Here is a 57,671-nt window from a genome sequence, read left to right as displayed (position 1 = left end):
ATACGTAAATAACAGGGTATCCGGAGGCAGGAGCTGGTTGCTTCGGCTTTGAAATATAAATTTGATATTCACGAGTCCCTGTTTTCGAATCCATCTTCCATTGCTCTGTATTTGAAATAGTAACATCTTTTTTTTCAATACTAGTATTCATGTGATTCCCCCGCTTTGATCATTTTAACTCGTTATATATTTCGGCATTTTCTTCTTGGAACACGCTATCATAACCGAAACATACAGGAGCTCCATTATATGGTTCTATCATAACGCGTACATCAATTTGAAATACATTTTTTAACACTTCGTTTGTAATAATGTCGACTTCCCAAAACCATTCGGACCAATAATTGTAGTGAATTTTCTTTTTTGTATTTCTACATTCAAATCACGAAAAACTGTGAATTTCCCATAGCTTATTTCTAGGTTTTCAGCGCTTAGAACATTCACTTTCTATCACTCCTCTTACGCCTTTGATTTGTATAACAGATATAGGAAATATGGTACACCAATAATTGAAATTACAATCCCAACCGGTAACTCAGCTGGTGTGAAAACCGTTTTCGCAATAAAGTCTGAAGCAATCACGAGTAGCATTCCAATTGCACCACATACAGGAATTACATGATTATGATGAATGCCGACCAGACGCTTCGCAATATGTGGTGCCATTAGACCAATAAATCCAATGCTCCCTGACACAGAAACACAAGCACTCACTAATCCAATACTGCTTAATAATAAAATCGATTTTTCTCTTTCTACTGAAACTCCTAAACTTGTTATAATCGTCTCTTCCAATTGAAATAAGTCAAGCAAATACGCTTTTCTTTTGATAATTGGAATTAAGATAATGAGCCATGGCAACACAGCAATAATATACTTCCAGTTTGCATTATATATACTTCCCGAAACCCACACAGTAGCCATTTCAAAGTCAGTTGCTTTCATTTTCAATGATAAATACATAGAAAATGCTCCGAAACCCGAACCTATTGCAATTCCTGTTAACAACAGACGCTGGGAATCTAACTTTCCATTTCTCCAAGAAAACATATAGATGAATATAGCGGCTCCTAAACCACCAACTAAACCAAACAAAGGCATCATCATAATCGAGATCCAATCTGTACCTTTTACTTGTCCTTGAAAGAAAAACATAAAGATAACTATCGCCGTTCCTGCCCCTGCATTAATCCCTAAAATACCTGGATCTGCCAGGCCATTTCGTGTAATACCTTGCAAAACAGCACCAGCAATTCCGAGACCTAATCCTACTAATCCCGCAATTATAATTCTAGGAAGTCTAAAATCAAATATAACTAAATCGTGTTCCGGAGCTGGATTAATTCGTAATAATGTACGAATTACATCTGTAATCGCAATATCAAATGTTCCATTCGTTAAACTAATATAAATTACGCTCAAAATAAAAAAAATAATAATGCTCATTGTTATGATATAACGCTGAGTTGAACCTCTAAGCATGTTTCTCTCCTCCCCTCTTTCCAATTAAATAAAGGAAGAAAGGAATTCCGATTAGGGAGGTAACGACTCCAATTGGTGTTTCGAATGGATAATTGACAAACCTACTAATTACATCACATACAGCTAAAAAGATCCCGCCTATTACACCAGCACATGGAATTACCCATCTATAGTCCATTCCAATTAAAAAGCGGGTAATATGAGGAATAATTAATCCAACAAAACCAATTCTCCCAACTAAAGCAACCGCAGTGCCTGTTAAAAACACAACTGAAAGAATTGCTACTGCTTTTATAAGTTTTGTCCGTTGTCCTAAATTGATAGAAACCTCTTCACCTAATGAAAGAATTGTAATGGACTTTGAAATAAAAAGCGCCATAATAATCCCAGCAATCCCAAAAGGAATAGCTAATTTTAGTATATTAGGATCAATTTGATGCAATTTTGCATTATACCAAGAGCTAATATTTTGAGACACCTGAAAATAAGACGCAATTGCTACTGAAATACTACTTAAAAAGGTTCCAATTACAGTTCCTATAATCGCTAATCGAACTGGAGATAATCCATTTCGAAGCAATGAGCCAAAACCATAAACCATTCCAGCTCCCAATGCTGATCCAAACATAGAACATAAAATCATATTTATCGAAGACATTCCGGGAAGAAATACCATGCAAAGTGTAATAACAAAAGCCGATCCATCTGTCACTCCCATTATAGAAGGGGATGCAAGATAGTTTCTTGTCATCCCCTGCATAAGTGCTCCTGATATGGCTAAAAATGCTCCTACTAATAAGGCTCCCACAACCCTTGGTAAACGGGAAGTAACAATAATATTATGATTTACATTTCCTGAATCAAAATGGAACAATGCATTCCAAGCTGTTGTAAAATCAATACTCTTCGCTCCATATAAAATAGATAATAAGATTGTTAATACAATCAATATGGGAGCTAAAAATAAAATAATCATTGGTACTGAATTTATTTTTCGCATATTATTCAACGCACCTTACTAGTTAATTAGCTAAATTTTTCTCCGCAGCTTTTAAGAAAGCTGTTTTACTCCAAGCAGTACCACCTTGTGCCATTGGATCAACAGAATTTACAAATACTTTTTTATCTTTTACGGCTGTAATACTTTTCCAAATCGGGTTACTTTGTAAATCCTCTAACGCTTTTGGATTATCTTTATTTTCGCTTCCTTCAAATTGTAAGAAGATATAATCTGGATTGATTTCAGCGAATTTTTCTAAAGAAATCGCTTCTTGTGCTTTTACAGATTTAATTTGTTCTGGAACAGTTAATCCCAAATCTTTATAAATAACGGGATTGAAGTATACGCCTTCCGGATAAAGATATAGGCTACCAGCTCTCAGCCTTACTACAAGAACTTTTTTATCTTTTAATTTATCCCCTATTTTTTCTTTAGCTTTTGTAGCATCTACTTTATAATCCTTAATAATTTTTTCTGCTTTATCTTTTTTGCCTGATAACTCTCCCATTAGCTTTAAGTTTTCTTCCCAATTTGTAGAAATATGTGATACTGGGAATGTTGGGGCTACCTTCGCGAATTTCTCAGCTGCCTCTGGTGGAAATTTTGAACTAGATGTAATTACATCTGGTTTTAATTGAAGTAATGTTTCAAAATTGGGTTGCATTTTCTCACCAACAGATTTTGCACCCTCTAAATCTTTTGCTAAATACTCAGGTAACTTTCCACCTACTGTAATTGCCCCTACTGGCTTAATACCAAGTACCGCTGCATCTTCCATTGATTCTAAGCTAGCAGTTACAATATTCTTTACTTTTGCAGGTACTGTATATTCTTTACCTAAGTATGTAATCTTTTGTTTCTCATCTTTCTTCGTTTCAGCCGCTTTTGATGCTTGCTTTTGTTCTCCTGAACTCTTATCTGCACTGTTACAGGCTGCAAGACCTACGCTTAATACTGTAACCATTCCTAGCGTAAATAATTTCTTGTTCATACTAATAAATCCCCTCTCTTAATTTATTTTATTTAAATATAATATTTTAATAATTATTATATTAATCTCTGTATTTCCCATAAAACCATCTATTCAATATTAAAGCTCATTTATTTCACTTCCCCTAATAACATATTATTTACCACTTAACTAATCGATAACGATTATCATTATCGATTATATAGTTATAAACAAATTATTTCAAGAATGATTTGAAAAATTTTAACAAAATAAATAAAAAGTCGTGTCTATCCTTCATCCAAGATAGACACGACCTCTCTTTTTCTAAAATTCCATATTCAATTCCACAGGACAATGATCTGATCCTATTACTTCAGTATTAATTTTCGCTTCAACAATTTGACTTTTTAATCTTTCAGAGACAACGAAATAATCTAAACGCCAACCAATGTTTTTTGTTCTTGCATTCATACGATAAGACCACCATGAATATGCCCCTTCTTGATTAGGGTATAAGTAACGATATGTATCGATAAACCCCTCATCAAGAATCCGGGTAAACTTTTCTCTTTCTTGATCTGAAAATCCCGGATTTTTCCGATTTGTTTTTGGATTTTTCAAATCAATTTCTTTATGTGCTACGTTCAAATCGCCACAAAAAATAACTGGTTTCTTTTGATCTAAGCGCTTAATATATGATAAGAAAGCATCCTCCCATTTCATTCGATAATCTAGACGTTCCAATCCCCGTTTGGCATTTGGCGTATAGAGCGTTAGCATATAAAAATCTTCAAATTCTAATGTAATTAATCTTCCTTCTTGGTCATGCTCTTCAATCCCTAAGCCATATGTAACAGAAAGCGGTTCTTTTTTTGTAAAAATAGCAGTTCCTGAATATCCCTTTTTCATAGCATAGTTCCAATACACGTGATATCCTTCAGGATTTAAATCAACTTGTCCACTCTGCAATTTAATCTCTTGTAGACAAAAAATATCTGCATCTACTTCTTCTAAGTATTCTATAAAACCACCTTTTGCAATAACTGCTCGTAAACCATTTACATTCCACGAAAGAAATTTCACTTTTTGTTCCTCCTCTTGCTGCTTTTGCATGCTATCATACTTGTTCTATGTTTTTATTTTCTGCTTACATGCTAACACAAACGAAAGAGACTATCATTTTTTCATCTTTGTAATCTTGCTCTTACATTCTTAAATGCGTACATGTGTACTTCTTTCAGGATATACTAATTTCGGAGGTGATTCCTATGCAAAATGAAAGATTACAATTAGAAACAAGCGTAAACAATTTGACGGATGAACGTTGGCAAGCAATTGTACACAACGATTCTTCTTATGATAACAAGTTTCTTTATGCTGTCAAAACGACAGGGGTTTTTTGCCGACCATCATGCAAATCTAGAATACCAAATAAAAACAATGTACGAATTTTTCTCAATGCACAGCAAGCATTATCCGAAAAATTCCGTCCATGTAAACGCTGTAGGCCAAATGGAATGAAGTTACCGGATGAAGATTGGGTGACACAAATTATAGATTACATTAATAAAAATTATCATGAACCATTAACCCTCGAAATACTAGCAGATATGTGTCATGGCAGTCCCTATCATTTACAGCGTACTTTTAAGCGAATCAAAGGTATTAGCCCATTAGAATATATACAACAAATAAGGATTTCCGAAGCTATGCAGTATCTTACAAATACAAATCAAACCATTATAGAAATAAGTTTTGCTGTGGGCATACCCAATACTGCACATTTTGCAACATTATTTAAAAAGAAAACGGGGTATACCCCTACTGAATTTCGAAACATTAATCATATAAACGAGGTAAAATAACATGGCATCTAAAACCAAACAAACTATATATTGGACGTTATTTATTCATGAAAACTGGCATATGTATATTGCCGCAACATCAACTGGACTATGCTTTGTAGGGTCTCAGCATCAAACTTTGGAAGAGTTAACAACTTGGACGAAAAAACGGTTTCCGAAACATACTCTCATTCAAGACACCTTAAAGCTACAACCATATATACAAGAACTAACAGAGTACCTAGACAAAAAACGTGAAGTATTTACATGTCCCATTGATATTCACGGAACACCTTTCCAATTAGCTGTTTGGAATACATTACGTGAAATTCCTTATGGAAAAACCTATTCCTACTCAGATATTGCAGAGCTTATTCAAAAACCAAAATCAGTACGCGCTGTAGGCACCGCAATTGGAGTCAATCCTTTACTTATTACAATCCCTTGCCATCGTGTGATTGGAAAGAATGGGAAACTATCTGGCTTTAGAGGTGGATTAGCAATGAAAAAAGAATTGTTAACCTTAGAAAAAATATTATTGTAGGTGGTTGAAAATGAAGAATGTTACAATTCCTCTTGAATGGGATGCCCCTTATTTTATAGGCAACGAAACAATAAAAAACTACTGTTTCCCTTGGTGCGAACAAAAACCGTCCCCAAGAAACAATCGCAAATTTAAATTTAGAAAAGAAGCTGAACAAACTGGTTATCTGCCTTGTAGAAATTGTTGTCCTGGGCTTCCATATAGAGCATGGCAAGACGATGAGGAAAGCATAACAGTAATTGTTCCAAAAGAATTTAGCTTTGAACAAAATTTGCACTATCTTTCACGCTCCAAAAATGAATGTATGTTTCACATTGAAAATAACAAAATTTATAGAGTTGTTCCGATTGAGGGAGAAAACCCGTTAATCGAAATAAGTGTAAATGATGAGGGAAACATCCATGTTCGCTTTTTAGGCGATGGGATACCACCTGAAAAATGGGTTCGTGCTGCAGTGGCGAGGTATGTAAGAGAATGGTTTGATTTAGATACAGATTTAATCCCATTTTATGATTTAGCAGAAAATGATGTACTTCTGTCTAAACCAATCAACGAATATTATGGGCTTCGTAATATGGGAATTCCTGATTTATTTGAGGCACTCTGTTAGGGGATTCTTGGTCAACAAATCAATCTTGGGTTTGCCTATACATTAAAAAGACGCTTTGTTGAATCCTTCGGCGAATATATCGAATGGGATGGACGTAAATATTGGATATTTCCAACACAAGAGGTTATCGCCAACCTAGCAGTAGAAGATCTAACAGAATTAAAAATAACCCTCAGAAAATGTGAATATCTTATTGGTGTCGCAAAACTCATGACACAAGGTTCCCTAAGTAAAGAATTGTTCATAAAAAGCGACCTAAAAAATGCTGAGAGAACATTACTCAACATACGTGGTATTGGACCATGGACAGCAAATTATGTTTTAATGCGTTGTCTAAGATTCCCGTCTGCTTTTCCAATTGATGATGTTGGCCTACAAAATGTGATTAAACTTTTAACAGAATCAGATCAAAAACCAACAAAAGACGAAATAAAAGAGTATGCTTCAGCATGGAAAAATTGGGAATCCTATGCAACCTTTTATTTATGGCGAGTCCTGTATTAAATTTTTCAGCACAACAATAGATAGGTTCATATTATAGATGAAATTTATTCTTATTTATAACGAAACTCCCTTTCCTTAAAATACCTTATGTATTCCACATATAGACAAGTACATCATCAATATACCAAAAACTCACAATTGAGAAGTGACAAACGGAAGAAATCCGGGTAGCTCCTATTACCCGGATTTCTTTTTATGCCTGCTCTTCAAATAATCGTGCTATTTCTATAATAACCTGAACAGCCTTTTCCATATTCTCTACAGAAACGTATTCAAATTTACCGTGATAGTTTTCACCACCAGTAAAAATGTTTGGGGTTGGCAAGCCCATATATGATAATTGTGATCCATCCGTTCCCCCACGAATTGGTTGAATATTTGGTTCAATATCAAGTTTTTTCATCGCCTCATACGCAATATCAACAATTTCTCTGACCGGTTCAATTTTCTCAAGCATATTATAGTACTGATCATTCATCTCAAGAATAATATTTTCCTCACCATACTTCTCTTGCATCTGCTTCGTAATATTCGTAATTTTTTCTTTACGAGCCTCAAAGTTTTCACGTTCAAAATCTCGAATGATGTAATGAGATTTACTTTGCTCCACATCACCATTTACAGAAATGAGATGATAGAAACCTTCATATCCCTCTGTATATTCTGGTGCTTCTTCTACTGGTAACTGCGCATGAAACTCCATCGCTAACTTACTTGCATTGAGCATTTTATTTTTTGCCGTTCCAGGGTGCGTATTATTTCCTTTAAAAATAAGTTTTGCACCTGCAGCATTGAAGCTCTCATACTCCAATCCTCCAAGTGGACCTCCGTCCATTGTATAAGCGAAAGATGCTCCAAAAGCCTTCACATCAAAGTGAGATGGTCCACGACCGATTTCTTCATCAGGCGTAAATGCCACTCTAATCTTTCCATGTTTAACTTGTGGGTTATGTAATAAATAATTCATAGCAGTCATAATTTCTGTAAGGCCAGCTTTATCATCAGCACCAAGAAGCGTTGTTCCATCGGTCGTAATTAAAGTGTGACCTTTATATGATGGTAATTCTGGAAATTGTTCTGGATTTAAAATAACATTCAATTCCTTATTCAATGTGATTGCCTTACCATCAAAATTCTCATGAATTTGTGGTTTCACATTCTTCCCTGTAAAATCAGTTGCTGTATCTAAATGAGCTAAAAAACCAATTACAGGAACATTTTTATCTGTATTAGCTGGAAGTGTTGCCATAACATAACCGTTTTCATCCATCGTTACTTCCGTCAAACCAATTTGTTTTAATTCTTCAACTAGTAATTTCCCAAACTCAATTTGCCCCGGTGTTGATGGTACTGTATGACTTTCTTCATTCGATTGTGTATCTATCTTCACATATCTAGTAAATCTTTCTATAAGCTCTTGTCTCAACTTATTTCACTCCTTTTTCATAAATCTCTCTTTATTATAATCCTCAAGACAAAATATTTTAAAGTTTTTGACTGTAACTAAATTATTATTTCTGTCACATTTCGTATGTTGTCTCCATTGAAAAACACATGCTCTTCCTTAGTTAAAGCATAAAAATGTAAGAGTCTATTTTGAAAACAATACCATCAAAGTAGACTCCTATTATATTTAGATTATTATTAACGGAAACTTGGAACAAACAACTACTTTTATTTCTCTATATGCATAAGTACAATTCTCCATCCATCAGGATCTTCTATCGTAATCCCCTTTTCTTTCCAGTATGGATTTTCTGGTTCAACTTCATAGTGCCCCATTGCACGTAACCTATTATTTACTTTTTCAATTTCACCTTTATCCGGTATATAGAATACAAGTAAATTGTCTTTTGTTGGAGCTAGACATGGGCTGCCATTTATATGCCTCGTAAATTCTAAATGATATTCTAAATCAGGTAATCCAAACATAACCCCATCATATCCTTCATGATTATGAAACTCACCGATACGTTTTAAACCTAAACCTTCTTCATAAAATGCAATAACTTCTTCAAATTTATCTGTCGGCCGCGCAATTCTAAACTTGACCCAGTTCTTCATACTTTTCTCTCCCTATAAAATCTCTTTACATTCTTATTTTTAATATAAGTGAATTCAATGTTCATTACATCCCCCATTAGTACGAAGATAAGCGAATATATAAAATGCAAATTACTTGAAATACAGAGTACTACACATTAATTTATACTTTGCGTAATAAAATAGTAATAACCATTCTATCAAACTACTTTTTAAATCCATGTTAATGGGAGGAACTGGTATGTATAAAAACGATCGAGAAAGAAAATGGAACGGTCCTTCCAAAGCCAAAGCAATCCCACTTTCTCTTTTAGAAGTAAAAAATGAGCTGAAGAAAAAAAGTAAACTCAAACAAATTCCTATTAAAACATGTAAATTAACAAAAGAAGAGAAAATACTAATTCGTGAAATTAAAGAGCGAACAACACAACTAAACAAAAATAATGTGACGAGAACACGCGCTTATTATCAGTTTTACCTTCACCATCCTGAGATACACTGGGCTCTCCTTGGACATATGGTATCGCGTAATGGTGGTTGGAATATGACAGATTTAAAAGGAGATTTATACACAAAACTATTATCGGAAAAAGATCAACTTACCTATTTCTCTTTTTTAGAGCGGGGAAACTGGTTAATCTTCCAAGATGTGTATCCACAATTTTTACTATATGAACAAAGTCTCAATAGATCTAAAACTCTCTTTTACCTTCTTCCCTATCTCAATGTCTCAACGTTTATGGAAACGATGTGGAACCATTTTTGGAAAACGGACAATCGCTATACATTAACTATAGCAATGATTATTAACGAACAAAGCTATTTAGAAAAAAGAGTCATTCAAAATGACCACTTTAAAAAGACCGTACTAAATAGCGTTGGCTTTCAACTCTTTGATTTCTTCCATTTTAATCATATCCTTTTTCCATACTATGAGGATGAGACCAAACAAAAAACATCGCTATTTGGTGATACAATGAAGCACTTCACCTCCTTACATGAACGGATTTTACTAGGCAAACGTTTGTACTCATTATTGTTTCGTAATGAGAAAACCTTATCAAAAGTAATAAATTGGGCTCATGATCATCCACATACTGCTTCACGAAAAGACTACTGGCCCCATTTATTTTCTGATGTAAATGAATCATTTTCTCGGGAATTTTATAAACGAAGAACAAAAAAATGTCAGCTCAGAAAAGGTGCAAAGCGTTTATACAGTCCTCAATTAATATATGCATGGAAAGATTTAGATCATGAAGATGCCGAGAAAGGAGACTGGTTTGAAGATTGGCATATCGTAGACTATTTCATTGAAAAGGGAGAAAATATAAATGGAAAGATCGAGGATAACTATTGCAAAACACTTGAAAAAATTGAACTTGCAATTCTTACGAAAAAAAACATCCTTCTCCGAGATGAAGAAACTGAAAAGTAATTATCTACCGTTTGTAATTACGATAATTCTTTCTTGTTTCATCGGAACATATTTAGACTTTCTATTTGTTAGCAAACAAATGTACACATTCCCAGTCAGGCCATTTCCAAATACATTTACAATTAATGTAGCTTTTACATTATTGATATTGCCAGCCTTTACTGCTTTATTCTTGCTCATAGCAAAGAAATTATCTCCATTTTCAAGAATTCTATTTATTGTTTCAATAGGTGTTTGCGCAAATATATCAGAGCAGATTGCTGAAAATGTAGGATTATTCACCCATAGTAAGAACTGGCATCATTCGTATTCCTTGTTTGGTTATATGCTTTTCCTGTTCTTCATATGGAATTTTTATCGATGGTTAAAAACGAAATGACGATATTACAATATAGAAAATTACATATTATTAATTAACCTGCGAGATTACTGTTCGTTCTAATTCCCTCCCTTATCAGCAGTCTTATTATCGATTGAATTAGAATTAAGATGTTAACCTTTTTGAGTTATACACTAAGTATTTCCCTGTTTGAATTTAGCATAGTTTTCCCCGTTCATTCCCAACTATGAATATATTTACTCATTCTACAATGTGAATAGTGGTAACTATACATATATACAAATTGAATGCCCACTATTATAGGAATCGAGCTTCTTTAGGTTAAAGAATGATGGCTCTCAATCTTTGTAAAAATACACATTCCATTTCATTTAGGCTACCACTTATCGAAAATTGAAAGACTACAAAACAGTAACCGCATACCACTTAACTCCTATGAGAAGACTTAAAACTAGGACGATATAAATAGCAGACAAGTTCGTCACATTCTGCTTCGTGGACTGACCGTAATGATCTTCCGCGTTTCTTGCAACTAACATCGTTCCTAAAAGTGATACAATTACAATAATAATAACTAATGAAATTGCAAATTCCATTGGCTTTCTCTCCTCTAAAACCAGTCTATTTGAACAGAAAATCGAACCGTTCAACTTAAAAAATTTTATATTTTTGGATGAGAACATAACTAAGAACCTTAAAGCATACTACCTTTCTCTATTATAATAAGGGATGTTTATTCAAGAAGGACCATCCACTTCTACAATTTTTTGCTCATCCACTTTACAAGTGAAAACTGGTATTTCTCAGTAATTACTATCACTAAAAAAATTAAAAAAACAATACAAAAAAGCAAACAACCTAATGAGTCTTTCTCATCGGTTGTTTGCTTGATATGAGCTCTCAAATACATTTAACCTTTTATTCCTATATCAAAAATTTTTAATGTCATTAATAAGAGCAATGCTTACCAAACGACGCGAATTAACGGTTAATAACTTCATTCTCTGTCTGAACATCAACTGGAACACGTTTTCCTATTCCAAAAGCATAAAAACTAATGACAACGATTGCTAGGAAAACGATACCTACAATAAGTGAAATTCGTGTATCTTCATTGAACCACATACCGATTAATACCATAATTAAAAAGGCAATCGTTAAATAATTTGTAACAGGCGCAAAAGGCATTTTGAACGGATGATTTTCCATTTCAGCTCCTTTTGCTTTTCTGAATCGAATTTGACTAATCAGGATGACAAACCACGGAACCATACCAGGAAGTACACTCGCGCTGTATACATACACGAATAAGTTTTTTGGTGCAATATAACTTAAAACAACGCCAACTGCTAAACCAATTAACACACCAACCGTACCAAATAAAGGTACACCGTTACGAGAAATTTTCGCAAAGTATTTTGGCGCTTGTCCATTCACCCCTAATGTATAAAGCATACGTCCTGCACTGTAAATACCACTGTTACAGCCAGACATTGCAGCTGTGATTACGACAAAGTTAATTAGTCCAGCTGCTGCTGTAATCCCAACTTTCGCAAAAGTTGCCACAAACGGGCTACCAATTGAATTTAGTTGATCCCAAGGATAAACAGTTACAATAACAAAAATTGCACCAATATAGAAGATTAAAATACGCCAAATCGTACTTTGAATTGCTTTTGTTAACGTTTTTTTCGGATCTTTTGCTTCGCCAGCTGTAATCCCAATTAATTCGACACCTTGATAAGCCCCAACCACTAGTGATAAAGCAAAGAAGAATCCTGACCAGCCACCTGTAAAGAAGCCGCCATTTTCCCAAAGATTAGATAACCCAATTGCATTCCCTCCGTTACCCAATCCGAAGAAAATAAGTCCAAACCCTGCAATAATCATTAACATAATGGTAACGATTTTAATCATTGCAAACCAAAATTCAAACTCACCAAATGATTTAACAGAAATTAAATTCGCCGCACCAAGAATCACCATTGTGATGATACCTGGCACCCAAGCAGGTAGATCTGGGAACCAGTACTGCATATATGCCCCAACCGCTATAATTTCTGACATTCCAACAATTACCCACTGAAACCAGTTACTCCACGCCGTCATATACCCTGCTAATGGATGTATATACTTATGGCCAAATGTCGCAAATGAACCTGTTCCCGGCTCTACATACAACATTTCTCCCATCGCACGCATAATAAAAAATATAAAAATTCCAGCAATCGCATAAGCAAGCATTACTGATGGGCCTGTCCATTGAATCGTGCTGGCCGACCCCATAAATAAACCAACACCAATTGTGCCACCCAAGGCAATCATTTGAATGTGACGCGCTTCTAATCCCCTTTTTAGTTCTTTATTTGCCACTCCATTTCCTCCTCATCCACTATTCATAAGCGAGATACAATACTACAATTCCTATTAAGTAAAAAATAATAAGCAAGCGTCACTTTTTTTCTCTCTCTGAAAAGCTGCCCCTAAAATCCTTTTACTCCCCTTCGATCATTCGCAATAATCAGAAAAATAAATCCATCTTCCTTTCATCATAAAATTACAAAATTACTTATTTTATAATAATTTATCTTTCTGAGAAATACAATTATTTTTTGAAAAATTATTATATACAAATTATTAGAAAATAATAACTATATTGGTAATTTAAAACAAAACTACAACCCCCAAAAAATCATATCATTCACATTATAAATGAACTAAAAAACTTAATTGTAATAACATGTTCATCTTCTGTTCATAAACATTTCTTATTCTACAAAAGTGAAAGGAGGAACACTTATACTTATTACATTTTTGACTTTGTTGGATTTTTCAATCTCTTATATCATTTGTAGCCATCATTTTTATAAAGTGAAACTTCCATCAGTTGGATTTTTCCCCTTATCCCCTACTGTTCAGTCACATGCCAGCAGTCAACTCCCTCCTATCTTCTGTGTTTTCTCAAAATCTTGATACGGAGGACTTACTTTCAAAAAATAGAACGATAAATTAGAGGTGAAAAAATATGCGCTCGTTATATTCTAGATTTGTTATCATATCAGTTTTTATTATGCTGGTTAGTAGTATATTGGCATTTTTACTTACAAATGTATATTATCATGTTTATTTAAAGCCATATAACAGCGAGAAAATTTTAAAATATGCACAAGAAGTAAAATATTTATATGAGAAAAATACAGAACAAAATAAAGATGATTATTTACAGTCTATTTCTAACCTTGGCTTTGAAGTCTACTTAGTAGACGATAAAAAACAAGGCAAGCGGTACAGTGATAATTTTAAGAAAATGAATATTAGCGAAGAGACACTTGAACATGTATTAAAAGGAAATATATACAATGGAATTGCAACGTACCCGAATCGTTTATTTGCTACTGGCTTTTTTGATAATACACTTTTAAATAGTATTGGGATTCCTATTGAAAACAATGGTAAGGGTTATGCGCTATTTATTCGTCCGGATATTCAACATCAATTTGGAGAATTACGTATTTTCTATGCTGTTTTATTAGGGCTGATTATTATAATTAGTCTAATTTGTATTGCGGTAGCTACACGCTTTGTCGTTCGCCCTATTCAAAGATTTACACATGCGACAAAAGAGGTTGCATGTGGTAACTATGATTTAGCACTACCAGAAAATCGCAAAGACGAACTTGGTACACTTGCAACTAGCTTTCGCAAGATGGCCCAAAAATTGCAGAATGTAGATCGGATGCGACAAGAATTTGTTTCGAATGTTTCACATGAATTTCAGTCTCCCCTCTCATCTATTCAGGGATTTTCCAAGACATTACAAACAAATGATTTAACGGTAGCGGAACAGAAACATTACTTAGAAATCATTGAATCAGAAAGTCGCCGATTGTCCAGTTTATGCAAACAATTATTAATGCTAGCTTCACTTGATAAACAAGATCTTACTTTACTTAAACAGCCTTTTAATCTAGGAAAGCAAATAAGGGATATTATTTTTATGCTTGAGTGGGAATGGAGAACAAAAGATCTTGCAGTTGAAATGAATGTTCCTAACATGCAAATTTACGGAGATGAAAACTTGCTCTATCAAGTATGGACCAACTTGTTTACCAATAGTATTAAATTTACAGAAAGTGCTGGGACAATTTCATTTGAAGCGGAAGAGCTAGACACAGAATGGCATATTTCGATTACTGATATGGGTATTGGTATACCCGAGAATGAAGTAAAAAAAATATTTGATCGATTTCATAAAGTTGATACTGCCCGAAATAGAAAAGTAAATGGCAGCGGATTAGGTCTTTCTATTGTAAAAAAAGTGATTGACCTTCATGAAGGAGCAATAACCGTTGATAGTGAGCTTGGAAAAGGAACGACCTTCTCTATTTACCTTCCGAAACAACAAGAAGGAACTATATAAATCCATTTTAATTATTTCAACATATAAGTCGTTGCTATGTAGAATAAAAAGCTTTCTCTCTGACCGCTTCTATGCGTGGCCAGATGCTCTTGCTCACCTAAAAACAGGGGGGGATGTCGTTACTTCAGTTTGTATTTATATATAAATTGTAGACTCTTCTTTTGTAACCTGTTGTTCATATTCCGTTCATATTTCCTCTTTATGATAAGAACATAGAACAAAACAAGGAGGAACGAACCTAATGTTTTTAGCACTTAAAGAATTAAAACAATCGAAATTACGATACGGATTAATTGGTACAATCATGATGTTATTATCATTTCTTGTACTTATTATATCAGGTCTAGCAAATGGTTTATCACATGCTAATGCTTCTTCTTTTATCGAAATGAAAGCAGACAAGTTTATAGTATCAGATGATGTAGATGGTAAATTATTACGCTCCCAAATCAAGAAAGAAGATGTAGATAAAGTATTAGCACAGGTTGATGCAAAAGATGCTGTTCCGATGCATATTAAAGTGGCGACATTTGAAAAAGAAGGAAACTCAAATAAAGTTGATGTTGCCATTTTCTCAAGTAAACAAGATTCATTCATTGCCCCAAAAGTTATTGAAGGAAAAAACGGTACGTTAGAAAACAATGAAGTTGTTGTTGATGAATCTATCAAGCAAAAAGGGATCAAACTTGGAGATGAGCTAGTAGAACCTATTTCTAAAAAGACTTTCAAAGTTGTCGGATTCTCGCAAAATCAAATGTTTAGTCATTCACCTGTTGTTCATATGAATGAAAATGCATGGGATGCTATTGCACTTCCACATCAAAAAGATTACAGTGTAATTGCTCTAAATACTGATAAAAAAATCGATAATGCAAAAGTTATTGATAAAAAAGAAGTATTACAAAGTATTCCAGGTTATAAAGAAGAACAAGGAACATTAACGATGATTATTGGGTTTTTACTTGTAATTTCAGCATTGTTAATTGGTGTTTTCTTCTATGTCATTACATTACAAAAAACACATCAATTAGGTGTATTAAAAGCAATCGGAACAAAAAACTCATATTTAGCAAAAACTTTAGTTGTACAATCTATATTCTTAACTGGCGTTGCTCTTATCATCGGCATTGGCCTAATCTTTGCTGTAGAAGCTATTCTACCAGCTAGTATGCCGTTCTTATTAACAACAACAACAATCTTGCAATATATAGGTGTCTTTATCTTAATTAGTATACTGGGTACACTAATTTCTCTATATCAAGTATTGAAAGTAGATGCATTAGAAGCAATCGGAGGTGGCATGTAATGGTAACAGAATTAAAATGGGATAACTCATCGTCATTATTAAAGTTGGATCAAGTAAGTAAAGTATATGGCGCTGGAGATACAGAAGTAACTGCTCTGCACCCAATTACATTAGATGTAAAAGAAGGCGAATTTATCGGTATTGTTGGTCCATCTGGTTCAGGAAAAAGTACATTGCTTTCCATTGCAGGGGCACTTTTATCTCCTTCAAAAGGAAATATCTATGTTTCTGGTCAAAACATAACAAGTTTATCAGAAAAAGAAATGACCGATATTCGTTTAAGAAAAATTGGATTTATATTTCAATTTGCAAACCTCGTACCTTTCTTAACAGTGAAAGAGCAACTCTTATATATCGCTAAGTTAAAGGGAGAAGATAAAAAAGAAGCTGGTAAATTGGCAGAACAATTACTGAACACTTTTGGATTATCACATCGAATGAATCATTATCCAAACCAACTTTCAGGTGGGGAAAAACAGCGGGTAGCCATTGCTCGTGCATTTATGAATAATCCAGATTTAATTTTAGCTGATGAACCTACTGCTAGTCTTGACTCAAAACGTGCTAGAGAAGTAGTTGAACGAATGAAAGATGAAGTTAAGAAAAATAAAAAAGCAGCGATTATGATTACACACGATGAAAAAATGCTTGATGTATGTGATCGAATTTTAACACTTCGCGATGGAAAATTACTACGAGAAAACGAAGTGTAAGAAAACATGTACAATAACAGTAGTCTAAAAAACTTTCTTATCCCTAGTCAAATAGGAAATAAGAAAGTTTTTTTCATTAACAGCACATTTTAATTTTTTGTTTACATCACAATTGAATCCCAATATAATAATTCAACAAACTTCATATGTAATATTGCGTTCATATTCTATTCATAATTCTCATGTAACATATTTTATATAAGGAACATGGCAGTTAGAAAGGAATGATGAACGTGTTGGCATCTGCTATTACATGTATTACAGCTGCACTCATTTTTTATACAATTGGCGTATGGAGTGAAAAATTCCAAAAGACATTAAAACCTTGGCATGTCGTCATTTTTTGGCTCGGACTCGTATGTGATACACTCGGAACGACTTTAATGGAAAAGATGGCAGAAGCAGGATCCCTATTCAGTTTCCACGGAATCACAGGTCTAGCAGCCATTTTACTGATGTTATTCCATGCTGTTTGGGCAACAATTGTGTTAATCAAAAAAGATACAAATATGATGACAACATTCCACAAGCTAAGTATTATCGTCTGGTTCATTTGGCTAATCCCATATATTTCTGGCCTTATATACGGAATGACAAACCACTAATAATCGCAGCCTACTATCCAAAAATAAACATTGCTAATGCTACCTAGGAGGTATATGATGAAAAAGTTATATAATGCAGCATTCACTTATTTAATTATCGGTTTATTATCAGGTGTATTTGCGAGAGAATATTCAAAAGCGCAAGGAATTCAAGGTACTACATCGTTATACAAGTTGCACACACATGTGCTAGTTCTTGGATTTTTATTCTTCTTACTCGCCTTTGCCCTATCAAAATCATTTGCATTCTATAAAGAAAAAAGTTTTAACATCTGGTTTATCCTCTATAATTTAGGATTAGTTTTAACAGTTGGTTCAATGGCGGCCCGCGGACTCCTTCAACTCAATGGGGCTGATTTTAAAGGGTTAAGTCATATTGCGGGAATGTCTCATACGATCATTGGTGCCGCTCTCGTTTGGTTTATGATTCTATTAAAAAAATCGTTCAAAGGATAAAAGGAGGTCAAACATGAGCTTAGCTGTTTTATCAAGTATCATTGCTCTGTGTATGGCTGTTGGAATGATGTTTCTTCGCTTAAAATCAGCAAAGAAACCTGTAACACTTAAAAAAATTGTACTCCCTCCAATTTTTATGAGTACGGGAGCATGCATGTACTTCTTACCAGAATTTCGCTTAACATCATCTGAAATTCTCGAAGCAGTTATTGTTGGTTTATTTTTCTCTATTTTTCTTATTAAAACATCAAAATTTGAAATTCGCGGACAAGACATCTATTTAATACCTTCTAAAGCATTTATCTTTATTTTAGTCGGTTTACTAGCTGTCCGCCTCGGTATGAAAGAATATTTAAGTCAATCAATTGATTTAGGACAATTAAGCGGTATGTTCTTCTTACTCGCTTTTGCGATGATCGTCTCTTGGAGAATTGGAATGTACCGTTCATTTATAAAATTGCAGCGGGAAATACAGTTTGTAGACAGAAGCCTTTAATGGAAAAACACATCTCTAAATAACCTGAGCCTGATACAATATCGGACTCAGGTTATTTATTTTCCTTTAAAACCGTTTATGAATGTATAGATGAGCTTCACACATACTTCCTATACATCATCTTCCTATCAATAGTACCCTTATTGTAAAAATAAATATCGCAACAAACAAAAAAGAAGCGATTTATTTTATCACTTCTTTTTCTTCACCTAATATTCCCTCGAAATAACAGACAAAAAAATCTATTATTGCATGTCCATTCCATCTTTCCTATTCACTACTTATTTTCATTGCAATAAAGGTAATTTCCCTCAACACACCTATCCTACATCACCCGTTTAAACATCTTTTCCAGTTCATACGTCGAATGATGTACAAGGATCGGTCTACCATGTGGACATGTGTAAGGATTTGTTGTTGTGCGCAATTCTTCTAGCAAAGCAAAAATTTGATCGTTCGTTAAATATTGATTTGCTTTAATCGATGCTTTACAGCTCATCATAATGGCTGCTTCTTCACGCAGTTTTTTTATATCAACTTTTTTTAGCTTTACGACCTGCTGCATCATTTCGTCTATGATTTCTGTTTCCTGACCTTTCGGGAACCACGTTGGATGCGAACGAACAATAAAGGATTGGTGGCCGAATTGCTCTAGGAACAATCCTACCTTTTTCAATTCTTCTAATTGTTCTTCGACACGTAGGAATTCAGTAAGGGATAAATCAATACGATATGGTACAAGTAACTCCTGTACTTCTTGCCCAACTTGACCTACTTTATCACGGAAATATTCATAATTGATTCGCTCTTGCGCCGCATGTTGGTCAATCATATATAACCCTTTATCATTTTGAGCGAAAATATAAGTTCCGTGCATTTGTCCAATTGGATAAAGCGGTGGTAAATCGTTTCCGTTCATTTTAATCTCTTCGATCTCTTGAATCTCTTCTTCTAATTCCTCTAATTCAAAGTCTTCTTCACTGCTATCCCATTCTTGTTCTTCTTGAGCCTTTTCTTCAATTAGCGATTTAGAAGTTGGTTGCCAACTTTCTTCTCTTACAAGTGATTGTGGTGGCTGCCATTCTTGCTTCGGCTGTTGCCAAAGTTGCGGCGCTGGCGTTTGTTTTATTGTACTTACTTCTTGCTTCTCATCCATCCCAGTTGGTAAGACGATATTAGGCATTGGTGGTTCTTTTGGTTTTGTATGTTCAAAATGAAATTGCTCTTGTACACTTTCATCTTTTTCTTTTTTCTTCGTTGTAACACCAGCATCTGGAATGAGCTGCACTTTTTTAAACGCGTCTTGCAATGTTTTTTCAATGAGTTGCAGTAACTCCTGTTCTTTACTGAAGCGCACTTCTAACTTAGCTGGATGAACGTTAACATCTACTAACATTGGGTCCATCTCGATTGATAAGAAACCAATTGGATAGCGGCCAACTGGAAGCAATGTGTGATACCCTTGCTGAATAGCTTTCATTAATACATAATTCCGAACGTAACGACCATTTACAATCGTTGACATATAGTTACGAGATGCTCTCGTTACTTCAGGTAGCGTTACATAACCACGAATCGTAAAATCTAATGATTCTGCTTCAATTGGAATCAATTTTTTCGCAACTTGAATACTGTAAATGGCTGCAAGTACTTGTCTTACATCACCATTCCCAGAAGTGTGTAGCAGCTTCTTCTCATTATGAAACAATTTCAAAGATACTTCTGGATGGGACATCGCAATACGATATACAATGTCTGTAATATTCCCAAGCTCTGTATGAATTGTCTTCATATATTTAAGGCGCGCTGGTGTGTTAAAAAACAGGTTTTGAACCGTAATATCTGTCCCTTTACGGCTCGCTGTTTTTTCCTGCTTTATAATGTCTCCACCTTTAATAATAAGATGTGTACCTGGTGCATCTCCTGTGCTTGTGATTAACTCTAATTCACTAACAGATGCGATACTTGGCAATGCCTCACCGCGGAAGCCAAGCGTTCTGATACGAAACAGATCATTTTCATCTTTAATTTTGCTTGTTGCATGTCGTTCAAAGGCAACAATACAATCTTCCTCAACAATGCCATCTCCATTATCAATGATGCGAATTTTCGATAATCCAGCTTCTTCTAAGTGGATTTCAATAGATGTACTATTCGCATCGATGGAATTTTCGACAAGTTCTTTTACAACTGAAGCAGGGCGTTCGACTACTTCCCCTGCTGCAATTAAGTTAGAGAGTTGGTCATCGAGTTTGCGAATTTTCCCCATCTACTTACTCATCCTTTCTTTAACTTTTTTTGTAAACGATACAATTCATTTAATGCTTCTAGAGGCGTCATATCAAGTAAATCAATTTTTTTAATTTGTGTTAAGACAGCCGTTTCTTTTTGATCCAGTACAGGGTTTTCTTGTTTTTTAGGAGATTGTTCTGCCGCAAAGAACGAAAGCTGTGATTCTGCTTCTTCGTTCTTCTCTGATAGTGTCTCTACCTCTTCTTTTATTACAACTGGTTCTTGTACCTTTTCTTCTTGAATTTTGACTTCTGCACGTTTCGGAATAATGATTTCCTCTTGTCCTTCTAACTGCGCTAATACTTCTTTTGCACGAGCAATTAAACTATCTGGAAGCTCCGCAAGTTGTGCAACATGAATACCATAACTTTTATCTGCTGCACCGTCTTGAATTTTATGCAAGAAGACAACTTTTCCGTTTTCTTCAATAGCCGAAACATGTACATTTTTAAGGTGTGTTAAACTTTCTTCTAACACTGTTAATTCATGATAGTGTGTCGAGAATAGCGTCTTTGCACCAATTTGATCATGAATATGTTCAATAATTGCTTGTGCAAGTGCCATACCGTCATACGTAGATGTACCACGGCCAATTTCATCAAATAAAATTAAACTTCTTTCTGATGCATTCGCAATTGCATTTTTCGCTTCTAACATTTCAACCATAAATGTACTTTGACCTGAAATTAAATCATCTGCTGCACCAATTCTCGTAAAGATTTGATCGAAGACTGGTAATACAGCTTCTGTTGCTGGTACAAAACAACCGATTTGCGACATAACAGTAACAAGTGCTAATTGACGCATATACGTACTCTTACCAGACATGTTTGGACCTGTAATTAAAAAGACATCCATATTTTCTGGCATCACACAATCATTCGGAACATACAATTTGCCGTTCAATACTTTTTCTACAACAGGATGGCGACCATCTTTTATAAAGATTTCACGTTTATCTGTTAAAACTGGTTTTACAAATTGTTCTTCTTCACTCACTGTCGCGAAGCTTTGCAGTACATCTAGTTCACTAATAACTTTCGCTAGATGCTGTAATTTCGGAATAAATACTTTTACTTCTTCACGTAGTGAAGTAAACAAATCATATTCCAGCTGTACAATTTTTTCCTCTGCCTCTAAAATCAATGTTTCTTTTTCTTTTAATTCATCTGTAATAAAGCGTTCCGCATTTGCAAGCGTCTGTTTGCGTTCATAACGCCCTTCTGGGAGCGAAGCGAGGTTTGCCTTTGTCACTTCAATATAGTAGCCGAAAATACGGTTATAACCAATCTTTAATGATTTAATTCCTGTAATATCACGCTCACGTTTTTCAAGTTCTGCAATCCACGTTTTTCCGTTCTTACTAACATAGCGATATTGATCTAACTGGTCATTATAGCCATCTTTTATAATATCACCGTCTTTTATAGAAAGCGGTGGATTTTCTTGAATACTTCGGCCTAGTAATTCTGTTAAACTTTCACATGGATCAGCGCCTTGAATTAATCTTGCTGCGTAAGAATTGTCTAATAAACTAATCGCCTCTAAAATAGCTGGCACTTGCAGAAGTGAACGTCTTAATTGCAGTAAATCACGTGCATTTACATTACCATATGCAACTTTCCCTGCTAAACGCTCTAAATCATACACTTCTTTTAGTTTTTCTTTTAAATCTTCACGTAAGAAATAGTCATTCACAAACGTTTCAACCATTTCTAAACGTTCCTCAATCTTTTCTTTTTGTATAAGCGGGCGTTCCATCCACTGTTTTAACATACGACCGCCCATCGCTGTTTTTGTTTTATCTAATAGCCATAATAAAGAGCCCATTTTTTCTTTTGTTCGAAGTGTTTCTGTTAACTCTAAGTTACGCTTTGAATGTACATCAATTTTCATAAATTGATTTGTATAATAAATATCTACAGGCTGCAGATGATCTAATGAACGTTTTTGTGTTCTTAATACATAATTTAATAATCGTCCTACTGCTGTAACTAATTTCGTTTGGGTTACATTTCTCACAAGATGCTCTAATCCTTCAGGAACTTTCGTTTCATCTTCATAAGAGATTGTCATCTTTAATGTTTCTGTCAACTTGTTTAGCTCATCTTTTGAAAATGTGGAATCTACAACAATTTCTTTTGAACCTGTTGCGTATACTTCCAACAAGACATCTTCTACAGAACCTGTTAACAATGTTACCGTATTTTGTCCTGTTGTTAAATCATTACAAGCTAGTGCATAAGAACCATCTTCAAAATGAGTTAACGCTGCTAAGAAGTTATTTTCTTTCTCATCAATTGTGCGCCCTTCCATCATCGTTCCTGGCGTAATCAATTGAACAACTTCACGACGTACAACACCTTTTGCTGTTTTCGGATCTTCTACTTGCTCACAAACCGCAACCTTATATCCTTTTTCAACGAGCTGTTCAATATAATTTTTTGCTGCATGATACGGTACACCACACATCGGTATACGATCACTACTCCCACCATCTCGGCTCGTTAATGTGATTTCAAGCTCGTGCGCTGCTTTAACCGCGTCTTCAAAAAACATTTCATAAAAATCACCTAATCTAAAAAATAAAAAGGCATCTTGATAGTCTGCCTTGACCTTTAAATATTGTTGTATCATCGGGGTATACTGAACCATTTGTTTCCTCCATACTTCATAAAAATGTGCTATATATTTATATGCCGCACTTCACGGACACTCTCATCTCCTCTTTTGGGAGTCTCTCTTCATTATAGCACATTTTTATCTTGAAACATGTTCATTCACATCATGTAAAAAGCTAGGAAGAGTTTCTCCCTAGCTTTCTATTATTCTTCTTCTGCATCTACAATAAAATTTGGATCTAACTCTTCAAATTCATCGTCATCTACTTCAAAATTATCCTCAGCCTCTGGACATCCATCTGGATTTACATTTACACACATTTTTGTTTCACCGACCACTTCAGTTACAAATTCACGCTCTACAGTTACAACAATTTTGTTACCATTTGGTGAAACGATTGCTTCTAAACAATTAGGATGTTGAATAACACGGGTAATAATTTCTAAATCTTCACCCGAAAAGTTTTTGTCACGATATCCAACATTGATTTCATCCGTATAACTAACACGTTCTGTTACAACTTCTGTTTTTGTGTTTTCATTAAATGAATACCACGTATTCACATCGTAGTATCCTTCAATTTCTACAGACTTCCCATTCTTTCTTGCTTCATATGTGTGATTAATTACCCAACATCCGAGAATACTCGTCGGTTCATGATTTGATTCACATGTATGCGTTGACTTTGTATACCTACGTCCTTTTCCCACTACTGCCTTTGTAATAATCTCTCTAAATTCGGACATTCGGAACCCTCCTCAATCAATATTCACTTAATCATATGCGTGACAATAGCGGAATGTGTCATTCTTTTTTTGACAAAAGACTATAGAGTAGAATAAAAACAAAAAAAAGATGTCCATAAGACATCTCTCTTAACAACCACAGTTTCCTTTTTTACTCTCTACTTCAGCACCTGTTTCACCTTTTAACACATTGCCACCAGTTGAAATTAAAATTTCATCTGTTACGTTATTAGAAATGGTACTTGCTACAAGCTGCAGTAAATCATTTACATATGTTTGTGAAGATTTAAATTCCTGTACAACCGGAATGCTATCAAGTTTATCTTGCAGAGCATCTATTTCCGCTTCTACTTTTTTCAACCCTTCCCATTTCCCATAATGCTGCAGGTTTACTGCTTGTTTTTGCAGTACTTTAATTTCATCTATTGCACGTTTGACATTTTCATTTTTATGAATTTGTGCTTCCGCACGTTTAAAGAAATCTACTTCTTCTGTTTCAGAAATCATTTTCGCCAATTCTTTTGCTTGCTCAACAATTTCATCTTTTGTATAAACTTTCATCTATTATTTCACCTCGATCGGCTCCTCAACCAATTCCCCGTTTAGAGACCAAGTTTTTGCTTCCGTTACTCTTACTTTCACAAGCTGACCAATTGCAGATTTTGGAGCTACGAAGTTTACCAGCTTATTAGTACGTGTATAACCTGCAAGTACATCAGGGTTATTTTTACTTTCTCCATCAACTAATACTTCAACAATTTTACCTTTATATCGTTTATTCTTTTCTATAGAATATTCATTAACTAGTGCATTTAAACGTTGTAAACGCTCTTTTTTGACTTCCATCGGTACATTATCCTTCATTTTTGCAGCAGGTGTACCTTCACGTGGAGAATAAATAAATGTAAATGCACTGTCAAAACCTACTTCGCGATATAACGACATCGTTTCTTCAAATTGCTCGTCTGTTTCATTTGGGAAACCAACGATAATATCAGTTGTTAATACGGCATCAGGAATCGCCTCTTTAATTTTACGTACAAGTTCTAAATAATGTTCCCGTGAATATTTACGTGCCATAATCTTTAGCATATCTGTACTTCCAGATTGCACTGGTAAGTGGATATGTTCAACTAAATTACCGCCTTTTCCAAGCACTTCAATTAAGTGATCATCAAAATCACGTGGGTGACTTGTTGTAAAGCGAACACGTGCTATATCAATCTTACGAAGTTCATCCATTAAATCGCCAAGACCATATTCTAAATCTTCAAAGTCTTTACCATATGCGTTTACGTTCTGACCAAGCAACGTAATTTCTTTATATCCATTTGCAGCTAAATGACGAATTTCATTAATAATATCTTCTGGACGGCGACTACGTTCTTTGCCACGTGTATACGGTACGATGCAATATGTACAGAATTTGTCGCATCCATACATAATGTTTACCCATGCTTTAATATCACCACGACGTACTTTCGGAAGGTTTTCAATTACATCTCCTTCTTTAGACCATACTTCAACAACTGTTGCTTTTGAGAACATCGCATCCTTTAAAATGTACGGTAAACGGTGAATATTATGTGTACCAAATACCATATCTACATGCTGGTTTTTTTGCATAATTTTGTTTACAACGGATTCTTCTTGAGACATACAACCACACACACCGATTAAAAGATCCGGATTTCTTTGTTTTAATGGTTTTAAATGTCCAAGTTCCCCAAATACTTTATTCTCAGCGTTTTCACGAATAGCACAAGTATTTAATAGAATCACATCTGCATCTTCTGTCGAAAATGTTGGTTCATATCCAAGCGCTGTAAAAATACCAGCCATTACTTCTGTATCATGCTCATTCATTTGACATCCATAAGTACGGATATAAAACTTTCTTCCTGCACCAAAGTTACGAAACTCTTCTGGCAAACCAAAATCACGTTCAATTTTAACTTCTTCTTTCCCGCGCTTTTTCGCATCTTTTAAAGAAGGCGGCTGATATACACTTTCAAAGTATTTACTGTAATCTTTTTCTCCTTTTTTCATAGAAGAATTGGCTTGTTGACTTGCTAATCGTTGTTGCTCGTTCATGGGTAATCTCCTTTCAACCTTAACTCTACACACTCTGTAGTCCATTTTGATGACAATTAGACCCATCTTAAAGATTAGGATAGTTTGAGAGATAGCTTGCCCCTTTGAAACTCGAGTAGTCGATCTAACCATCCGTAAGAATGGAGTCCTCCCGACACCAATAGACATTCCCTTTTTTGTTGTTTTAACTTTGTCCTAAAAAACATATTACTTTATTCCTATACACACTATCATAGTATAAGATGTTTAGCCAAATTTAACAACAAAGAGACCATACCATACCCACTTACTTCAGCGCACAAACCCATTTAACTAACAAGACGATACACTTATTATTTTAACATTCTGAATTTTATGAGTGAATAAAAAAGCTGCCATTAAGCAGCTTTTTATTACGATTACATAAACTCAGCAACGAGTTCATCAAACATTTTTTGATCCATTTGTAAATCAGCCTGCACTAAAGGTTTTTCACTATATCCCTTTACAAGTTCTTGATAAGAAGGCTGTTCTGTATTTTGATAAATTAAACCCGTTACTAAACCTTTGTTTTCCATTAATGTTTGCATAGCAATCATACGATTAGATGGATCGTATCCTTCGACTGTGCTTAGTTTTGTTAAATTCTCTTTAAACCAGTCATACGTATTTACTTTATTATAAGTTACACATGGACTGAATACATTAATTAAAGAGAACCCTTTATGCTGAATACCAGCTTCGATAAGCTGCGTTAATTCTTTTAAGTCACTTGAAAAGCTTTGCGCCACAAATGTCGCACCAGCTGTTAATGCCATTTCCATTACAGATAACGCTGGTTCAATTGAACCTTGCGGTGTACTTTTCGTTTTAAAGCCGGCTTCACTACGTGGTGAAGTTTGACCTTTTGTTAAACCGTAAATTTGGTTATCCATAACAATGTAAGTAATGTCAATGTTACGACGAATCGAATGAATTGTATGTCCCATACCGATTGCGAAGCCATCTCCGTCACCACCAGATGCGATAACTGTTAAATCACGGTTTGCCATTTTCACGCCTTGTGCAATTGGCAGTGCACGTCCATGAATACTATGAACGCCATATGAATTAATGTAACCCGAAATACGACCCGAACAGCCAATTCCAGAAATAACAGCTAATTCATCTGGGTTTAAACCAACGTTAGCTGCTGCACGTTGAATTGCAGCTTGCACTGAGAAGTCTCCGCAACCTGGACACCAGTTTGGTTTTACACTGTTACGAAAGTCCTTAAATGTTGCCATTTAATACAACCCCTTTTTTGCATTCGTTGTAAATTTCTTTTGGTAGGAATGGATTCCCGTCATATTTTAACAGACTAGAAATTTTCTCACCATTGCCAAGATTCATTTTCATAATGTTAGTAAGCTGACCAGTTGCATTGTTTTCTACTACAACAACGCGTTTTGCTCCCTTCACAAGTGGAAGAATTTCATCAGTTGGGAACGGATGAATTAAACGAACGTGAGCATGATTTACTTTTAATCCTTCTTGCTCTAAGCGCTCCATCGCTTCTTCAATTGCACCACGAGTAGAGTTAAAGCCAACTAACAATACATCAGCGTCATCATACTTAGCATTTTTGTAAACAGGGGTATTAAACTTTAAATTCTCCATTTTACGGAAACGTTTGTCCATTTGTGCTTTACGATTTAGTGATGATTCAGAAGGTTTACCAGTTTCATCATGCTCTACACCTGTCACATGGTGAATACCATTTTTCATACCAGGTAAAACGCGTGGCGAAATACCATCTTCTGTCACTTCGTAACGTTTAAAGTAAGCTTTATTTTCACGCTCTGGTAACTCTACTTGTAAATCAAGCTTACCGCGGCGAATTTCTACTCTATCTAACTTCAGTGGTTCTACAGTTTGCTTTCCTAAAGAAAGCTGTAAATCTGTTAAGAAAATAACAGGAACTTGGTATTCTTCTGCTAAGTTAAACGCTTCTACGATATCATAGAACGCTTCTTCAACAGTACTTGGTGCCATTACGATTTTTGGAATTTCCCCATGTGTACCGTAAATCATCGCCATTAAATCAGACTGCTCTTGTTTTGTTGGTAAACCAGTACTTGGGCCACCACGTTGTGTATCTATGATAACAAGAGGTGTTTCTGTAATACCAGCTAAACCAATTGCTTCCATCATTAAAGATAGGCCAGGTCCTGCTGATGCTGTTAATGTACGTACACCAGCATAGTTCGCACCAATTGCCATTGTACAAGCGGCAATTTCATCCTCTGTTTGGATGACTGTTCCGCCTACTTTTGGTAATTTTTTAATTAAGTATTCCATAATTTCAGAGGCAGGTGTAATTGGATATGCTGACATAAAACGTGCACCGCCAGCTACTGCACCAAATGCAATTGCATCGTTACCGATCATAAACATACGTTTTTGACCATCAGCTTTTTCAAGCTGCATCATATTTACTTTTTCACCAAGTAATTCTTTCATATATTGAGAGCCGCGTTTGATTGCTTCCATATTCTTCTGAACGACTTGCTCTCCCTTGCGACCGAAAATTTCTTCAACAACTTCTAAATATACAGTTTCATCTAATCCTAATACCGCACTAGATGCTCCAACGGCAACCATGTTTTTCATTAATGATGTCCCTAATTCAGAGGCAATATCTGTAAAAGGTATTGCATATAAATTCACATCTGCACTTTCTGGTATAGTTGGATTAAATTTTGCATCTGCAACAACAATCCCACCCGGGCGTAATTCGTGGAAGTTAAAGTCAATTGTTTCTTGATCAAATGCAATTAAAATATCTAAATCATCAGATATCGCACGTACTTCAGTTGTACTTACGCGAATTTTATTATTTGTATGACCACCTTTAATTCGTGATGAAAAGTGGCGGTAACCGTATAGGTAATACCCTAAGCGGTTTAATGCAATACAGAAAATTTCTCCTGTACTTTCAATCCCTTCACCTTGTTGTCCTCCAACTTTCCATGAAAGTTGACTAATCATCTCCTACACCCCTTTTGGCTGCATTCATTGTAGTGTATTTTTTTACAGTAATAGTGTAGCACTTTTTGTGCAAAGAAACTACAATGGACGCAAATTATACCTCTTCAGACTTCCCTGAATCTTTTGCATAATCTTAATTCGTCTACAATTCTAGCCTTACAATGAAAAAAATGCAATGATTTGGTCTGATTTTTATTAATTTTTTAACTTTTCTAACTATTTGAATTTAAATTTAAAAGACAATATAAAATAAGCATCTAGAAAAGAATATGATCAATGAAATTATCATATAAAAACCTTTTGACATTTGTTTCACTGTATCGCTTACTCAGTTCATTGATTACACATTCATAATGTCGATACGCCTCTAGACCGACAACCATTTTTGTAATACCATCAAAATCCGAACCAAACCCTATATTACGCTCTCCTCCAAGTGAACAAATATGCTCCACATGCCGTAATATGTCATCTATATAAGCAGGCCTTTGATTGCTTAAAAACTCCGGAACGAAAGTTACACCAATTACACCATCTTTTTGAATAAGTGCTTGTACTTGTTCATTTTTCAAATTACGCGGGTGTTGACAAAGCTCATAACAATTTGAATGTGATGCAATTGGATATTGGGCAATTTCTATCACATCCCAAAAACCTTTTTCGTTTAAGTGAGACACATCTGTCCATAAACGAAACGAATTCAGTTCTTCTACAACCTTCCTACCAAACGTAGTAAGTCCTGCTCCTCTCGTTTCAAGTGCCCCATCAGCTAATAAGTTTGCATGATTCCAAGTGAGTCCCATAGATCGAACTCCTAAGCGATAGAGCGTGAGCAATTTCATCATTTCTTTTCCAATTGGTTCGCCGCCTTCTAATGTTAAAATGGCACCAATTTCATTGGGTCCTAACTGCTCTATGTCTTTTTTTGTTTGAATCAATTTCATATTTGGTAGCGATAATACCTGCTTATAAAATATATCTACCATAGCTAGCGCGGCTTCAAAACGTTGTTCATATGGCACTGTTTCTGGGACATATATCGCAAAGCATTGAACGCTTCCTTTTCTTTTTTCCAGCTGTTCAAATGTAATATGTAAAGAGGGATCGTTTTGAAAATCCTTCTTTCCTTTTGAACTCCATAGTTGCCATAATACATCACAATGTGCATCAAAAACTTTCACTTTTATCCCCCTTCCTCATAAAAACAACCTGTTTGCATAAAAGCAAACAGGTTGTTTAAACTTAACGAGGTTCTACAATTAATTTTATTGCTGTACGTTCTTCACCATCAATCATAATGTCTGTAAAAGCCGGAATACAAATTAAATCTAAACCACTAGGCGCTACAAATCCTCTTGCAATTGCTACTGCCTTCACGGCTTGATTTAATGCACCTGCGCCAATAGCTTGGATTTCTGCTGTTCCGCGTTCGCGGATAACCCCAGCAAGTGCACCGGCTACAGAGTTAGGGACCGAAGTTGCTTTAACTTTTAATATTTCCATTCCTCGTTTCCTCCTCGTTTCTTTAAAAAGTATTAGCGATTATTTCACTTTAACTTATATTCACGAGGAAAGACATGTATTCCTGCTTAATTTCTGTAATTTTTCTAAAAAATTAAAATATAATGTTTTTTCTAACTTTTAAATTATATTATTCAAAAAATGGCTGATCATCATTGATTAAAATACGTTCAATTTTTTTAGCTTTTCCAGTATTTGGATCAACATCAATTAACACTGCGCTTAACTGTGTTCTTCCATTTGTTACTTCAAAACGTACAGGTAAATTCGTTAAAAACTTCTTCAGTACAGCTTCACGATCCATCCCTAAAATTCCATCATATGGACCAGTCATTCCAACATCTGTAATGTAAGCTGTCCCACTTGGTAAAATACGATTATCTGCTGTTGGAACATGCGTATGTGTCCCTACTACTGCTGTAGCACGTCCGTCTACATACCAACCAAGTGCTTGTTTTTCACTTGTTGTCTCAGCATGAAAATCAATAAAGATAATATTTGTGCGCTTTTTCGCAATGTTAATTAATTCATCCACTTTTCGGAACGGACAATCAATTGGCGGAAGGAACGTACGTCCTTGTAAGTTAATTACTGCTACTTCTGTACCGTTACAATTTACAAAAATAAGTCCTTTTCCTGGTGTTCCCTCCGGAAAGTTGGCTGGTCTTGCAAGATATTTAGCATCATCAATAAATTCAAACACTTCACGGTTATCCCAAGCATGATTCCCAAGTGTAACTGCTTGTGCACCGCACTCTAAAAAGTTCCGGTAAATTTTCTCTGTAATACCACGACCACCTGCAGCATTTTCTCCATTAATAATTGTTACAGTAGGCGTATATTTTTTCTTTAACGCTGGTACGTATTGTTGAATCATACCTCTTCCAGGGGACCCTACTACATCTCCAACAAATAAAATTCTCATATGTCTTACCCTTTCTATGTACTGCTTATTTTATTACTATCCGCAAATAGCGAGATCCAAGTTGTTTACAAACAATTTATTTTATATTGCCCAATCCCAACACAAAAAAATAAAGTGGTGCTTCACCACTTTATTTTGCGTATTCCACTGCACGTGTTTCACGAATAACGGTTACTTTGATATGTCCTGGATAATCCAGTTCATTTTCAATACGTTTTCGAATATCCCGCGCTAAACGATGAGCTTCTAAATCATCGATTGTATCAGGTTTTACCAAGATGCGAACTTCACGTCCTGCTTGAATTGCAAAAGATTTTTCTACTCCTTCATAGGATTCTGAAATCTCTTCTAACTTCTCAAGACGACGAATATAGTTTTCAAGTGTTTCACTACGAGCTCCTGGTCTTGCAGCTGATAACGCATCTGCTGCCGCAACTAAAACCGCAATGATGGAAGTTGGTTCTGTATCACCATGGTGAGATGCGATACTATTAATAACAACCGGATGCTCTTTATATTTCGTTGCGAGTTCAACACCAATTTCAACGTGACTACCTTCTACTTCGTGGTCAATTGCTTTTCCAATATCATGCAACAGACCTGCTCGTCTCGCTAATTTTTCGTCCTCGCCAAGCTCCGCTGCCATCAGTCCTGTTAAGTACGCTACTTCCATAGAGTGTTTCAACACGTTTTGTCCATAACTTGTACGGTATTTCAAACGACCTAAAATCTTAATTAAGTCTGGATGTAATCCGTGGACACCTACTTCAAACGTTGTTTGTTCCCCAACTTCGCGAATGTACTCATCCACTTCACGTCTCGATTTTTCGACCATTTCCTCAATACGCGCTGGGTGAATACGTCCATCCTGTACGAGCTTATCAAGAGCGATACGAGCTGTTTCACGACGAATTGGATCGAATCCTGATAGAATTACCGCTTCTGGCGTATCATCAATAATAAGGTCAATACCTGTTAACGTTTCTAACGTACGAATATTACGACCTTCGCGTCCGATAATACGTCCCTTCATTTCGTCATTTGGAAGATTTACAACCGAAACGGTTGTTTCAGCAACATGATCAGCCGCACATCTTTGCATTGCAAGAGATAAAATCTCTTTTGCTTTCTTATCCGCTTCTTCTTTCGCACGAACTTCACTTTCTTTTACCATAACGGCAATTTCATGAGAAATTTCACTTTCCACTTTCCCTAAAATGATCGCTTTCGCTTGTTCGCGTGTCAGATTGGAAATGCGCTCTAATTCTGTTTGTTGCTTTTGAACTAACTCTCCCACTTTGCTTTCCAACTCTTCAATCTGTTGTTGTCTCGCTACAAGAGATTCCTCTTTCTTTTCTAACATTTGCTCGCGTTTATCGAGCGTTTCGTCTTTACGATCAAGGTTCTCTTCTTTTTGCATTAAACGATTTTCTTGTTTTTGTAATTCGCTTCTACGGTCACGAATTTCTAATTCAGCTTCTGTACGAAGTGTATGAATTTCATCCTTTGCTTCTAAAAGCGCTTCTTTTTTAAGTGCTTCTGCTTCGCGATTCGCATCGTCTAAAATACGTCTCGCTTCATTCGCTGCACCATTAATCTTCGCTTCTGCAATAGACTTTCGAACAAAAAAGCCAACAACTGCACCGACTGTTGCAAGCAAAATGGAGATGAGTATCCAAACTGTACTACTCATGATTTCACCTCCCCTTGCTATGAATGAAAAAAGACTGTCGGCATGTACATTGAATTGCAACGTACAGCAAAGACCGTCGCCCCGCTTTTTTAAGGGACTTTCTTCATTTCACAATTAAAATGTCATATTATTATTTCGAAAAGGTATAGAACCTACCCCGAATGTTACTTCTCTTCTAGAGAAGAGTGTATCGTATATAAGAAAAAATATACATTCTCATTGTATCTATCGCATTTTTCATTGTCAAGCGTTGTCTACTTTTACTTTCTTTACCTTTGTCATGTAAATCTTCTTTTTACAAAAAAAGTTTATACTCATCAATGATAACAACCCTTACTAAATCAGTTCTAACAAAGGAAAAAACCTTACAAAAAGGCCTTGTTACATATTATTGTGAGATAAAAAATAAAAGACACGGAGTCGTGTCTTTTATTAATCAAGAAGAGTTCCATCTTCCATACTTTCAGCAGCAGAATCTTCACTAATTCCATGGTGCTCACGAATAAAGAATGCAATTTCATCTCTTACATCTGGATTTTCTTTTAAGAACTGCTTCGCATTTTCGCGTCCTTGTCCTAAACGTTCTTCATTATAAGAATACCAAGCACCACTTTTTTGAACGATATCAAGTTCAGAAGCCATATCTAAAATTTCGCCTTCTCGTGAAATTCCTTCTCCATACATAATATCAACTTCAGCAACACGGAAAGGAGGTGCCACTTTATTTTTTACTACTTTTATTTTCGTTTTGTTACCAACAATGTCATTACCTTGCTTTAATTGCTCAGCACGACGTACTTCAAGACGGACTGTTGAATAGAATTTCAACGCACGACCACCTGGAGTTGTTTCTGGATTCCCGAACATAACCCCAACTTTTTCACGAATTTGGTTAATAAAGATTGCAATTGTTTTTGATTTATTAATCGCACCAGAAAGCTTACGAAGTGCTTGTGACATTAAACGCGCTTGTAAACCGACATGAGAGTCACCCATTTCCCCTTCGATTTCCGCTTTTGGTACAAGAGCCGCTACAGAGTCAATTACGATGATATCAATTGCACCGCTTCGTACTAATGCTTCTGCAATTTCTAAACCTTGTTCTCCTGTATCAGGCTGTGATAATAGTAACTCATCAATATTAACACCTAACTTTTGTGCATATACCGGATCCATCGCATGCTCAGCATCAATAAATGCTGCTTGTCCACCTTGACGTTGCACTTCTGCAATCGCATGTAAGGAAACTGTTGTTTTACCTGAACTTTCAGGTCCGTAAATTTCGATAATACGGCCACGTGGGTAACCACCAACACCTAAAGCTACATCAAGTGCTAATGAACCACTCGGTACCGTAGAAATTCTACGTTCTGCCTGTTCTCCTAATTTCATAATAGAACCTTTACCGAATTGCTTCTCTATTTGTTTTAACGCCATATCTAATGCCGCTTGACGATCACTCATTCAAAATTCCTCCTTAACTGAATTGCTAATCTCATTATACCTATTTTCATATCAATTTGCCAACAAAAATCGAACATTTATTCGATTTTTTTGTTTTCTATAGAAGAATGTATGATTTTCATTACAAAAAAGCTAGAAGAGGTTTAAATCTCTTCTAGCTTTTTATACAAATGATAAAATCCATATTTCACAGAGCGTTCTCGAATTTGCTGACGGCTTCCGCTTAATTTAAGAGAAAAAACAATAGTTGGTTCATTCTTTATCGCTAAACCTACAAAAACAGTACCAGGTTCTTTATTTTCCGAAGCATTTGGTCCTGCCACTCCAGTGAAGCTAACACCAATATCTGTCTTCAATAATGTTTTTACATTTTCAGCAAGATAACGCGCACATTGTTCGCTTACAGCACCAACTGTTTGTAATACTTCTTCAGGTACTTGTAAAATATGTTGTTTTACATCGTTATGATAGCAAATTATGCCGCCTTTAAATACAGAAGATACACCCGCGTTTTCTGTTACTTGATTTCCAAACAGACCGCCTGTTAAACTTTCCGCAGATGCTAAAGTTAAACCTTTTTTCTTCAATAAATCAATTGCTTTATTATGAAGAAAATCTTGGTTATAACCGTAGAAAAATTCCCCTACTCGCTCTAAAATCAAATCTTCTACATGTTGAATGAGCACGTCTGCTTGCTTTACATCACGATGTTTAGCGGTCAAACGCAGCGTTACTTCCCCATCCGAAGCTAGCGGAGCAATTGTTGGATTCGTTTGACTATCAATTAAATCTTGAACTTTCACTTCCAGTTGGGATTCTCCAATGCCGAAAAAACGAAGAACACGGGAATATATATGCTCTTCAGTTGTAAAGTTACGTAAAAATGGCTCTACGTAACTTGTATACATCGGTTTCATTTCTTTTGGTGGGCCTGGTAATAGAATATAAACCTTCTCGTTCTTAGCTAACCCCATACCCGGAGCCATACCATGATCATTTGCAAATACAGTCGATCCTTTTAAAACAAGTGCTTGCTTCTTGTTGTTTTCTGTGAATTCACGCCCTGTACGTTTAAAATATTCACTAATTGACGTTAATGCCACTTCATCATAAACAAGTTCTTCTTGCAAAGTTGAAGCAATTGTTTCTTTCGTTAAATCATCTTTTGTCGGTCCTAATCCACCAGTAAAAATAAGTATATCCGCACGCTTCTCTGCAATTTGAATTGCTTCTTGTAACCGCTGATTATTATCACCTACAACAGTATGATAATACACATTGATTCCAATGGATGCTAATTTTTCAGATAAAAATTTCGCATTTGTATTTGTAATTTGTCCGAGTAACAATTCCGTTCCAACCGCAATAATTTCGGCATTCATTCCGATTCCCCCATAAGCTGTTATTTTGAATTTACAAAAGCAGCTCTATTTTTCCAGAAATAGTCCCATCCAGAAATAACTGTAAAGATAAGCGCAATCCATATGAAAATATCTGCGACTGGAATATGGATTAAATTTAACGGTACATCATGCAATAAATACGCTGAAATTGCGATAATTTGTGTCCATGTTTTAATTTTCCCTAACATATTAGCTGCAACAACCTCACCAGTTCCAGCCAATATAAGACGTAATCCTGTTACAGCAAACTCACGACTAATGATTACAATAACAATCCAAGATGGAACATATTGCATTTCTACTAATGTAATAAGCGCAGCTGAAACGAGTAACTTATCAGCTAATGGATCAAGAAACTTCCCTAAATTTGTTACAAGGTTATATTTTCTTGCATAATGTCCATCAATCCAATCTGTAGCCGAAGCAACAATAAAAATAATTGCTCCTACTAAATGTTGAATTGGTAAATCCACATTTCCAACTGTATATGTTCCCCAGTTAAAAGGAGCTAACATAATTACTAAAAAAATTGGAATTAAGCAGATTCGAGATATTGTAATTTTATTTGGTAAATTCACAGCTATTCCTCCATCATGTCAAAAACATTTGTTCATTGGAAAAAAGTCATCGAAGCGATGACTATTATTGTGCAGGTTGCCCTGTCCCTAGATTTTTAATCACTAATCTTTGGTGATATTCCTTTTCTGGATCTAGTGGGAAAGCAACTGGTTGGCCATTCAGTTTAATTTCAACATTCGGTGCACTTCCAATGTTGAGAAGTACTTCTTTTGCTGTTGTTAAATCATGTTTTTCTGTTTGACCTTCTTGAAGTGTGCCATTAAAAACGACATTTCCAGCTTCACTTTTAATATCTACATAACTTGCACCCTTCGCTGTAATTTCTAACTCCAGTGCTTTATTATTATGAATTTCCAAAGTAGATACCTTACCACTTGTTCCAATAACCTTCACTTCTTCTTGACCAGTAGTCGGCTGTTGTGCTGGTGGTTCTTCTTTCTTTGGCTCTTCTTTCTTAGGTTCTTCTTTTTTAGGTTCTTTTGCTTTTTCTTCTTCTTTCTTTTCATCAAGCGGAGAATCTTTTGCCTTCTGTACTTCTATTTGTTCGCTTTTACTTTGTTTTACTTGTCCTTCATCTTTTCCCGCTAACCATTGAAAAACAAACCACACAGCTACTCCTACTGCAATTACCAATAATGCGATCAATATTTTAGGCATATGATCTGCAATTGGAAGTGATGCTGCTTTTTGCATTGTTTCTTGTGTCTTTTGACTTTTTGATACTTGCGGTACATCATGAGATTCAGATTGTGGTATTACACTTTGATACTCTGCAAGCAATTGTTCTCCATTTAAGCCAACCGCATCCGCATATTGTTTAATAAATGCACGCGCATAAAATGCACCAGGCAATATACTATAATCGCCCTCTTCAATCGTTACTAAATAACGTTTTTGAATTTTCGTAACCCCATGTAGCTGATCGATAGACAAGCCTTTCGCTTCCCTTGCTTCTTTCAGCTTTTGTCCTAATTCCGTCACTTCTAACACCTCAATATTTCTTTAAAAGTCAAACATAGAGAAATTATTTTGCGTTCCTTGCTCAATTTCATCTACTAAATCATATTGAATTTCTTCATCATAATCGTTACGCAATTCAATAATATAATCAAAATCATCAAGTGTGTATTCTGATTGAGTCACGAATACATCTGGATGTTCGACAACTTTTGTTGCAGGCAATCTCATAATTTCACGAACGAGCTGCCAATGTTTTTCATTTGCACGCTTTGTTGAAACAATTCCATCTAATATAAAAATATTATCGTCACTATACTCATCTTCAATTAGTTGACTGCGTACAGTTTGTTTAATCAGAGTAGACGAAACAAAAAGCCAACGCTTATTTGCACAAACGCTTGCAGCAACGATAGATTCTGTTTTACCAACGCGAGGCATTCCTCGTATCCCGATGAGTTTATGTCCTTCTTTTTTCATCAGTTCTGCCATAAAATCAACGAGTAACCCTAATTCATCACGCACAAAACGAAATGTTTTCTTATCATCTGCATCTCGTTGTATATACCTGCCGTGCCTAACTGCCAACCTATCTCTGAGCTTTGGCGGACGATATTTCGTTACCGTTATATTATCCATCGTATTCAAAATTGATTCAAGTCTAGAGATTTGCTCTTGACTATCACACATAAGTAACAGTCCACGCCGAGCGTTATCTACACCATTAATTGTGACAATATTAATGCCAAGCATACCGATTAACGAAGAAACGTCACCAAGCAAGCCAGGTCGGTTTTTATGTATTTCATATTCAAAATACCATTCAATCATCAAACGTCACTCCCCCTGCTTACTTTACACCTACGTACTATATTATATGATTTTACGTTAATAGGGAAGATAAATGTATAATCGAATCACGGTATTTTCGATACCTAAAAAAAAAGAGAGGATTTTCTCCTCTCTTTTTTTACTTATGTTGTACAAACTTTACCATTAAATTAGCTATTATATGCTGCTCTTGTTCATCAGCCACTTTCCAAAGCTCAGCTAATAACTTTTCTTGATCATTTCGTGCCTCTACTTCATTTGCTAAATAATCTCCTACACGGAATGCCATATCTGAGACCGCACTACCATCAAGCCCTTTTCCTTGCGCCTGTTCTAAGCGCTCTCCTAAATAACTTTTCCACTGGTCAAAATTATCTAATACTGACATGGTTAAGCACCTCACTATTAAGTAATAGAATCATGCTTAATTTGTACAATTTTTCATTTTTTATGTACATATTTTTATTTTAACAATGCCAGCCACCATTCACTCCAATAATTTGTCCTGTTATATATGAAGCAGATGGTGATACAAGGAAAGAAACAGTTTTTGCGACTTCCTCCGGAAATCCAATTCTTCCAGCTGGAATCTCTTCTGCAATTCCTTGCTTGTCCTCTTCTGAGAACACGCTTAACATTTCTGTATTTATTGCTCCTGGTGATACTGCGTTTACACGTATCCCGCTTAAAGCTACCTCTTTCGCTAATGCTTTTACATACGAATTTTGTGCCCCTTTTACCATGGAGTATAACACTTCACAAGACGCCCCTATCTGCCCCCATATAGATGAAATAACTACGATATTTCCACTTCTTAGACGAATCATCGATGGAAGCGCAAGTGAAAGAAGTTTATAAACACTCTTCACTTGCAATTCCACCATCTCATTCAATTGCTCATTTGTCACATCTGTCACCAAACCAAATATACTTCGCCCAGCTGCATACACAATTACATCAATAGGATTTTGAATTTGCGCCCAGAGCTTCTGTACGCCATCTGCTGCAGCTAAATTAGCTTGAACCGGAATAATCGCACCCAGCTCTAGCTTTAATCCCTTTATCTTTTCTTCACTCTTGTTGTAATGAACATACACTGTATAACCATCTTCAACTAATTGTTTTGAAATTGCAGAGCCGATTCCTCCGCTTCCTCCCGTCACTAGTGCAAACTTTGTCATATATATCCTCTCTTATCTTTCCTCTACAGAGAAACTCTTTCAAGTCACTAATTCTATCATGTATTCACAAACAAATAATACCCCCACCTTACAATTCAGCAATAGCCAAAAGGTTAGGTGAGGGGATAAAGTAAAACTACCTGTAAAGTTCTACATCGTAAAGCTTAAGCTCAACTATTCATGTTTCACTTTATTTTTTGGGCAATACTTGGCAAATGCTCATTCTTTCCTCAGACAAAAATACTTTTGCCGCTTCTTGTAAATCTTGAACAGTTAATCCCTCTAAAACGGAAAGAGCATCGAATAAACTAGATTCATTAAATGCATACCTTGTGAATTGATTTGCAATATATTCAGGCGAGTTAAGCGAGCGTAAGAAGCCACCAATTTTCTTTTTCTTTACACGCTCTAGCGCCTTCTCATCTAACTCATTATAATCCGTCTGTAATAAAATACCTTTCAATCGATTGGCTAGCTCATCAGGCTGTTTCGTGTCGCCACCAACCATCGCAAAGCCAAAGTTATTTTCTTCTGTATAATCATAAGAGAATGAATCATCAATAAGTCCTTCATTATATAATGACTCATAATGAGTTGATCCTTTCCCAAATAAATAATCTAAAAGTAATGTAAGCGCAATCTCTTGTTTTAAAAGCTCTTGCCCTTTTTCTTTAAGCCCAGTCGCTTTAATACCAACTAAACATTTCGGTGTTTGAACAGGCATAGAAATAATTTTTTTCTTTTCATTTACCGCTTCTGGTTCCTCTTCAAACGAACGTACAATTTCTGGTTGATTTTTATAATCTTTTTTCGCCTGGTTTTTACGTACTAACTGCATTGTCTTTTCTGGATCAATCGCTCCAACAACAAATAGCAACATGTTGCTAGGGTGATAAAATGTCTCGTAACATTCATATAATAAGTCTTTTGTAATTTCACTAATGGACTCAATAGTTCCTGCAATATCAATTTTAATTGGATGTTTAACGAATAAACTATCGATTAAACCAAAATACAAACGCCAATCTGGGTTATCTTGATACATTTGAATCTCTTGGCCAATAATACCTTTTTCTTTTTCAACTGTTTTTTCAGAAAAATACGGCTCTTGAACGAAATTTAATAATGTATTTAAATTTTGTTCTACATTTGATGTACACGAAAAAAGATAGGCTGTTCTCGTAAATGATGTAAAGGCATTAGCAGAAGCACCTTGTTTACTAAACAATTGAAACGCATCATGATCTTCTTTTTCGAACAATTTATGCTCAAGAAAATGAGCAATTCCATCTGGCACCCGAATCATTTCTTCTTTTCCAAGTGGAACAAACGTATTATCAACGGAACCATATTTTGTTGTAAATGTAGCGAAAGTTTTGTTAAATCCTTGCTTCGGCAATATATATACATCTAACCCATTTGGAAGCTTCTCATAATATAGAGTTTCTTTTAATTGTTCATAAGAAATTTTCTCCATCTATTCTCCCTCCGTTCCGTGTAAAAAGTAAATCGTATCAAGTTCAATATTATTGGCAACCTTTACAATTTCCTCTTTTGTAACACGTTCAATCCCAGTCAACCATTCCTCTACTGGACGTGTACGTTCTGCAATAACGCCATGATAAAGCATTTCTACAAAACCACGTGGTGTATCAATCGCCTCTAGAATTTGATTTTGAATTACACTCTTAGTTTGATGAATCTCTTCTTCTGAAAAGTCACCACTTTGCATCGCTTTCATTTGTTCTTTAATAATCTCGACCGCTTTTTTATAATTTTTCGCTTCAATTCCTGACATAACAAAAAGAAGACCTTTATGACTTTCAAAGCGAGATGCTGCATAATACGCTAAACTATTTTTTTCGCGTACATTCACAAATAATTTTGAATGTGAGAACCCGCCAAATAATCCATTAAATAGCTGAAGCGCAAAATAATCTTCATCACGGTACGTAATATATGTGCGATATCCGATATTTAATTTACTTTGCTTTAATTCTTGTTTTTCCACAATTTCTTGTTCTTCATTATTTCGCTTATGAAGAATAACATGTTTCTCTTTTTCTTCACGAGGCGGAATTGAAAAATATTTACCTACTAAATCAATCGCATCTTCAGCTATGTCACCAATGATATATAGATCCATTTCATCTTCCACTAACACCTTTTGATAATAACTATATAACGTTTCATTCGTAATGGAAGCAACGCGCTCTTTTTGACCATTTGCACTTATACGATACGGTTCTACTTTACACATTTCTTCTATTAATCGTTCATTCGCATAACGCATTTTATCATCATATGTAGCTTCAATTCGTTGCACGAGTGCTCTTTTCTCGCTTTCTACAATTGGTTGTAAAAAGCCACTTCCCTCCGTTGCTGGATGTAATACGATATCGGATAGTATAGAAAGCGCCTTTTCAAAGAGTGGCGGTGCATCCTGTAAATATGTTTCATTTGCAATGTCTACATAAATAGAAATGATATGATCTTCCCCTTTTTTACTTACATCTACCGCTAGGGAAGAACCGTATAATTCCTCTAAATATTGACGAAGACGAATTACGGATGGTAGTTTTTCTGTTGCACTTTGTAATACATATGGTAATAATGCACGCTCTGTCACCGTTTCTTCGTTTAAAGGTGCTTTAAAGCGAAATACAAATGTATTTGTTTTATATTTATCTGTCGGAATCATATGTACACGCAAACCACCTAATTCATGTATTTGCTGTTCCATCAGTTTCATTTTATAGCCCTCCTTTACGTATGTAGGAATATTCCTCTTCAATATACAATTTTTAGAAACGAAAAATCAACTTTTCCCCCTTATTTCCGTCACATAGTTCTCCTTCTAACGGTTGACTACTTAAAAAGGAAGAAAGTGAATTTCTGTATTAAGCATATTCTATGTAAAAAAGCTCGCACTAATGTGCGAGCTTTTTTATAACTTATTTTCTCTTTACAAATGCTTATAATAATGTAACAGTATTTACTGTTTTATATTATCGTTTTCCTTTTTCATACGGTGTCCCAAGTGCCTTTGGCGCTTCTGAACGTCCTACAAAACCAACAAGTGCTAAAATCGTAAATACATACGGTAATATTGTTAAGAGAACACTTGGGATTTGATCTAATACTGGAATTGTACCGCCCGTTACACTAAGTGATTGTGCAAAACCGAAAAACAATGCGGCACCAAGCGCACCAAGTGGATTCCATTTCCCGAAAATCATCGCAGCTAACGCCAAGAAACCTTGTCCTGTAATCGTAGCACCTGAGAAGTTATTCGAGATTGACATTGAAAAAATGGCACCACCAACCCCTGCAAACATTCCTGAAATACAAACAGCGATATAACGCATTTTATACACATTAATTCCCATTGTATCTGCCGCCATTGGATGTTCCCCAACAGCGCGAAGGCGAAGGCCGAATGGAGTTTTATAAATAATGTACCAAACAACGAATGCTAAAATAATGGCAATATAAGATGTTAATGGTACATTTGAGAAAAAGATCTTTCCGATAATTGGAATATCTGAAAGTCCTGGAATATCAATTTTTTCAATACGGTATTGTATAAAATCAGTTTGTCCTTTACCAAAGATCTTCTTAATCGCAAATACCGTTAAACCAAGTGCTAAAAAGTTGATGGCAACTCCACTGACAACTTGATCAGCTCGGAACGTAATGGATGCAAGCGCATGAAGTAGTGCAAATAATCCACTTCCAATTGCTGCAAATACAAGCGCAATCCAAGGAGTCATTGCCCCCCAAGTATCACCCATTAATAGCGTTGTAATAACACCAATAAACGCACCAAACAACATTAATCCTTCTAACGCAATATTTACAACACCTGAACGCTCACTAAACACTCCACCTAGCGCTGTAAAAATAATCGGTGCCGCCGTATATAATGTCCCTGTCACAAGAATGGCTAAAATATCTAGGAAGCTCATTTATTTCCCCTCCTTGCTCATGCGAGTAAGTGCCCATCTTAAAACATAACTACATGCAACAAAGAAGATTATACATGCAATAATTACGTTAATCAGCTCTGATGGAACATCTGCTTCAAAGTTCATTTGCGGCGCTGCACTTTTTAACCCACCAAATAATAACGCCGAAAGTATAATACCGAATGGATTATTCCCCCCAAGAAGAGCTACTGCGATTCCATCGAATCCAATTCCCGTGAATGTCGACATTGCCGTCATGCTTTGGAATGTACCCAACCCTTCCATTGCACCACCAATTCCTGCAAACGCACCAGCAATTGTCATAGAAAGGATAACATTACGTGACACTTTCATTCCTGCATATTTTGACGCATGTTGGTTAAATCCAACTGATTTTAATTCATAACCTAAAGTTGTTCTATCTAGTAAAAACCACATGAAGATTGCAATAAGAATTGCGACAATAATCCCCCAATGAAGACGTGACCCATCTGTCAAAGAAGATAACCAATCCGAAGCTAACGATGCACTTGACTTAACATCATATGTTTTATCGTTTCCTTCATGTAAAAAACGTTTAATGATGTCATATGTAACATATAACGCAATATAGTTCATCATAATTGTGACAATAACTTCGTTAACTTTAAATTTCCCTTTTAAATACCCCGGAATAAATCCCCATAATCCACCTACAATCGCAGCTACTAAAATAGATAACGGAATATGAAGAAATGCAGGAAGTGATACGGCATAACCAAACCAAACTGCCGCAAGCCAACCAACCAGCAACTGGCCTTCTACACCAATATTAAATAATCCTGTACGAAACGCAAACGCGACTGACAACCCAGCAAGAACAAGTGGAATCATTGTACGTAATGTTTCTCCGATTGCACTTGGACTACCAAACATACCAGTCCAAAGTGCACCGTATCCAACAATTGGATCATAACCACTTACTAACATTACAATAGCGCCTACAAGTAATCCAAAGATAACTGATAATACAGGAACTAAAATATTAATCGTTCGTTCGGTTAATATTTTTTTAGCCATTTGTACCCACCTGCTCTTTCTCTGTTCCCCCAGCCATTAAAAGACCAAGCTGTTGTTCATTTGTTTCTTTCGCATCAACTATCGCTACGATTTTCCCTTCATAAATAACCGCGACACGGTCACTCACATTTAGAATTTCATCAAGTTCTAAAGATAACAGAAGCACCGCTTTTCCTTTATCTCTCTGCTCAATTAATTTTTTATGGATAAATTCAATTGCCCCAACATCTAAACCACGTGTTGGCTGCGCTGCAATTAATAATTCTGGATCACGATCTACTTCACGTGCAATAATTGCCTTTTGTTGGTTTCCACCAGATAGGGCACGAGCTAATGTTTGTTCACTCGGTGTACGCACATCAAACTGTTCAATTAGAGCTTTTGCTTTCTCTGTAATTTTAGCGAAGTTTAAAATTCCTTTTTTTGAAAATTGATTTTTATAATACGTTTGTAAAACCATGTTATCTCTTACTGAAAAATCAAGAACGAGACCATGTTTATGACGATCTTCTGGAATATGACCAATTCCTTCTTCTGTAATACGTCTAACTGGCCAATTTGTTATTTCTTTCCCTTTAATTGCAATAGAACCTGACTCAACTTTTCGTAAACCAGTAATCGCTTCTATAAGTTCGCTTTGTCCATTTCCATCAATTCCTGCAATACCGACAATTTCTCCTGCACGAACAGTTAAGTCAAGGCCTTTTACAGCAGGTAATTGACGTGCATCATGAACCACAAGGTTTGTAATGGAAAGTACATCTCCCTCAGGTTTAGCGTCTATTTTTTCTGTTTTAAAATTCACTTGACGTCCGACCATTAATTCCGCAAGTTTATGTTCATTTGTATTTGCAACGTCAACAGTTCCAATTCCTTTTCCTTTTCGAATAATCGTACAGCGGTCACAAACTTCCATAATTTCTTTTAACTTATGTGTAATAAGAATAATAGATTTTCCTTCTTGTACAAGCTTTTTCATAATTTGAATAAGCTCATGAATCTCTTGAGGAGTTAACACTGCCGTCGGTTCATCGAATATTAAAATTTCTGCTCCTCGATAGAGCGTTTTTAAAATCTCAACACGTTGCTGCATACCTACAGAAATATCTTCTATCTTTGCATACGGATCCACAGCTAAACCGTACTGTTCAGATAACTGCTTAATTTCTTTTGCAGCATCTTCAATAGCAATCTTCCCTTTTTTCTTCGGTTCATTTCCAAGAATAATATTCTCTGTAACTGTAAAATTATGAACGAGCATAAAATGTTGATGAACCATCCCGATACCAAGGTCATTTGCAATGTTAGGATTGGTAATTTTTACAGGGTTACCTTTAATTTTAATTTCCCCTTGCTCTGGTTGATACAAACCAAATAATACATTCATGAGCGTTGATTTCCCTGCACCATTTTCTCCAAGTAAAGCATGTATCTCTCCCTGTTTTACTTGTAACGTAATATCATCATTCGCTACAATGCCTGGGAATACTTTTGTAATATTATTCATCTCAATTACGTATTCCATATTGTGCCTCCTTTTAGCAGGGAACAGTCCCCTATTACACTCTATTAACAGCAATTTCATATATACAAAGGTTAGTTCTAAGAACTAACCTTTGCTATTTCTCTATCATTATTTCTTAAGAGAAGCCTCGTATTGCTTGTACTCATCATCAGTCGCAGGTACTTTAATTTCACCAGCAGTAATTTTCTTTTCAAACTCTTCTATTTTTGTTAAAATTTCTGGGTTTACTTTTTTCACATTATCAGTTGTTTTCGCAATACCGACACCGTCATCTTTTAAACCGAACTCTTCTACTTTTCCACCTTTTAGTTTACCGTCTTTTGCTTCTTCTGCTACTTTTTGAACCGCAATGTCAACACGTTTTACCATAGAAGTTAACGTTACATTTTCAGGCATACCTTCTTGATGTTGGTCACGGTCAACACCGATTACCCAAACATTTTCACCTTTTTTCTTACGGTTTTTCGCTTCAGTAAATACACCGTTACCAGTACCGCCCGCAGCGTGATAAATCACATCTACTCCCTGTCCATACATCGCTGATGCAAGAACTGTACCTTTTTCAGGTTTATCAAATGCTTCTGCATATTCAGATACAATCTCGATGTTTGGATTAACAGCTTTAGCGCCAGCTTTAAATCCGTTCTCAAACTTACTAATTAAATCACTCTTCATTCCGCCAACAAAACCAACTTTATTCGTTTTTGTTGACATCGCTGCTACTGCACCTACAAGAAACGACCCTTCATGATCCTTAAATGTAATGCTTGTAACGTTTGGTTCTTTTACGACAGTATCTACAATCGCAAACTGTTGTTTTGGAAATTCTTTTGCAACCTCTCCAATTGCTTTTTCTAATTTATATCCAATACCAAAAGATAAATCATATTTATCTTTTGCAAATTTCTTTAAGTTCGGAATATAGTCGGCTTCTTTTTCAGACTGAAGGTAACGATAGTTTGTTTTCTCTTTCAGCCCGTTATCTTTACCGAATTTTTTTAAACCTTCCCAAGAGGATTGGTTAAATGATTTATCATCAACGCCCCCAACATCTGTAACCAGACCTACTTTAATGCTCTTTTCATCTTTTTTGTCCCCACTTGCCTTATCCGAGTTACCACATGCCCCTAACACTGCACTCGCTGCCAACGTTAATGATAATAAAATACCTGTTTTTTTCTTCATACTAGAAACCCCTCCTAAATGATATATGTATCTATTAATATGCTAGTGTCCCCTTCTTCTTGCTGTCACCTCCCTAAAAAGGGAACGAATTACATGCGTTTTCTTAATACGTGGAAGCTAAATTTATCTGCTCTAAAATAATTAATAGAATATAAAATTGGTTCATCATTTTGATCATAGTGCATTTGTTTTAGAATCAGCAGCGCTGTTTCTGGTTCGCATTGTAAAATTGGTGATATTTTCGGATGATAACCAATTGGTTCAATGTGAGCAACTGCATATGTAATACGTTTATGCGTGTTATTATGAATTACAGTAAGCAATGATTCCTCATTATAATCGGATAAGTCCGGTAATACCTCTTTCGCCAACTTGTCAACACAGTACACAACAGGTTCCCCATCTGCTGTACGAACACGCTCAATCATTACAGCCTCAAAGCCTTCATCACTATTAAACTTTTCTTTTTCCTCTTCTGTTAGACTCGTAGTAGATGATGATAAAAAGATGGTTCCCGGCGTTTTCCCAACACTAGAAATCATATCTGTAATACTAGAAAGCTGTTCAATTCCAGAAGAAAACAGTGGTTTGGCATTCACAAAAGTACCAACGCCATGTCTACGAATGACAACATTTTCCTCCTCTAAAATACGCAACGCTTCTCGTAAAGTCGCTCTACTTACGCCAAGTTCTTTCGCTAAATCAAACTCTGAAGGCAATTTTTGTTTTTCTTTATATGCCCCGCTTTTGATTTTTTCTTTAATATGATCGATCACCCGTAAATATAAGTGTCGACTATCGGATTTAACTGACATAAGACTCCCCCGCATTCCAATTATTCGACCTCTGATGTAAGACTTCCGTTCTCTTTTTTCAACTAACAACATAGTATAGCAATGCTACCACAAAACGATATTTGTCGAATAAATGTTAATAATTTTTCAAAATGAAATTTTCTATCTTTATTTCATAAAAAAAACTTTGTACCACAAACATTCCTCATACAGAGAAAAAGTTCGGCACAAAGATCCCTTACATCCTTTGTTACACACTTTTCCCCTCATAGTCTAGCAATTCATGGTTGCCAGGTAGAAACTTATGGACCTTATCTCCAAGATTATATGAGGCAGTGATTCTTTTCGAAGTAATCGTAACACTTGCTCCCATATGTGTCAACACAATTCAACATTTTCCCACAAGTAATATCGAACATTTTTTAAAAATAACATTGAAAGCATTCGTATTCTAAAGAACATCTAAAAATGAAAGCCCTTTCTTTACCGGTGACTATAGTATATAACAAAAACACCATATAAAAAAGCCTAATTGTAAACAATTAGACTTTTTTATTAAGAACTTTTTTCTTGTATATCTTTAATCAAAACTTCTCTCGGTTTACTACCTTCATAAGGTCCAACCACACCATTCATTTCCATCGCATCAATAAGACGCGCTGCACGTGTATATCCTACTCGAAATCTACGTTGTAGCATCGAAACAGAAGCTGTTTGCATTTCTACAACAAGCTGAACCGCTTCATCATATAATTCATCTTCTACTTCTTGCTTTGTTTCCGGGACATCTTGCGGTATCATATCTTCTTGATATTGTGCTTTTTGTTGACCAATAACGTATTCTACAACTCGTTCCACTTCATCGTCTGATAGAAACGCCCCTTGTACACGAACTGGCTTAGACGCACCAATTGGTATGAATAACATATCCCCTCGTCCTAATAATTTTTCAGCGCCTCCGCTATCAAGAATTGTCCGAGAGTCCGTCTGCGAGGAAACCGCGAACGCAATACGTGACGGAATATTCGCTTTAATAACACCAGTAATAACATCAACAGATGGACGCTGCGTTGCGATAATTAAGTGAATACCAGCAGCACGTGCCATCTGTGCTAAACGCATAATTGCATCCTCTACATCCGAAGAAGCGACCATCATTAAATCCGCCAACTCGTCCACAATTACAACAATGTATGGAAGCTCAGGTTGTTTTGCTTCTGATTGATCATTATGGTTTCTAATGTATTCATTATACCCTTCAATGTTACGTGTTCCACTATGAGCAAATAGTTCATAACGTCGCTCCATCTCACTCACAACTTTTTTCAAAGCTTGTGATGCTTTTTTAGGATCCGTCACAACAGGTGTTAATAAGTGCGGAACACCATTGTATACATTCAACTCTACCATCTTTGGATCAATCATCATTAACTTTACTTCATGTGGTTTAGCACGCATTAAAATACTAACAATAATACCATTAATACATACACTCTTGCCGCTACCAGTCGCTCCAGCTACTAATAGATGAGGCATCTTATTTAACCGCGCTAACACTGCGTCACCAGTAATATCACGCCCAAGGCCAATTAATAATTTTTCTTCCGGATGATTGTTCGCTTTCGAATCAAGTACTTCTCTAAGTGTTACCATGGAAACCTCTGAATTTGGAACTTCAATCCCTACTGCGGATTTCCCAGGAATAGGAGCTTCAATACGAATATCTTTCGCAGCTAATGCCAGTGCTAAATCATCACTCAAACTCACAATTTTACTTACTTTCACTCCCATATCAGGATACACTTCATATTTCGTAACCGCAGGCCCTTTATGTACTTTCGTCACTTTTGCTTTCACACCAAAACTTTGGAACGTACGCTCAAGCTTACGAGCATTTTCATAAATTTTTTCATTTTCATTTGTAACCTGCTTGTTTTTGGGAAACTTCAATATATCGATAGAAGGAAGCTTGTAATCTTTGTTTTCCACATTTGAAAATTGCATTGGGGGAGTTTTCATTTCCCCTTCTAGAGATTCAACTATCTTTTCTCCTCGTTTCTTTTGCGACCGCTCTTTTAATGCCGATGGAAGCTCCTCTTCCATAACAGGGGGGGCAATCAGCTCATCAGCAACTTCATCTTCACGATTTTTATCCTTTTCTTCACTTACTGGATAATTCTCTGTAAAGTTCGAAATAATTGGTGGACCAATTTCTATTTCTTCTACCGGTTCGACAATCTCTTCTTGTATATCATGCCTTTCACTACGTGTGCGCCTTGTCGCTTTTTTCTTTTCTGTTTGTTCAGCAGTGCGTTTCGCTCTCCAGTCCTTATAATCTCCCTGCATCACTTGAAATTGACTTCTAAGTATTCGTCCAACTGGAGCTAGTACTTCCCCAATATGTTTATTTGTAATGCAAAGTATACCAAGAATAACTAGAATAATCCCAATAATGTAAGCACCTACTTCATCAAACAAAAAGTAAAACGTTGCAAACATAAGCGCCCCAAACATACCTCCACCTAAATGAACTGTCTCTGTGCCTTTCTTCATCTCATGAAAGAACATATCTTTTGTGCTCACAATTACAGAAGTATTTTCTACCGCTCCGTCTTTTGTAAGAAGGTTAAATAATGTAATATGACTAAACATCAATATCGCTAACACAATTAAATAGACACCGATTAACCGTTTATTTAAAAGGTTTGGCCAACCGCGTCTTATAACAAACGCAATAGATAAAGCTATTACACCTAATACACCAATTATGTACCATTCGCCAAAGAAAAAGCGAAAAAATAACACAAACGATTTCCCTACAATGCCTAGCTGTAAGATTGTAATGATCGAAAGCGCAAAAAGAGTCAACCCGACGATTTCGTAATACAAAGTTGGCTTTATCGTACGTCTTGCTTTTGATTTCGTCCCTCTTTGCTTTTGTTTTACCATTTCTTCACCCCAAGTCCAAAAATTAAGTGAAACTTTCATTCATTGAAAGTATTTTTCATGTCATTCATCACATTTTTTAAATCTATTTACGCCGCATTTTACAAGATGTGTAAAATGCCGCGTAAACAGAAGAAAGCAGCCTAATCATGGCTGCTCAACCGTCTTGTTTTTTATATTATACCATAGCTTCTTAACAAAATCCTGCTTTTTGCTAAAAGGTTATTTTCTGGCCTGGTTCATACTGTAAGTAGTGGAATGGATTTGTACTTAACACACGAACAACGGAATAATATTCATTATTCTCTTCCGATACAACCATCTCTACTCCATTTACATTCACTATTTTTTGTCGTTTGTACTGCGAATAGTCCGCCTCATAAATAAGTTGCTCGGGCATAATTGTATATAAAATCATTGTAGCAACTTCCCATCTTGATTTCCACCTGTTTGCATATCTATTAATTCATTCAACTTTCGAATTGCATCTCCAATACCACCAACATCATCTATAAGACCATACTTCACTGCATCTATTCCGATTACATTTGTTCCAATATCGCGCGTTAAATTTCCCTTAGCAAACATAAGCTCTTTAAAACGATCTTCCGTCACTTTTGAGTGTTTTGTTACAAATCTTACCACACGTTCTTGCATTTTATCCAAGTACTCAAATGTTTGCGGCACACCAATAACAAGACCGGTCAGACGAACTGGGTGAATTGTCATTGTTGCAGTTTCAGCAATAAATGAATAATCTGTTGAGACTGCAATTGGCACACCTATCGAGTGCCCTCCACCTAAAACCAAAGATACAGTTGGCTTCGATAATGAAGCTACCATTTCTGAGATTGCCAATCCAGCCTCAACATCCCCGCCCACAGTATTTAGCAATAAAAGTAATCCCTCAATTTTCGGATTCTGCTCAATTGCCACAATTTGTGGAATCACATGTTCATATTTCGTCGTTTTATTTTGTGGCGGAAGCTGCATATGGCCTTCTACTTGTCCAACAATCGTTAAGCAGTGAATACGTGATTCATTCATTTGCGGAACGTTCGTTTGACCGAGTTGTTGGATTTTCTCTATTACTGATGCCTCTTTCGGCTCTGCTTCTTTTTCCTCATTTGTTAAACCATCACGTTCTGTCATATCGCATCCCCTTTCACTCTTATACCACTATTATTTCTTAAGTTGTAAATTTCATGCGATAGGGATCAAAAGAAAAAACCACCGGTAAAGGTGGTTTTCTTACACTTCCATGATAATTGGTAAAATCATCGGTTTTCTCTTCGTTTCCTCGTATAGGAACTGTCCTAATAATTCGCGAATATTTTGCTTTAACATAGACCATTCAATGGAATATTCTTTAATGGATTGTTCAACAATTGTACGTACAATATCTGTAGATTTTTCAATTAACGCTTCAGATTCACGAACATACACAAAACCACGTGAAATAATTTCTGGTCCAGAGATGATTTTCTTCTCATCTTTCCCAAGTGTTACAACAACAACTAAAATTCCGTCTTGTGATAACATCTTACGATCACGCAAGACAATATTTCCGACATCACCTACACCTAATCCATCAATAAGAACATTGCCCGCTTGTACTTTACCAGCTGGCTTTGCCTCTTCGCCTTCAAAAACAATTACATCGCCTTTTTCTACGATGAAAATATTTTCTTTCAAGACACCAACATCTTCCGCCAAATACGCATGTGCCTTTTGCATACGAAATTCACCATGTACGGGTATAAAATACTTCGGTTTCATTAAATTTAGCATCAATTTCAATTCTTCTTGACTACCATGACCGGAAACGTGAACTTTTCTTTCTCCATAGTAGACAACCTCTGCACCAGCTCTAAATAGTAAATCAATAATTTTAGATACTGATATTTCATTTCCCGGAATCGGAGAAGCAGCAATGATAACTGTATCACCTTTACGAATTGAAATTTGTTTATGTGCTTGCTTTGCCATTCTTGAAAGAGCTGCCATTGGTTCCCCTTGGCTACCAGTTGTTAAAATTGCTACCTTCTTCTCTGGGAAATTATCCACTTCTTGCAGTGAAATAACCATGCCATCTGGAACATCTAAATATCCAAGACGTCTTGCGATATCCACCACTTTCACCATACTACGGCCTACAACAGCTACTTTACGTCCTGTTTCAGCAGCCGCATCAAATACTTGTTGAATACGATGTACATTAGAGGCGAAAGAAGCAACGATGATACGGCCTTCTGCACCATAAAATACTTTTGAAATCTCTATTCCAACTTCTTTTTCAGAACCTGTATAACCAGGACGCTCAGCATTTGTACTATCTGATAACAGACAAAGAACACCTTCATTTCCGATTTGAGCCATCTTTCCAAGGTCTGCTCCACTGTTACCAATTGGTGTTTGGTCAAATTTAAAATCTCCTGTATATACGATTGCACCTTTTGATGTATGGAAACAAACACCAACGGAATCTGGAATACTATGTGTTGTACCAAAGAATGAAACCGTTGTCGTATTGAATTCTACTTCTGAATTAGAATCAATTGTTTTTAAATCTACACGACCAAGCATTCCTGCTTCACCAAGTTTTTCTTGTATTAAACCTACTGTTAACTTAGTTGCATATACTGGGATTGAAAGTTTACGCAGTACATAAACAATTCCACCAATGTGATCTTCATGACCATGTGTAATAAATAAACCTTTTACTCGTTCTTGATTTTCTACTAAATATGTAATGTCAGGGATAACAATATCAATTCCAAACATCTCGTCTCCCGGGAACATCAATCCTGCGTCTACAATAAAAATCTCGGAATCAATTTCCACACAATACATATTCTTCCCGATTTCACCTACTCCACCGAGAGCAAATACTTTTACAGAATCATTCTCTTTTCTCTTCATGTTGTTGCCTGGTTTAAAAATCTTACAAACACTGATTTCACTAAAATTGTAGAGACACCAGGGAAACTCTACAACCACCATATATTCACCGTCCAAGACGAATGTCCTTACCGTTATGCGATATCATGTTCTCGTTCGTTTTTTAAACCAGGTTTCACCTCTCTTTCATTATATAAATCAAATATCTTATGCGATATGATATGAAAATTCCGTTAAACCATAATTTTTTCCAATTTTGCTAAGCATACCCGTACTAAGCTACTTAGCCATATTATAACTGATACAAGAAATAGAACACAAGTTAAATCGTGAGAAAGAAGGATGAAGTATATAAATTTCAAGGAGAATACCTGTAAAAAATTTCTTTCAAAATAAAAATGACCTAGTTTTTACACTAGGTCATTTTTATTAACGAGGAATCGATTGCATTACATCATGTAATGTTAGTCGTTCTTCTTCTGTTAATGGAATAAGTGGTAAACGCACAGATCCTACGTCTAATCCAACCATTTGTAACGCTGTTTTTACTGGTGTTGGGCTTGGTGCCATAAACAATGCATTCGTTACTTTAACAAGCAATTGATGCAATTTCTGTGCTTTTTTGAAATCTCCTACTTGGAATGCCGCAATCATTTCTTGCATTTCATTTCCAATCACATGAGAGGCAACAGAAACAATACCTTTAGCCCCAACCGCCATAGCTGGTAACGTTAAACCATCATCACCGCTGTATACAGCAAAGTCGTCCGCTGTTTTTTCAATAATTTCTGTCATTGTTAACACATCGCCACCAGCATCTTTAATCGCTACGATGTTTGGTATTTCTGATAAACGAACAACTGTATCAACGGAGATTTGTACAATAGATCGTCCTGGAACATTATATAGCATAACCGGAAGTTCTGTACTTTCAGCAATTGTTTTAAAATGCAGATACATTCCTTCTTGACTCGGCTTATTATAATACGGTGCCACTAACATAATTGCATCGACACCAACTTCTGTTGCTTTTTTCGTTAACTCGATAGAAGCATGCGTATTATTGCTTCCTGTTCCAGCGATTACGGGCACCCTTTTATCGACAACAGATACGACATGGCGATATAACGCTACTTTTTCTTCTGATGACAATGTAGGAGACTCTCCAGTCGTTCCTCCTACCACAATTGCTGTTGTACCGTTATCAATTAAATAATTTACCAATTTAGTTGTCTTCGCAAAATCGACGTTTCCATTTTTATCAAACGGTGTTACCATCGCTGTTGCAATTGTCCCAAAATCTATCATGGTCTCACTCCTTACTGTTCCAGTTGCTTTTCTTTTGAAAGCTCAAACGCAGTATGCAATGCATTCACAGCTTCCACTAAATCTACTTCTTTTACAAGCACCCAAATTGTCGTATGACTATCAGCTGATTGTAAAATTTGAACACCTTTTTCTGCTAAAGCTGTAACGATTTTAGCAGTAACCCCTGGAATACCTGCCATTCCAGCTCCTACAATAGATACCTTTGCACAGTGCTCCGTCACGATTGGATCATATCCAAGCTTATGAAGAACTTCAACAGCACGCCCAGATACATTATCACTTATTGTGTATGCCACGCCTGTAGGCGAAATGTTAATTAAGTCTACACTAATTCCTTCATTTGCCATTTCTTTGAAAACATGCTTTTGCAAATCGTACGATCCGTCTTTCGCAACTACTTTAATTTGCGTCACATTTGATACATGGGCAATTCCTGTAACTGGACGTTCCTCTATATCACGGCCTTTTGTAGCACCGGCATATGCAGCAATAAGTGTCCCTTCACTATCAGAGTACGTAGAGCGTACACGAAGTGGCACCTTTGCATGCATTGCAATTTCAACTGCACGCGGATGAACAACCTTCGCACCTTGATAAGCCATGTTGCAAATTTCATTGTACGTCACGTTTTGAAGATGACGCGCGTCCTTTACTATACGGGGATCAGCAGTCATCACACCTTCTACATCAGTAAAAATATCGATATATTCAGCATGAAGCGCAACACCTAGTGCCGAAGCTGAAGTATCACTACCACCGCGTCCAAGTGTTGTTATATCGCCATCTTTCGTTTGGCCTTGAAATCCAGTAACAACAATAACATCTACGTTTTGTAACTCTTCATGTATACGATCACAATTCATTTCAACAATCTTTGCGTTCGTAAAATCATCATTTGTCACAAAACCAGCTTGTGCACCATTCAGTGCTGCTGCTTTTATTCCGTTTTCATTTAACATATTTGAGAAAACGATTGCCGAGATTAATTCTCCGCATGATAGTAATAAATCCTGCTCACGTTTTGAAATACTAAATTCATTTTGATTTACAAGACTTAATAATGTATCCGTTGCATATGGTTCACCTTTACGTCCCATAGCTGATACAACTGTAACTACTTTATAACCAGCATCTAATGATTTTTTAACATGGTGAAGTGCATGCTTACGTCCATTTTCGTCACGTACAGATGTACCACCAAATTTTTGAACAATAATTTTCATTTTCTTTGCACCTTCTCTTAGCCGTTTACACTAATTGTAATTTTACTAATCGTTCTGCAATTTGAACAGAGTTCCATGCAGCACCTTTTAATAAGTTATCAGATACGACCCAAAGATGGAATCCTTTTTCATTATTTAAATCTTTACGAATACGCCCAACGAACACTTCGTTTTTACCTACTGCAGTAGATGGCATTGGGTAGAACTGTTCTGCTGGATTATCTTGCAGTACTACTCCTTCTGCATTTGCAAGTAGGTTTTTCATATCTTCTACTGTTACACCTTCTTTTTCTAATTCAATGTAAACAGACTCAGAATGACCTGATACAACAGGTAAACGTACACATGTTGCTGCTACTTCTAACTCAGGCATATGCATAATTTTTTTCGTTTCATTAATCATTTTCATCTCTTCAAATGTAAATCCATTATCTTGAAACTTATCAATTTGTGGAATAGCATTAAAAGCAATTTGGTAATGTTTTTTATCACCTGATACAGGTAAAACACTTGCTTTTACTTCTTCCCCATTTAAGATTGCTTGTGATTGTTCATGAAGCTCCTCAATTGCAGCAGCTCCAGCACCAGACACAGCTTGATATGTGGAAACAATTACTCGTTTTAAACCAAACTGTTGACGAATTGGTTCAAGAGCAACTACCATTTGAATT

At 35.9% G+C, this 57,671-nt stretch carries 51 protein-coding genes, 3 pseudogenes and 1 riboswitch (2 of these 55 only partly in view); of the genes and pseudogenes, 11 read left to right on the top strand and 43 right to left on the bottom strand.

The window, feature by feature from the left end; genetic code table 11:
- From M014_RS0103165 to M014_RS0103135, 7 genes and pseudogenes are all read right to left on the bottom strand, one after another.
- Nucleotides 1–151: the start of an alpha/beta hydrolase gene (locus tag M014_RS0103165; protein WP_026590412.1), read on the bottom strand. Its footprint begins 671 nt before the window's first position; the window shows 151 of its 822 coding nt (coding positions 1–151); it begins with the start codon at nucleotides 149–151; its stop codon lies off the left edge, out of view.
- Nucleotides 152–169: 18 nt separating this feature from the next.
- Nucleotides 170–319 (bottom strand): annotated as a pseudogene (locus tag M014_RS30545) (ABC transporter ATP-binding protein); the annotation flags it as partial.
- Nucleotides 301–444 (bottom strand): annotated as a pseudogene (locus M014_RS27765) (ATP-binding cassette domain-containing protein); the annotation flags it as partial. The pseudogenes M014_RS30545 and M014_RS27765, both read right to left, overlap by 19 nt.
- A 15-nt stretch (nucleotides 445–459) precedes the next feature.
- Nucleotides 460–1,482, bottom strand: a complete 1,023-nt coding sequence (locus tag M014_RS0103150; RefSeq protein WP_026590411.1) for a FecCD family ABC transporter permease — start codon at nucleotides 1,480–1,482, stop codon at nucleotides 460–462.
- Nucleotides 1,475–2,482 carry a FecCD family ABC transporter permease gene (locus tag M014_RS0103145; protein ID WP_026590410.1) on the bottom strand — a complete coding sequence of 336 codons (1,008 nt, stop codon included), beginning with the start codon at nucleotides 2,480–2,482 and terminating at the stop codon, nucleotides 1,475–1,477. Before M014_RS0103145 ends, M014_RS0103150 begins: the two co-directional genes overlap by 8 nt.
- Nucleotides 2,483–2,504: 22 nt before the next feature.
- Nucleotides 2,505–3,473, bottom strand: a complete 969-nt coding sequence (locus tag M014_RS0103140; protein WP_026590409.1) for an iron-hydroxamate ABC transporter substrate-binding protein — start codon at nucleotides 3,471–3,473, stop codon at nucleotides 2,505–2,507.
- Between the two features lie 285 nt (nucleotides 3,474–3,758).
- Complete coding sequence (locus M014_RS0103135; RefSeq protein WP_026590408.1) at nucleotides 3,759–4,517, bottom strand: exodeoxyribonuclease III; 759 nt, start codon at nucleotides 4,515–4,517, stop codon at nucleotides 3,759–3,761.
- A gap of 185 nt (nucleotides 4,518–4,702) precedes the next feature.
- Between M014_RS0103135 and M014_RS0103130 the strand changes: the two genes are divergently transcribed.
- From M014_RS0103130 to M014_RS26345, 3 genes and pseudogenes are all read left to right on the top strand, one after another.
- Complete coding sequence (locus M014_RS0103130) at nucleotides 4,703–5,299, top strand: bifunctional transcriptional activator/DNA repair enzyme AdaA (RefSeq protein ID WP_026590407.1); 597 nt, start codon at nucleotides 4,703–4,705, stop codon at nucleotides 5,297–5,299.
- 1 nt (nucleotide 5,300) lies between these two features.
- A complete protein-coding gene (locus M014_RS0103125) occupies nucleotides 5,301–5,822 on the top strand; it encodes a methylated-DNA--[protein]-cysteine S-methyltransferase (protein WP_026590406.1) in 522 nt (173 codons plus the stop codon).
- A 10-nt stretch (nucleotides 5,823–5,832) separates the two neighbouring features.
- Nucleotides 5,833–6,936, top strand: a pseudogene (locus M014_RS26345) (DNA glycosylase).
- A gap of 193 nt (nucleotides 6,937–7,129) precedes the next feature.
- Here the strand turns inward: M014_RS26345 and pepT are convergent.
- Both pepT and M014_RS0103110 read right to left on the bottom strand, forming a co-directional pair.
- Entirely contained in the window at nucleotides 7,130–8,362 is a 1,233-nt protein-coding gene (gene pepT, locus M014_RS0103115; RefSeq protein WP_026590405.1) for a peptidase T, read from the bottom strand.
- Nucleotides 8,363–8,610: 248 nt separating this feature from the next.
- The gene (locus M014_RS0103110) at nucleotides 8,611–9,000 is read right to left on the bottom strand and encodes a VOC family protein (protein ID WP_026590404.1); all 390 of its coding nucleotides are present in this window, start codon (nucleotides 8,998–9,000) and stop codon (nucleotides 8,611–8,613) included.
- A 220-nt stretch (nucleotides 9,001–9,220) separates the two neighbouring features.
- On the opposite strand from M014_RS0103110, the gene M014_RS0103105 reads away from it, so the two are divergent.
- Nucleotides 9,221–10,417, top strand: coding sequence for a DUF2515 domain-containing protein (locus M014_RS0103105; RefSeq protein ID WP_026590403.1), 1,197 nt, complete (start codon nucleotides 9,221–9,223; stop codon nucleotides 10,415–10,417).
- On the top strand, nucleotides 10,314–10,796 hold the full coding sequence (locus tag M014_RS29870; protein ID WP_231503890.1) for a CBO0543 family protein: 483 nt from the start codon (nucleotides 10,314–10,316) through the stop codon (nucleotides 10,794–10,796). Before M014_RS0103105 ends, M014_RS29870 begins: the two co-directional genes overlap by 104 nt.
- A 362-nt stretch (nucleotides 10,797–11,158) precedes the next feature.
- Here the strand turns inward: M014_RS29870 and M014_RS0103095 are convergent, their stop codons facing one another.
- Nucleotides 11,159–11,353, bottom strand: a complete 195-nt coding sequence (locus M014_RS0103095) for a hypothetical protein (protein WP_026590402.1) — start codon at nucleotides 11,351–11,353, stop codon at nucleotides 11,159–11,161.
- A gap of 385 nt (nucleotides 11,354–11,738) precedes the next feature.
- Nucleotides 11,739–13,130 carry an amino acid permease gene (locus M014_RS0103090; protein WP_026590401.1) on the bottom strand — a complete coding sequence of 464 codons (1,392 nt, stop codon included), beginning with the start codon at nucleotides 13,128–13,130 and terminating at the stop codon, nucleotides 11,739–11,741.
- Between the two features lie 652 nt (nucleotides 13,131–13,782).
- On the opposite strand from M014_RS0103090, the gene M014_RS0103085 reads away from it, so the two are divergent.
- The 6 genes from M014_RS0103085 (at nucleotide 13,783) to M014_RS0103060 (ending at nucleotide 18,753) form a co-directional block, all read left to right on the top strand.
- On the top strand, nucleotides 13,783–15,177 hold the full coding sequence (locus tag M014_RS0103085; protein WP_026590400.1) for a sensor histidine kinase: 1,395 nt from the start codon (nucleotides 13,783–13,785) through the stop codon (nucleotides 15,175–15,177).
- A 241-nt stretch (nucleotides 15,178–15,418) separates the two neighbouring features.
- Complete coding sequence (locus tag M014_RS0103080) at nucleotides 15,419–16,483, top strand: ABC transporter permease (RefSeq protein WP_026590399.1); 1,065 nt, start codon at nucleotides 15,419–15,421, stop codon at nucleotides 16,481–16,483.
- A complete protein-coding gene (locus tag M014_RS0103075; RefSeq protein WP_026590398.1) occupies nucleotides 16,483–17,196 on the top strand; it encodes an ABC transporter ATP-binding protein in 714 nt (237 codons plus the stop codon). Before M014_RS0103080 ends, M014_RS0103075 begins: the two co-directional genes overlap by 1 nt.
- Before the next feature lie 233 nt (nucleotides 17,197–17,429).
- Nucleotides 17,430–17,801 carry an HsmA family protein gene (locus tag M014_RS0103070; protein WP_026590397.1) on the top strand — a complete coding sequence of 124 codons (372 nt, stop codon included), beginning with the start codon at nucleotides 17,430–17,432 and terminating at the stop codon, nucleotides 17,799–17,801.
- Between the two features lie 57 nt (nucleotides 17,802–17,858).
- Nucleotides 17,859–18,257: a DUF2871 domain-containing protein gene (locus tag M014_RS0103065; protein WP_026590396.1), complete on the top strand. Its 399-nt coding sequence runs from the start codon at nucleotides 17,859–17,861 to the stop codon at nucleotides 18,255–18,257.
- Between the two features lie 13 nt (nucleotides 18,258–18,270).
- Entirely contained in the window at nucleotides 18,271–18,753 is a 483-nt protein-coding gene (locus tag M014_RS0103060) for a CcdC family protein (RefSeq protein ID WP_026590395.1), read from the top strand.
- Nucleotides 18,754–19,078: 325 nt separating this feature from the next.
- Here the strand turns inward: M014_RS0103060 and mutL are convergent, their stop codons facing one another.
- The 32 genes from mutL to asd all read right to left on the bottom strand — a co-directional run.
- Complete coding sequence (mutL, locus tag M014_RS0103055) at nucleotides 19,079–21,022, bottom strand: DNA mismatch repair endonuclease MutL (RefSeq protein ID WP_026590394.1); 1,944 nt, start codon at nucleotides 21,020–21,022, stop codon at nucleotides 19,079–19,081.
- A gap of 8 nt (nucleotides 21,023–21,030) precedes the next feature.
- Nucleotides 21,031–23,700, bottom strand: a complete 2,670-nt coding sequence (gene mutS / locus M014_RS0103050; RefSeq protein WP_026590393.1) for a DNA mismatch repair protein MutS — start codon at nucleotides 23,698–23,700, stop codon at nucleotides 21,031–21,033.
- A 170-nt stretch (nucleotides 23,701–23,870) separates the two neighbouring features.
- Nucleotides 23,871–24,413: an outer spore coat protein CotE gene (cotE, locus tag M014_RS0103045; protein ID WP_026590392.1), complete on the bottom strand. Its 543-nt coding sequence runs from the start codon at nucleotides 24,411–24,413 to the stop codon at nucleotides 23,871–23,873.
- Nucleotides 24,414–24,542: 129 nt separating this feature from the next.
- On the bottom strand, nucleotides 24,543–24,974 hold the full coding sequence (locus M014_RS0103040) for a RicAFT regulatory complex protein RicA family protein (RefSeq protein WP_026590391.1): 432 nt from the start codon (nucleotides 24,972–24,974) through the stop codon (nucleotides 24,543–24,545).
- A gap of 3 nt (nucleotides 24,975–24,977) precedes the next feature.
- Nucleotides 24,978–26,507 carry a tRNA (N6-isopentenyl adenosine(37)-C2)-methylthiotransferase MiaB gene (miaB, locus tag M014_RS0103035; protein ID WP_026590390.1) on the bottom strand — a complete coding sequence of 510 codons (1,530 nt, stop codon included), beginning with the start codon at nucleotides 26,505–26,507 and terminating at the stop codon, nucleotides 24,978–24,980.
- A 398-nt stretch (nucleotides 26,508–26,905) separates the two neighbouring features.
- Nucleotides 26,906–27,772 carry a 2-oxoacid:ferredoxin oxidoreductase subunit beta gene (locus tag M014_RS0103030; RefSeq protein WP_018764680.1) on the bottom strand — a complete coding sequence of 289 codons (867 nt, stop codon included), beginning with the start codon at nucleotides 27,770–27,772 and terminating at the stop codon, nucleotides 26,906–26,908.
- The gene (locus M014_RS0103025; protein ID WP_026590389.1) at nucleotides 27,759–29,516 is read right to left on the bottom strand and encodes a 2-oxoacid:acceptor oxidoreductase subunit alpha; all 1,758 of its coding nucleotides are present in this window, start codon (nucleotides 29,514–29,516) and stop codon (nucleotides 27,759–27,761) included. The genes M014_RS0103030 and M014_RS0103025 overlap by 14 nt, the downstream gene beginning before the upstream one ends.
- 257 nt (nucleotides 29,517–29,773) lie before the next feature.
- Nucleotides 29,774–30,697, bottom strand: coding sequence for a dipeptidase (locus M014_RS0103020; RefSeq protein WP_026590388.1), 924 nt, complete (start codon nucleotides 30,695–30,697; stop codon nucleotides 29,774–29,776).
- Nucleotides 30,698–30,758: 61 nt separating this feature from the next.
- A complete protein-coding gene (gene spoVS, locus M014_RS0103015; RefSeq protein ID WP_000404341.1) occupies nucleotides 30,759–31,019 on the bottom strand; it encodes a stage V sporulation protein SpoVS in 261 nt (86 codons plus the stop codon).
- A gap of 148 nt (nucleotides 31,020–31,167) precedes the next feature.
- On the bottom strand, nucleotides 31,168–31,962 hold the full coding sequence (locus M014_RS0103010; RefSeq protein ID WP_003199419.1) for a TIGR00282 family metallophosphoesterase: 795 nt from the start codon (nucleotides 31,960–31,962) through the stop codon (nucleotides 31,168–31,170).
- A 130-nt stretch (nucleotides 31,963–32,092) separates the two neighbouring features.
- Complete coding sequence (gene rny, locus M014_RS0103005; protein ID WP_026590387.1) at nucleotides 32,093–33,655, bottom strand: ribonuclease Y; 1,563 nt, start codon at nucleotides 33,653–33,655, stop codon at nucleotides 32,093–32,095.
- A 432-nt stretch (nucleotides 33,656–34,087) separates the two neighbouring features.
- Complete coding sequence (gene recA / locus M014_RS0103000; protein ID WP_026590386.1) at nucleotides 34,088–35,119, bottom strand: recombinase RecA; 1,032 nt, start codon at nucleotides 35,117–35,119, stop codon at nucleotides 34,088–34,090.
- A gap of 143 nt (nucleotides 35,120–35,262) precedes the next feature.
- Entirely contained in the window at nucleotides 35,263–36,501 is a 1,239-nt protein-coding gene (locus tag M014_RS0102995) for a competence/damage-inducible protein A (protein WP_026590385.1), read from the bottom strand.
- A gap of 20 nt (nucleotides 36,502–36,521) precedes the next feature.
- Nucleotides 36,522–37,100 carry a CDP-diacylglycerol--glycerol-3-phosphate 3-phosphatidyltransferase gene (gene pgsA / locus M014_RS0102990; protein ID WP_001052962.1) on the bottom strand — a complete coding sequence of 193 codons (579 nt, stop codon included), beginning with the start codon at nucleotides 37,098–37,100 and terminating at the stop codon, nucleotides 36,522–36,524.
- A 64-nt stretch (nucleotides 37,101–37,164) separates the two neighbouring features.
- Nucleotides 37,165–38,082: a helix-turn-helix domain-containing protein gene (locus M014_RS0102985; RefSeq protein ID WP_026590384.1), complete on the bottom strand. Its 918-nt coding sequence runs from the start codon at nucleotides 38,080–38,082 to the stop codon at nucleotides 37,165–37,167.
- Between the two features lie 21 nt (nucleotides 38,083–38,103).
- On the bottom strand, nucleotides 38,104–38,889 hold the full coding sequence (locus M014_RS0102980) for a DUF3388 domain-containing protein (RefSeq protein WP_026590383.1): 786 nt from the start codon (nucleotides 38,887–38,889) through the stop codon (nucleotides 38,104–38,106).
- A gap of 139 nt (nucleotides 38,890–39,028) precedes the next feature.
- Complete coding sequence (locus M014_RS0102975) at nucleotides 39,029–39,277, bottom strand: DUF3243 domain-containing protein (protein WP_026590382.1); 249 nt, start codon at nucleotides 39,275–39,277, stop codon at nucleotides 39,029–39,031.
- A gap of 79 nt (nucleotides 39,278–39,356) precedes the next feature.
- The gene (gene ymfI / locus M014_RS0102970; RefSeq protein ID WP_026590381.1) at nucleotides 39,357–40,070 is read right to left on the bottom strand and encodes an elongation factor P 5-aminopentanone reductase; all 714 of its coding nucleotides are present in this window, start codon (nucleotides 40,068–40,070) and stop codon (nucleotides 39,357–39,359) included.
- Nucleotides 40,071–40,260: 190 nt separating this feature from the next.
- Nucleotides 40,261–41,547, bottom strand: a complete 1,287-nt coding sequence (gene yfmH / locus M014_RS0102965) for an EF-P 5-aminopentanol modification-associated protein YfmH (RefSeq protein WP_026590380.1) — start codon at nucleotides 41,545–41,547, stop codon at nucleotides 40,261–40,263.
- Nucleotides 41,548–42,822, bottom strand: coding sequence for an EF-P 5-aminopentanol modification-associated protein YfmF (gene yfmF, locus M014_RS0102960; protein ID WP_026590379.1), 1,275 nt, complete (start codon nucleotides 42,820–42,822; stop codon nucleotides 41,548–41,550).
- A gap of 256 nt (nucleotides 42,823–43,078) precedes the next feature.
- Nucleotides 43,079–44,038: an ABC transporter permease gene (locus M014_RS0102955; protein ID WP_026590378.1), complete on the bottom strand. Its 960-nt coding sequence runs from the start codon at nucleotides 44,036–44,038 to the stop codon at nucleotides 43,079–43,081.
- Entirely contained in the window at nucleotides 44,039–45,097 is a 1,059-nt protein-coding gene (locus M014_RS0102950) for an ABC transporter permease (RefSeq protein ID WP_026590377.1), read from the bottom strand.
- Nucleotides 45,090–46,622 carry an ABC transporter ATP-binding protein gene (locus M014_RS0102945; RefSeq protein WP_026590376.1) on the bottom strand — a complete coding sequence of 511 codons (1,533 nt, stop codon included), beginning with the start codon at nucleotides 46,620–46,622 and terminating at the stop codon, nucleotides 45,090–45,092. The genes M014_RS0102950 and M014_RS0102945 overlap by 8 nt, the downstream gene beginning before the upstream one ends.
- A gap of 108 nt (nucleotides 46,623–46,730) precedes the next feature.
- Nucleotides 46,731–47,807, bottom strand: a complete 1,077-nt coding sequence (locus tag M014_RS0102940) for a BMP family lipoprotein (RefSeq protein ID WP_026590375.1) — start codon at nucleotides 47,805–47,807, stop codon at nucleotides 46,731–46,733.
- A gap of 89 nt (nucleotides 47,808–47,896) precedes the next feature.
- Nucleotides 47,897–48,622 (bottom strand): GntR family transcriptional regulator, encoded by a 726-nt coding sequence (locus M014_RS0102935; protein ID WP_026590374.1) that lies wholly within the window; start codon nucleotides 48,620–48,622, stop codon nucleotides 47,897–47,899.
- Nucleotides 48,623–48,850: 228 nt separating this feature from the next.
- Nucleotides 48,851–48,952, bottom strand: a riboswitch (purine riboswitch).
- A 204-nt stretch (nucleotides 48,953–49,156) separates the two neighbouring features.
- On the bottom strand, nucleotides 49,157–51,550 hold the full coding sequence (locus M014_RS0102930) for a DNA translocase FtsK (RefSeq protein ID WP_026590373.1): 2,394 nt from the start codon (nucleotides 51,548–51,550) through the stop codon (nucleotides 49,157–49,159).
- A gap of 211 nt (nucleotides 51,551–51,761) precedes the next feature.
- On the bottom strand, nucleotides 51,762–51,965 hold the full coding sequence (locus tag M014_RS0102925; protein ID WP_026590372.1) for a YlzJ-like family protein: 204 nt from the start codon (nucleotides 51,963–51,965) through the stop codon (nucleotides 51,762–51,764).
- Nucleotides 51,962–52,699, bottom strand: coding sequence for a ClpP family protease (locus M014_RS0102920; protein WP_026590371.1), 738 nt, complete (start codon nucleotides 52,697–52,699; stop codon nucleotides 51,962–51,964). Before M014_RS0102920 ends, M014_RS0102925 begins: the two co-directional genes overlap by 4 nt.
- A 99-nt stretch (nucleotides 52,700–52,798) precedes the next feature.
- A complete protein-coding gene (locus M014_RS0102915) occupies nucleotides 52,799–54,469 on the bottom strand; it encodes a ribonuclease J (protein ID WP_026590370.1) in 1,671 nt (556 codons plus the stop codon).
- A gap of 408 nt (nucleotides 54,470–54,877) precedes the next feature.
- Entirely contained in the window at nucleotides 54,878–55,756 is an 879-nt protein-coding gene (dapA, locus tag M014_RS0102910) for a 4-hydroxy-tetrahydrodipicolinate synthase (RefSeq protein WP_026590369.1), read from the bottom strand.
- Nucleotides 55,757–55,767: 11 nt separating this feature from the next.
- The gene (gene dapG / locus M014_RS0102905; protein ID WP_026590368.1) at nucleotides 55,768–57,000 is read right to left on the bottom strand and encodes an aspartate kinase; all 1,233 of its coding nucleotides are present in this window, start codon (nucleotides 56,998–57,000) and stop codon (nucleotides 55,768–55,770) included.
- Between the two features lie 25 nt (nucleotides 57,001–57,025).
- A protein-coding gene (asd, locus tag M014_RS0102900; RefSeq protein ID WP_026590367.1) for an aspartate-semialdehyde dehydrogenase crosses the window boundary here: on the bottom strand, nucleotides 57,026–57,671 show its 3' portion. Its footprint extends 401 nt past the window's final position; the window shows 646 of its 1,047 coding nt (coding positions 402–1,047); its start codon lies off the right edge, out of view; its stop codon occupies nucleotides 57,026–57,028.

It is taken from the genome of Bacillus sp. UNC437CL72CviS29 (assembly GCF_000482345.1).
Classification (GTDB): Bacteria; Bacillota; Bacilli; order Bacillales; family Bacillaceae_G; genus Bacillus_A; species Bacillus_A arachidis.
This window is presented reverse-complemented; position numbering and strand designations above follow the sequence as displayed.

What these genes read in the sequence shown, in the direction of transcription:
- M014_RS0103095 (WP_026590402.1), bottom strand. Translation starts at nt 11,353, where the DNA reads ATGGAATTTGCAATTTCATTAGTTATTATTATTGTAATTGTATCACTT.
- miaB (WP_026590390.1), bottom strand. Translation starts at nt 26,507, where the DNA reads ATGAACGAGCAACAACGATTAGCAAGTCAACAAGCCAATTCTTCTATG.
- yfmF (WP_026590379.1), bottom strand. Translation starts at nt 42,822, where the DNA reads ATGAAACTGATGGAACAGCAAATACATGAATTAGGTGGTTTGCGTGTA.
- cotE (WP_026590392.1), bottom strand. Translation starts at nt 24,413, where the DNA reads ATGTCCGAATTTAGAGAGATTATTACAAAGGCAGTAGTGGGAAAAGGA.
- M014_RS0102955 (WP_026590378.1), bottom strand. Translation starts at nt 44,038, where the DNA reads ATGAGCTTCCTAGATATTTTAGCCATTCTTGTGACAGGGACATTATAT.
- M014_RS29870 (WP_231503890.1), top strand. Translation starts at nt 10,314, where the DNA reads ATGGAAAGATCGAGGATAACTATTGCAAAACACTTGAAAAAATTGAAC.
- M014_RS0102940 (WP_026590375.1), bottom strand. Translation starts at nt 47,807, where the DNA reads ATGAAGAAAAAAACAGGTATTTTATTATCATTAACGTTGGCAGCGAGT.
- M014_RS0103130 (WP_026590407.1), top strand. Translation starts at nt 4,703, where the DNA reads ATGCAAAATGAAAGATTACAATTAGAAACAAGCGTAAACAATTTGACG.
- M014_RS0102925 (WP_026590372.1), bottom strand. Translation starts at nt 51,965, where the DNA reads ATGATTTTATATACAATTATGCCCGAGCAACTTATTTATGAGGCGGAC.
- mutL (WP_026590394.1), bottom strand. Translation starts at nt 21,022, where the DNA reads ATGGGGAAAATTCGCAAACTCGATGACCAACTCTCTAACTTAATTGCA.
- rny (WP_026590387.1), bottom strand. Translation starts at nt 33,655, where the DNA reads ATGAGTAGTACAGTTTGGATACTCATCTCCATTTTGCTTGCAACAGTC.
- dapA (WP_026590369.1), bottom strand. Translation starts at nt 55,756, where the DNA reads ATGATAGATTTTGGGACAATTGCAACAGCGATGGTAACACCGTTTGAT.
- M014_RS0103085 (WP_026590400.1), top strand. Translation starts at nt 13,783, where the DNA reads ATGCGCTCGTTATATTCTAGATTTGTTATCATATCAGTTTTTATTATG.
- M014_RS0103025 (WP_026590389.1), bottom strand. Translation starts at nt 29,516, where the DNA reads ATGATTAGTCAACTTTCATGGAAAGTTGGAGGACAACAAGGTGAAGGG.
- M014_RS0102945 (WP_026590376.1), bottom strand. Translation starts at nt 46,622, where the DNA reads ATGGAATACGTAATTGAGATGAATAATATTACAAAAGTATTCCCAGGC.
- mutS (WP_026590393.1), bottom strand. Translation starts at nt 23,700, where the DNA reads ATGGTTCAGTATACCCCGATGATACAACAATATTTAAAGGTCAAGGCA.
- M014_RS0103065 (WP_026590396.1), top strand. Translation starts at nt 17,859, where the DNA reads ATGAAAAAGTTATATAATGCAGCATTCACTTATTTAATTATCGGTTTA.
- M014_RS0102975 (WP_026590382.1), bottom strand. Translation starts at nt 39,277, where the DNA reads ATGTCAGTATTAGATAATTTTGACCAGTGGAAAAGTTATTTAGGAGAG.
- dapG (WP_026590368.1), bottom strand. Translation starts at nt 57,000, where the DNA reads ATGAAAATTATTGTTCAAAAATTTGGTGGTACATCTGTACGTGACGAA.
- M014_RS0102920 (WP_026590371.1), bottom strand. Translation starts at nt 52,699, where the DNA reads ATGACAGAACGTGATGGTTTAACAAATGAGGAAAAAGAAGCAGAGCCG.
- M014_RS0103145 (WP_026590410.1), bottom strand. Translation starts at nt 2,482, where the DNA reads ATGCGAAAAATAAATTCAGTACCAATGATTATTTTATTTTTAGCTCCC.
- M014_RS0103140 (WP_026590409.1), bottom strand. Translation starts at nt 3,473, where the DNA reads ATGAACAAGAAATTATTTACGCTAGGAATGGTTACAGTATTAAGCGTA.
- M014_RS0103010 (WP_003199419.1), bottom strand. Translation starts at nt 31,962, where the DNA reads ATGAGAATTTTATTTGTTGGAGATGTAGTAGGGTCCCCTGGAAGAGGT.
- M014_RS0102930 (WP_026590373.1), bottom strand. Translation starts at nt 51,550, where the DNA reads ATGGTAAAACAAAAGCAAAGAGGGACGAAATCAAAAGCAAGACGTACG.
- M014_RS0103060 (WP_026590395.1), top strand. Translation starts at nt 18,271, where the DNA reads ATGAGCTTAGCTGTTTTATCAAGTATCATTGCTCTGTGTATGGCTGTT.
- M014_RS0103080 (WP_026590399.1), top strand. Translation starts at nt 15,419, where the DNA reads ATGTTTTTAGCACTTAAAGAATTAAAACAATCGAAATTACGATACGGA.
- M014_RS0102915 (WP_026590370.1), bottom strand. Translation starts at nt 54,469, where the DNA reads ATGAAGAGAAAAGAGAATGATTCTGTAAAAGTATTTGCTCTCGGTGGA.
- M014_RS0102935 (WP_026590374.1), bottom strand. Translation starts at nt 48,622, where the DNA reads ATGTCAGTTAAATCCGATAGTCGACACTTATATTTACGGGTGATCGAT.
- M014_RS0103040 (WP_026590391.1), bottom strand. Translation starts at nt 24,974, where the DNA reads ATGAAAGTTTATACAAAAGATGAAATTGTTGAGCAAGCAAAAGAATTG.
- yfmH (WP_026590380.1), bottom strand. Translation starts at nt 41,547, where the DNA reads ATGGAGAAAATTTCTTATGAACAATTAAAAGAAACTCTATATTATGAG.
- M014_RS0103105 (WP_026590403.1), top strand. Translation starts at nt 9,221, where the DNA reads ATGTATAAAAACGATCGAGAAAGAAAATGGAACGGTCCTTCCAAAGCC.
- spoVS (WP_000404341.1), bottom strand. Translation starts at nt 31,019, where the DNA reads ATGGAAATATTAAAAGTTAAAGCAACTTCGGTCCCTAACTCTGTAGCC.
- M014_RS0103075 (WP_026590398.1), top strand. Translation starts at nt 16,483, where the DNA reads ATGGTAACAGAATTAAAATGGGATAACTCATCGTCATTATTAAAGTTG.
- M014_RS0102950 (WP_026590377.1), bottom strand. Translation starts at nt 45,097, where the DNA reads ATGGCTAAAAAAATATTAACCGAACGAACGATTAATATTTTAGTTCCT.
- M014_RS0103150 (WP_026590411.1), bottom strand. Translation starts at nt 1,482, where the DNA reads ATGCTTAGAGGTTCAACTCAGCGTTATATCATAACAATGAGCATTATT.
- M014_RS0103125 (WP_026590406.1), top strand. Translation starts at nt 5,301, where the DNA reads ATGGCATCTAAAACCAAACAAACTATATATTGGACGTTATTTATTCAT.
- M014_RS0102995 (WP_026590385.1), bottom strand. Translation starts at nt 36,501, where the DNA reads ATGAATGCCGAAATTATTGCGGTTGGAACGGAATTGTTACTCGGACAA.
- M014_RS0103030 (WP_018764680.1), bottom strand. Translation starts at nt 27,772, where the DNA reads ATGGCAACATTTAAGGACTTTCGTAACAGTGTAAAACCAAACTGGTGT.
- M014_RS0103110 (WP_026590404.1), bottom strand. Translation starts at nt 9,000, where the DNA reads ATGAAGAACTGGGTCAAGTTTAGAATTGCGCGGCCGACAGATAAATTT.
- M014_RS0102980 (WP_026590383.1), bottom strand. Translation starts at nt 38,889, where the DNA reads ATGATTGAATGGTATTTTGAATATGAAATACATAAAAACCGACCTGGC.
- recA (WP_026590386.1), bottom strand. Translation starts at nt 35,119, where the DNA reads ATGAGTGATCGTCAAGCGGCATTAGATATGGCGTTAAAACAAATAGAG.
- ymfI (WP_026590381.1), bottom strand. Translation starts at nt 40,070, where the DNA reads ATGACAAAGTTTGCACTAGTGACGGGAGGAAGCGGAGGAATCGGCTCT.